At 60.7% G+C, this 56,850-nt stretch carries 50 protein-coding genes and 5 tRNA genes (2 of these 55 running past the window's edge); 30 read left to right on the top strand and 25 right to left on the bottom strand.

What is annotated here, in order from left to right; translation table 11 throughout:
- Positions 1-7,827, bottom strand: the 5' portion of a protein-coding gene (locus tag HBH25_RS23495) for an RHS repeat-associated core domain-containing protein (protein WP_168081898.1). The gene continues 633 nt to the left of window position 1, outside the view; only the first 7,827 of its 8,460 coding nucleotides appear in the window; the start codon lies at positions 7,825-7,827; the stop codon falls past the left edge of the window.
- A gap of 134 nt (positions 7,828-7,961) precedes the next feature.
- On the opposite strand from HBH25_RS23495, the gene HBH25_RS04315 reads away from it, so the two are divergent.
- The gene (locus tag HBH25_RS04315) at positions 7,962-8,294 is read left to right on the top strand and encodes a DUF3487 family protein (protein ID WP_168081900.1); all 333 of its coding nucleotides are present in this window, start codon (positions 7,962-7,964) and stop codon (positions 8,292-8,294) included.
- A 143-nt stretch (positions 8,295-8,437) separates the two neighbouring features.
- Here the strand turns inward: HBH25_RS04315 and HBH25_RS04320 are convergent.
- The 4 genes from HBH25_RS04320 to HBH25_RS04335 form a co-directional block, all read right to left on the bottom strand.
- Positions 8,438-8,513, bottom strand: a tRNA-Gly gene (locus tag HBH25_RS04320).
- Positions 8,514-8,515: 2 nt separating this feature from the next.
- Positions 8,516-8,591: transfer RNA gene (locus HBH25_RS04325), tRNA-Glu, on the bottom strand.
- 92 nt (positions 8,592-8,683) lie between these two features.
- Positions 8,684-8,759: transfer RNA gene (locus HBH25_RS04330), tRNA-Gly, on the bottom strand.
- A gap of 2 nt (positions 8,760-8,761) precedes the next feature.
- A tRNA-Glu gene (locus HBH25_RS04335) sits at positions 8,762-8,837 on the bottom strand.
- 296 nt (positions 8,838-9,133) lie between these two features.
- Here HBH25_RS04335 and HBH25_RS04340 point away from each other — a divergent pair.
- Positions 9,134-9,901, top strand: coding sequence for a hypothetical protein (locus HBH25_RS04340; RefSeq protein WP_168081902.1), 768 nt, complete (start codon positions 9,134-9,136; stop codon positions 9,899-9,901).
- 62 nt (positions 9,902-9,963) lie between these two features.
- Here HBH25_RS04340 and HBH25_RS04345 read toward each other — a convergent pair whose 3' ends face one another.
- Positions 9,964-10,449, bottom strand: a complete 486-nt coding sequence (locus tag HBH25_RS04345) for a GAF domain-containing protein (RefSeq protein ID WP_168081904.1) — start codon at positions 10,447-10,449, stop codon at positions 9,964-9,966.
- A complete protein-coding gene (locus tag HBH25_RS04350) occupies positions 10,442-11,335 on the bottom strand; it encodes an ATP-binding protein (RefSeq protein ID WP_168081906.1) in 894 nt (297 codons plus the stop codon). The genes HBH25_RS04345 and HBH25_RS04350 overlap by 8 nt, the downstream gene beginning before the upstream one ends.
- Positions 11,336-11,456: 121 nt before the next feature.
- Here HBH25_RS04350 and HBH25_RS04355 point away from each other — a divergent pair, with 121 nt between their 5' ends.
- Complete coding sequence (locus tag HBH25_RS04355) at positions 11,457-13,781, top strand: response regulator (protein WP_168082660.1); 2,325 nt, start codon at positions 11,457-11,459, stop codon at positions 13,779-13,781.
- Between the two features lie 19 nt (positions 13,782-13,800).
- On the opposite strand, the gene HBH25_RS04360 is transcribed toward HBH25_RS04355, so the two are convergent.
- Positions 13,801-14,292: a glutathione peroxidase gene (locus tag HBH25_RS04360; RefSeq protein ID WP_168081908.1), complete on the bottom strand. Its 492-nt coding sequence runs from the start codon at positions 14,290-14,292 to the stop codon at positions 13,801-13,803.
- Positions 14,292-14,699 carry a peptide-methionine (R)-S-oxide reductase MsrB gene (gene msrB, locus HBH25_RS04365; RefSeq protein ID WP_168081910.1) on the bottom strand — a complete coding sequence of 136 codons (408 nt, stop codon included), beginning with the start codon at positions 14,697-14,699 and terminating at the stop codon, positions 14,292-14,294. Before msrB ends, HBH25_RS04360 begins: the two co-directional genes overlap by 1 nt.
- Positions 14,700-14,854: 155 nt before the next feature.
- Here msrB and HBH25_RS04370 point away from each other — a divergent pair, with 155 nt between their 5' ends.
- The 3 genes from HBH25_RS04370 (at position 14,855) to HBH25_RS04380 (ending at position 18,102) form a co-directional block, all read left to right on the top strand.
- On the top strand, positions 14,855-16,066 hold the full coding sequence (locus HBH25_RS04370) for a pyridoxal phosphate-dependent aminotransferase (RefSeq protein WP_168081912.1): 1,212 nt from the start codon (positions 14,855-14,857) through the stop codon (positions 16,064-16,066).
- A 210-nt stretch (positions 16,067-16,276) separates the two neighbouring features.
- Complete coding sequence (gene htpX / locus HBH25_RS04375) at positions 16,277-17,164, top strand: protease HtpX (protein WP_168081914.1); 888 nt, start codon at positions 16,277-16,279, stop codon at positions 17,162-17,164.
- Between the two features lie 170 nt (positions 17,165-17,334).
- Positions 17,335-18,102 (top strand): DODA-type extradiol aromatic ring-opening family dioxygenase, encoded by a 768-nt coding sequence (locus tag HBH25_RS04380; RefSeq protein ID WP_168081916.1) that lies wholly within the window; start codon positions 17,335-17,337, stop codon positions 18,100-18,102.
- Between the two features lie 72 nt (positions 18,103-18,174).
- On the opposite strand, the gene HBH25_RS04385 is transcribed toward HBH25_RS04380, so the two are convergent.
- Both HBH25_RS04385 and HBH25_RS04390 read right to left on the bottom strand, forming a co-directional pair.
- On the bottom strand, positions 18,175-19,824 hold the full coding sequence (locus HBH25_RS04385) for a DEAD/DEAH box helicase (protein ID WP_168081918.1): 1,650 nt from the start codon (positions 19,822-19,824) through the stop codon (positions 18,175-18,177).
- A gap of 289 nt (positions 19,825-20,113) precedes the next feature.
- The gene (locus tag HBH25_RS04390) at positions 20,114-20,869 is read right to left on the bottom strand and encodes a spermidine synthase (protein WP_420708436.1); all 756 of its coding nucleotides are present in this window, start codon (positions 20,867-20,869) and stop codon (positions 20,114-20,116) included.
- Positions 20,870-21,011: 142 nt separating this feature from the next.
- Here HBH25_RS04390 and HBH25_RS04395 point away from each other — a divergent pair, with 142 nt between their 5' ends.
- Entirely contained in the window at positions 21,012-22,361 is a 1,350-nt protein-coding gene (locus HBH25_RS04395) for a class II 3-deoxy-7-phosphoheptulonate synthase (protein ID WP_168081922.1), read from the top strand.
- 44 nt (positions 22,362-22,405) lie between these two features.
- On the opposite strand, the gene HBH25_RS04400 is transcribed toward HBH25_RS04395, so the two are convergent.
- A complete protein-coding gene (locus HBH25_RS04400; protein WP_420708437.1) occupies positions 22,406-22,591 on the bottom strand; it encodes a DUF1127 domain-containing protein in 186 nt (61 codons plus the stop codon).
- On the opposite strand from HBH25_RS04400, the gene HBH25_RS23680 reads away from it, so the two are divergent.
- Together HBH25_RS23680 and HBH25_RS23685 are read left to right on the top strand one after the other, a co-directional pair.
- Positions 22,526-22,696, top strand: coding sequence for a helix-turn-helix domain-containing protein (locus tag HBH25_RS23680; RefSeq protein ID WP_229631815.1), 171 nt, complete (start codon positions 22,526-22,528; stop codon positions 22,694-22,696). The two genes, HBH25_RS04400 and HBH25_RS23680, sit on opposite strands and share 66 nt — an antisense overlap.
- The gene (locus HBH25_RS23685) at positions 22,651-22,881 is read left to right on the top strand and encodes a type 2 periplasmic-binding domain-containing protein (RefSeq protein WP_229631816.1); all 231 of its coding nucleotides are present in this window, start codon (positions 22,651-22,653) and stop codon (positions 22,879-22,881) included. Before HBH25_RS23680 ends, HBH25_RS23685 begins: the two co-directional genes overlap by 46 nt.
- On the opposite strand, the gene HBH25_RS04410 is transcribed toward HBH25_RS23685, so the two are convergent.
- Positions 22,882-23,631, bottom strand: a complete 750-nt coding sequence (locus tag HBH25_RS04410; protein ID WP_168081926.1) for a sulfite exporter TauE/SafE family protein — start codon at positions 23,629-23,631, stop codon at positions 22,882-22,884.
- Between the two features lie 176 nt (positions 23,632-23,807).
- On the opposite strand from HBH25_RS04410, the gene HBH25_RS04415 reads away from it, so the two are divergent.
- Positions 23,808-24,278 (top strand): MarR family winged helix-turn-helix transcriptional regulator, encoded by a 471-nt coding sequence (locus HBH25_RS04415; RefSeq protein WP_168081928.1) that lies wholly within the window; start codon positions 23,808-23,810, stop codon positions 24,276-24,278.
- Between the two features lie 54 nt (positions 24,279-24,332).
- Here HBH25_RS04415 and HBH25_RS04420 read toward each other — a convergent pair whose 3' ends face one another.
- Complete coding sequence (locus HBH25_RS04420) at positions 24,333-24,902, bottom strand: elongation factor P (protein WP_168081930.1); 570 nt, start codon at positions 24,900-24,902, stop codon at positions 24,333-24,335.
- A gap of 42 nt (positions 24,903-24,944) precedes the next feature.
- Positions 24,945-26,075: an elongation factor P maturation arginine rhamnosyltransferase EarP gene (gene earP, locus HBH25_RS04425; protein ID WP_168081932.1), complete on the bottom strand. Its 1,131-nt coding sequence runs from the start codon at positions 26,073-26,075 to the stop codon at positions 24,945-24,947.
- A 125-nt stretch (positions 26,076-26,200) separates the two neighbouring features.
- Between earP and HBH25_RS04430 the strand changes: the two genes are divergently transcribed.
- Both HBH25_RS04430 and HBH25_RS04435 read left to right on the top strand, forming a co-directional pair.
- On the top strand, positions 26,201-26,677 hold the full coding sequence (locus HBH25_RS04430; protein ID WP_168081934.1) for a hypothetical protein: 477 nt from the start codon (positions 26,201-26,203) through the stop codon (positions 26,675-26,677).
- Positions 26,677-27,159: a GreA/GreB family elongation factor gene (locus tag HBH25_RS04435; protein WP_168081936.1), complete on the top strand. Its 483-nt coding sequence runs from the start codon at positions 26,677-26,679 to the stop codon at positions 27,157-27,159. The genes HBH25_RS04430 and HBH25_RS04435 overlap by 1 nt, the downstream gene beginning before the upstream one ends.
- A 10-nt stretch (positions 27,160-27,169) precedes the next feature.
- Here the strand turns inward: HBH25_RS04435 and HBH25_RS04440 are convergent, their stop codons facing one another.
- Both HBH25_RS04440 and HBH25_RS04445 read right to left on the bottom strand, forming a co-directional pair.
- A complete protein-coding gene (locus tag HBH25_RS04440; protein WP_168081938.1) occupies positions 27,170-29,131 on the bottom strand; it encodes a hypothetical protein in 1,962 nt (653 codons plus the stop codon).
- Positions 29,132-29,314: 183 nt separating this feature from the next.
- A tRNA-Ser gene (locus HBH25_RS04445) sits at positions 29,315-29,404 on the bottom strand.
- A 254-nt stretch (positions 29,405-29,658) separates the two neighbouring features.
- Between HBH25_RS04445 and HBH25_RS04450 the strand changes: the two genes are divergently transcribed.
- The 3 genes from HBH25_RS04450 to HBH25_RS04460 all read left to right on the top strand — a co-directional run bounded on the left by HBH25_RS04450 (position 29,659) and on the right by HBH25_RS04460 (position 32,176).
- Positions 29,659-30,354: a crotonase/enoyl-CoA hydratase family protein gene (locus HBH25_RS04450; RefSeq protein WP_168081940.1), complete on the top strand. Its 696-nt coding sequence runs from the start codon at positions 29,659-29,661 to the stop codon at positions 30,352-30,354.
- An 82-nt stretch (positions 30,355-30,436) separates the two neighbouring features.
- Positions 30,437-31,174: a lysophospholipid acyltransferase family protein gene (locus HBH25_RS04455; RefSeq protein ID WP_168081942.1), complete on the top strand. Its 738-nt coding sequence runs from the start codon at positions 30,437-30,439 to the stop codon at positions 31,172-31,174.
- Between the two features lie 30 nt (positions 31,175-31,204).
- Positions 31,205-32,176 (top strand): magnesium and cobalt transport protein CorA, encoded by a 972-nt coding sequence (locus HBH25_RS04460; protein ID WP_168081944.1) that lies wholly within the window; start codon positions 31,205-31,207, stop codon positions 32,174-32,176.
- 41 nt (positions 32,177-32,217) lie between these two features.
- On the opposite strand, the gene HBH25_RS04465 is transcribed toward HBH25_RS04460, so the two are convergent.
- The 3 genes from HBH25_RS04465 to HBH25_RS04475 all read right to left on the bottom strand — a co-directional run bounded on the left by HBH25_RS04465 (position 32,218) and on the right by HBH25_RS04475 (position 34,170).
- Positions 32,218-32,928: an amidotransferase gene (locus tag HBH25_RS04465; RefSeq protein WP_168081946.1), complete on the bottom strand. Its 711-nt coding sequence runs from the start codon at positions 32,926-32,928 to the stop codon at positions 32,218-32,220.
- Positions 32,929-33,459: 531 nt separating this feature from the next.
- Complete coding sequence (locus HBH25_RS04470) at positions 33,460-33,801, bottom strand: ribonuclease E inhibitor RraB (protein ID WP_168081948.1); 342 nt, start codon at positions 33,799-33,801, stop codon at positions 33,460-33,462.
- A gap of 132 nt (positions 33,802-33,933) precedes the next feature.
- Positions 33,934-34,170 (bottom strand): hypothetical protein, encoded by a 237-nt coding sequence (locus tag HBH25_RS04475; protein ID WP_168081950.1) that lies wholly within the window; start codon positions 34,168-34,170, stop codon positions 33,934-33,936.
- Positions 34,171-34,409: 239 nt separating this feature from the next.
- Here HBH25_RS04475 and HBH25_RS04480 point away from each other — a divergent pair, with 239 nt between their 5' ends.
- The 4 genes from HBH25_RS04480 (at position 34,410) to HBH25_RS04495 (ending at position 41,082) form a co-directional block, all read left to right on the top strand.
- Positions 34,410-36,941 carry a penicillin acylase family protein gene (locus HBH25_RS04480; RefSeq protein WP_168081952.1) on the top strand — a complete coding sequence of 844 codons (2,532 nt, stop codon included), beginning with the start codon at positions 34,410-34,412 and terminating at the stop codon, positions 36,939-36,941.
- Between the two features lie 291 nt (positions 36,942-37,232).
- On the top strand, positions 37,233-37,979 hold the full coding sequence (locus HBH25_RS04485; RefSeq protein ID WP_168081954.1) for a gluconate 2-dehydrogenase subunit 3 family protein: 747 nt from the start codon (positions 37,233-37,235) through the stop codon (positions 37,977-37,979).
- Positions 37,980-37,981: 2 nt separating this feature from the next.
- Positions 37,982-39,769, top strand: coding sequence for a GMC family oxidoreductase (locus HBH25_RS04490; RefSeq protein ID WP_168081956.1), 1,788 nt, complete (start codon positions 37,982-37,984; stop codon positions 39,767-39,769).
- A gap of 5 nt (positions 39,770-39,774) precedes the next feature.
- The gene (locus tag HBH25_RS04495) at positions 39,775-41,082 is read left to right on the top strand and encodes a cytochrome c (RefSeq protein ID WP_178088837.1); all 1,308 of its coding nucleotides are present in this window, start codon (positions 39,775-39,777) and stop codon (positions 41,080-41,082) included.
- A 118-nt stretch (positions 41,083-41,200) separates the two neighbouring features.
- Here the strand turns inward: HBH25_RS04495 and HBH25_RS04500 are convergent, their stop codons facing one another.
- On the bottom strand, positions 41,201-42,310 hold the full coding sequence (locus HBH25_RS04500; RefSeq protein ID WP_168081958.1) for a M10 family metallopeptidase C-terminal domain-containing protein: 1,110 nt from the start codon (positions 42,308-42,310) through the stop codon (positions 41,201-41,203).
- Positions 42,311-42,475: 165 nt separating this feature from the next.
- On the opposite strand from HBH25_RS04500, the gene HBH25_RS04505 reads away from it, so the two are divergent.
- The 9 genes from HBH25_RS04505 (at position 42,476) to pdeM (ending at position 52,920) form a co-directional block, all read left to right on the top strand.
- Complete coding sequence (locus HBH25_RS04505) at positions 42,476-43,492, top strand: ligase-associated DNA damage response exonuclease (protein WP_168081960.1); 1,017 nt, start codon at positions 42,476-42,478, stop codon at positions 43,490-43,492.
- Entirely contained in the window at positions 43,489-45,147 is a 1,659-nt protein-coding gene (locus HBH25_RS04510) for an ATP-dependent DNA ligase (RefSeq protein ID WP_168081962.1), read from the top strand. The genes HBH25_RS04505 and HBH25_RS04510 overlap by 4 nt, the downstream gene beginning before the upstream one ends.
- A gap of 246 nt (positions 45,148-45,393) precedes the next feature.
- Positions 45,394-46,173 (top strand): transporter substrate-binding domain-containing protein, encoded by a 780-nt coding sequence (locus HBH25_RS04515; protein ID WP_168081964.1) that lies wholly within the window; start codon positions 45,394-45,396, stop codon positions 46,171-46,173.
- 98 nt (positions 46,174-46,271) lie between these two features.
- On the top strand, positions 46,272-47,000 hold the full coding sequence (locus HBH25_RS04520; RefSeq protein WP_168081966.1) for an ABC transporter permease: 729 nt from the start codon (positions 46,272-46,274) through the stop codon (positions 46,998-47,000).
- Positions 46,997-47,773, top strand: coding sequence for an ABC transporter permease (locus HBH25_RS04525; protein WP_168081968.1), 777 nt, complete (start codon positions 46,997-46,999; stop codon positions 47,771-47,773). Before HBH25_RS04520 ends, HBH25_RS04525 begins: the two co-directional genes overlap by 4 nt.
- A 9-nt stretch (positions 47,774-47,782) precedes the next feature.
- The gene (locus HBH25_RS04530; protein WP_168081970.1) at positions 47,783-48,904 is read left to right on the top strand and encodes a succinylglutamate desuccinylase/aspartoacylase family protein; all 1,122 of its coding nucleotides are present in this window, start codon (positions 47,783-47,785) and stop codon (positions 48,902-48,904) included.
- A gap of 13 nt (positions 48,905-48,917) precedes the next feature.
- Positions 48,918-49,682 (top strand): ABC transporter ATP-binding protein, encoded by a 765-nt coding sequence (locus HBH25_RS04535; RefSeq protein ID WP_168081972.1) that lies wholly within the window; start codon positions 48,918-48,920, stop codon positions 49,680-49,682.
- Positions 49,683-49,768: 86 nt separating this feature from the next.
- Positions 49,769-52,249: a ligase-associated DNA damage response DEXH box helicase gene (locus HBH25_RS04540; protein WP_168081974.1), complete on the top strand. Its 2,481-nt coding sequence runs from the start codon at positions 49,769-49,771 to the stop codon at positions 52,247-52,249.
- Between the two features lie 11 nt (positions 52,250-52,260).
- The gene (pdeM, locus tag HBH25_RS04545; protein WP_168082664.1) at positions 52,261-52,920 is read left to right on the top strand and encodes a ligase-associated DNA damage response endonuclease PdeM; all 660 of its coding nucleotides are present in this window, start codon (positions 52,261-52,263) and stop codon (positions 52,918-52,920) included.
- Here the strand turns inward: pdeM and HBH25_RS04550 are convergent.
- From HBH25_RS04550 to dcd, 3 genes are all read right to left on the bottom strand, one after another.
- Positions 52,917-53,732 carry a transporter substrate-binding domain-containing protein gene (locus tag HBH25_RS04550; protein WP_168081976.1) on the bottom strand — a complete coding sequence of 272 codons (816 nt, stop codon included), beginning with the start codon at positions 53,730-53,732 and terminating at the stop codon, positions 52,917-52,919. The genes pdeM and HBH25_RS04550 overlap by 4 nt on opposite strands.
- 77 nt (positions 53,733-53,809) lie before the next feature.
- On the bottom strand, positions 53,810-54,031 hold the full coding sequence (locus HBH25_RS04555; RefSeq protein ID WP_168081978.1) for a hypothetical protein: 222 nt from the start codon (positions 54,029-54,031) through the stop codon (positions 53,810-53,812).
- A 109-nt stretch (positions 54,032-54,140) separates the two neighbouring features.
- Positions 54,141-54,707, bottom strand: coding sequence for a dCTP deaminase (dcd, locus tag HBH25_RS04560; protein WP_168081980.1), 567 nt, complete (start codon positions 54,705-54,707; stop codon positions 54,141-54,143).
- Between the two features lie 303 nt (positions 54,708-55,010).
- Between dcd and HBH25_RS04565 the strand changes: the two genes are divergently transcribed.
- Positions 55,011-55,220, top strand: coding sequence for a cold-shock protein (locus HBH25_RS04565; protein WP_079202733.1), 210 nt, complete (start codon positions 55,011-55,013; stop codon positions 55,218-55,220).
- A gap of 77 nt (positions 55,221-55,297) precedes the next feature.
- On the opposite strand, the gene apbC is transcribed toward HBH25_RS04565, so the two are convergent.
- Positions 55,298-56,392 carry an iron-sulfur cluster carrier protein ApbC gene (apbC, locus tag HBH25_RS04570; RefSeq protein WP_168081982.1) on the bottom strand — a complete coding sequence of 365 codons (1,095 nt, stop codon included), beginning with the start codon at positions 56,390-56,392 and terminating at the stop codon, positions 55,298-55,300.
- A 123-nt stretch (positions 56,393-56,515) separates the two neighbouring features.
- Between apbC and metG the strand changes: the two genes are divergently transcribed.
- A protein-coding gene (gene metG / locus HBH25_RS04575) for a methionine--tRNA ligase (RefSeq protein ID WP_168081985.1) crosses the window boundary here: on the top strand, positions 56,516-56,850 show its start. 1,705 nt of this gene lie beyond the right edge of the window; 335 of the gene's 2,040 nt are visible here — the first part of the coding sequence; the start codon lies at positions 56,516-56,518; the stop codon falls past the right edge of the window.

Consider the following 56,850-nt stretch of genomic DNA (forward strand, 5'->3'; position numbering starts at 1 on the left):
CACGACTTTACCGACCGCTTTGACCACCTTGCTCAGGGACAGCAGCGCTTTGAGGCCAGCCTTGAACACCCCGACAAAGCCGACACAGCTCAATACGCCCGTGACGACCGACGCTACACTTAGCCACCTGGCCACTTCGGGATGGGATTCACTCGTTATAAATGCCGCCACCTCGAAAGCGAACGACGCCACGCTCATCGCAACGATGAACGCTGCCAACATCAGCGATTGACCCGCAGTCATGACGGTCATGAAAATGCCTATCACGGCTACCGTCAGTGAGAATACCAAGCTCCGAAAACGGTTACCGACCGGCATCTTCTGGGTGTCCTGCAGCGCCTTATCGTAAGACTCCAGTTGGTTTTTTTGACCCCAGCGGCTGAGCATGATCGCCCCACTAGGGTCGTGCAGGTTGACCGGATCCGGGCAGTGCTGGTAGTCATTCAACCCGCCGGCATCGAACGGGCTGAGCCAGTCCGGTTGAGCATAACGGCGCAGCGCCGGGTCGTAACTACGGTAGCCATTACCGGCGTGGTAGTGCCCGGTCAAAGGGTCCCTGCGCATACCGTTATAGCCACTGACCAGCCCCTCCAGCGCCGTGCCTTCGCCAAACGGTAGCAGTGGCGCCAGTTCCAGCGTGCCGCCCTTGACTTGCCCGGCGATACCCACCTGTGGATCGTCGATCAGCCAGCGCACCTCGTTTCCATCGTACTGGGCCAGCCCACTGGACAGGCTGATGGCCCTGTTGACCTCGTCGTCTTTGTCATAGTGGATCTCGCCGATCAGTTCATCGCCGTCGTAACGCAGTTCACGGGTGCTTTCGTCGCCCTTGAGGTACTGCGCCGCCAGGCGCCGACGGCCGTCGTACTCATAGCGGGCCAGTACATTGCCGGCGCTGTCGCGGACCTTGTCGACCTGGCCGCTAGCGTTGTAGCTGAAGCGGTGCTGCCCGGCAGCGTCAGTCAGATAGCCGTTGGTGTTCCAGGTCAAAGCGCGTGAGTTATTGCCGTTGGTGATACTTGTCAGCCGAGTCGGATCGCTGGTAGAGCCATAGGCCAGCTCCTCGGTCTGCGCGTTGCCATCGAAGCCGGTGGTGACGCAGCGGGTCAGGTTGCTCAGGGCATCCCAAGTAAATTCCTGTGCCTTGATCGCGTTGCCCTGGGCGTCCTGAGGGCAATGCCTGGCCGCGTTTGCCTCGCAGTCATAACGCTTCAGGCGGTCGAGCGCATCGTAGGTAAAGCGCTCGATGCGTACCTGCTGACCGTTCTCGTAGCTCGTCTTGCTGGCCAAACGACCGTCGCCCCGCCAGGTCAGGCACTGCTTGAAGCACTCGTCGCCGTTGTACAGGAAACGCCGGGTGACTTCCTGGCCAAAGCCATCATGCTCACTAAGCACCCACCATTGCCCACCGGCCTTGAGTGCTTGGGCTTGTCGTGACTGAAGGCGGCCCAGTGCGTCGTAACGATACACGACCTCCTCGTGGTCCTGGCACGTGCGCAACACGCGGCCCTGCTGGTCGGTGAACGCCCGCTGCCAGTGGCCGTCAGCGCGCAGCGAGGCCAGCGGCCGGCCACGCAAGCTCAGCCAGCGATAGCCATGGCGCATGGCGCGTGGCGAGGTTTGCTCGACCCAATGCCTGCCGGGCAGGCTGCCGCTACCCTGGACCTGCTCCCAGCCACACTGCATCGTGGCATCGCTCGCGGGGGAAGCCTGGGTCTGCGTGCCATTGGTCTCGGTGAGGCTGGAGAGGGTCTGTTCGTTTGCTTTGAAGCGCTGCCCCTCAGCCGTTCGAAGGACGGTGAGTTTGCTCTTATCGGGCAGGGTCACGGTATCGTCCGTGAAACTATACTCACGGCTACCGACCGTGCGCGAACTCAAGGTGCTGTCGTGCGTCACCGCCTGCTTCGCTATGACCTTGCCGCCCACCTTGAGTTGAGTAGCATGGGTGCTCAGCCCGTGGTAGCTGTACTCGACGACAGAGGCGTCGGGGCGGGTAATCCGGGTTACCCGGCCCACACCATCGCGCTCCAGACCATACGAACGGGTTTGCGCGCCAAGGGTACGTTCATAACCGATGATGTCGCCTGAGTTGTCGAAGCGTTTGCACAGTTGCAACTGGATTTGGCCGTCACCGTCGACCAGACGCTCTTCCTGCTCGAAGGTGCCGTCCTTGCGGTAGCGGTAATCGATCTTGCGTTGGTAAAGGCACTGTTCGTCAAGGCCTTCTTCAATGCTGTATTGGCTCGTAATGTCTTGCGTCGCATATGGCGCAAATGCTGCGGCATCGCTCGCCGCGCCTGCAGCGTTACCTTGCTCTCCTGTGTGCAGGGCTTGCAGCATGCTGCGCATAGCTGGCCTATCCAGGCCCCCTTGCTCAATGACCCACGCTTGCGGCCCCACGGTCGACGGCGCCGGTGTCATGTCTACCACAGCTTGCCCACCCGGCAAGTAGTCCCATTCGCAACTGGCCAGCAGCTGCGATGCATCCAGCCCTTGCAGGCTGTATTGAGCCAGTGGCACAAACTGCTGGGTGTCGTTTTTGCGCCACTCACACCGCCAGGCCCGTTGCACGCCGTCCAGGTAGGTGCGGCTGATATCCTTGTTCGCATGGGTATGGGTGGCCAACGTGCCGTCGTCCGAATACCCAGTGGTGGTCTGCTCGTCAGGCTTCTGGTCCTTGCCCTTGTTCAGGTACAGGCCCTTGCTGTCCTTCTTAAGTGCGTAGCACGTCTCCTGGGTTACCCGCCCTAGCGCATCGTACGCCCAGTGTACCTCCTTCCCTTGTTTAACCTGCTCCAGAAGGCGCCGCCCATGCCGCGAGCGCAGCTCCTTGCAGAGTTCCTGGGTACCGGCCTGAGTGGTGGTTTTGATTCGTACCAGGATGCCGCCATTTATAGGGTTGTCAACGAACTCCTGGCGGTTGCTCAGTGTGAACACGCCTTCGCCCGCGTCGCTGATTTCGTGGGTGACTTGGCTGTCCTTGACCGACCATGTCCTCACCTTACTGTCCTCGCTGCCCTCACGGGTGGGCGGCGTGGCCGTAGTGCTGCGTTGACGCCACAGCAGCCTGGCAGAGTCGTCGGCCAGGGCCCAGCCAGCGCTGGCGTCGAACAGGCTACCATTGACGTCACCCTTGACCCCTTCGATCGTGAGCACTTCGGCCAGCTCCAACAGCTTCCGGCTGCCTCGCGTCACCTCGCGATAACCGAACAGGCGCAGGCCCTGGGGGTTACCGAAGGGGTCACACTGGTATTCCGCCATGACCGGCGCCGAGGCATGCTGGGGAATGTCCGGGCAGCTCAGGGCTGGCAACGCTTCGAGCCTTTTGATGCCCTTCAGTTGAGCAGCCTGGTCGGGCTTGTTAACCGTGAACGGGTTGTCCCCCGCTTCCTTGTAGTAACACCGATACAGCGTGTGCTCACCGTCAACGTGCCGGTACAGCTCGTTGCCTGCTATGTCCTCGACATGCGTCGCCAGCTCCACCGCGCGCCCCAGCGCATCACGCTCGGCAGGCGTGTAACTGGCCAACAGACGAGTGATGCACGCGGCCAGTTTCGGGCGGTCAGCCTTGTTGGTTTTATCGATGAGCCACTCCAGCAGCGCTTCCTGATGCGGCACCAGCGCCGCCCCTTCCTTCACATTGACCTCACCGCCTTTGGCGCCCGTTTCGAGGGCGTACAGCAGTTCAGCGAACTCATCGCCTGCCCCGGTGTAGCGATAGCCCTTGGTCTCCCTGCGCCGGTCCTTTTTTTTCTGATTCTTTCGTGTGCAGAAGTTGAGCCAATGGCCTTGCGCCGATGCCGACCCACTCAACACTTCGAAACGGTTGATGCTGCCGTTGTGCGTGACGTTGCCGTGAACCAGCACGTGTTGCTGCCGGGACCTATGCGCGCCGCTTTCGTACTCGACGCTGACCACGCGCTGCGCGGTATTCAGGAAGTCCCCCTCGTAGCGATAAGTCGTCACCTGATTTTCTTGACCAGCGCCTGGTACCAGAGCATGCAGTGCTACCCGTGGCAACGTCGGCTTCTCCGAGGGTTGCGTTTCCTCCGCCACGTATTTGACGCGCTCCACCGACCCGTCAAGTTCGCGCAAACCGCACAACACCCGATCCAGGGCCAGGTCGTCGTCGTAGTCGCAATCGATCTGCTGCAATACACGGCCGTTACCATCAGAACCATCATCCGCTCGCCACTCAATGCGCGTGATGCTTCGCAGCAGGTAATCTTTTAGCTTCAGCTCAACCTTGTAACGCTCGGCCTTGCTTTGTGGCCAAATCTGCATTTTCACCTGCGCAGCCGTCTCCTGCGGTGTGCTGTATTCAGCCGTGAACAGCGACTCATCGCCACTCTTGACCGCCAACAGCATGATCTGGCCTTTCTGACGCTTCCATTCAAATGTCAACGTTTCGCCATAGGGCGACTCGATAGTCGACGGCACCAGCACTACGAAGGGCCGCTGATAATCGGCAATGAGTGCTTTGAGCTTGATAATGTTCTGGTCGGTGTGCCACGTACTGATCGCCTCGGCATAATCCGTTTGCGCTGCCGTATAGTAGGGGGCGGTACCGAATATCACAGCGACCCATTGTTGCCAGTGCTCAGGGTTGGCAGGAAAATCCGGCTTGGATTTGTCCCGGATCGCGATCAAGGTTTTCAGTACCTGGTCGTGAAACGACTTATTCGGCTCTTCTTCGTCACCGCCAGGGGCCGCAGGCTTTTTCAGGGTCTCTTGACGGCCGCTTGGCAGGTCGAGGGTGAACTCGCTGTATGCCGGGTTGCTGCGCACCACGCATGAGGCCAGCTTGATTGCCTCGCCCTTGCCCAGTTTGGCCCATTGCTCGTCAGTGAACGTGAACTGAGCACCGTCGGCCAGCGTCAGTACCCGGCTGCGCAATTCCACATTGGAAAAGCGCCAGGCCCAGCCGTCACCCAACCCTGCTTCGTTGGCACGCAGCGCTGAGTAGTGCAAGGTCAGGTCCACCGCCGGCCCCTGGCCTAGCAAGCCCTGCAGGCTAGCCACCGGGTAATGGGCGTGGAACAAGCCGGTGCGCGGGTCCACCCCGGCTTCGCCGTGGCCTGTGGTGTCGAACAACTCGGAGCGGTACGTATAGCCGTAGTCCTCGCAGAGGAAGCTGATTTCATTGTTCTGCTTGAGCGCTTTAGGCGGGGTGAAGCTGACCGGTTTAGGGTCGTTCCAAAACTGACTGGTTTGCAGCGTGCCGATATGACCTACGGTCAGGGCTTCTTTGCCACGTTCAGATTCGGGGCAGTCCAAGTAGAGGTCATACATCTGATCAGTCAGCGGGCCTTGCCAAGTGATGGTGTCGTCGGTGACCGACACCGGCCATACAGCAGTGGCCTCCTTGTGGGATGCTTCAATCGCCCGTATGAGCTCGATAGCGGCGGTGACAGCGGCGGCGTCGGCGGCAGCATCTTCGACAGCGGCATTAAAGGCAGAGTTGGCGGCGGCGGCAGCGGTAGCGGCTTTGGCGACGTACTGTCCGCCGTAGGTCTCGGCGTATTGGGCGGCTCCGACGGCGGCTTTGACGGCGGCTTCGGCATCGGCTTTGGCAGCGGCTTTGGCGGTGGTGACAGCGTGGACGTAATTGTGGGCATCGATGACGGCGTCGAAGAGGGCATCGAAAATAGGGTTGCGGGCCTCGGAGAGGGCCTGGATGATGGGGTCACCGAAGCTGGAGAGGTCGACGGCGTCAGGGGTGTAGACGTAGCGGGCGGCGGCTTGGGCGGCGGCTTCGGCGGCGTAGCGGGCGACGGCTTCGGCTTCGGCTTCGGCTTCGGCGGCGTAGGAGTGGTTGTCGGTGTCGGCGTCGACGTCGGCATAGACCATGACTGCGGCGGCTTTAACGGCGTAGGCGTAGGCAGCGTCGGCGTTGGCGGCGGCGTCGTAGGCGTGCATGTAGTCGTGGGCGTAGGCGTCGGGGTCGCGGTTGTCGAACCACTTGAGAGCAGCAATGGCCTTAGCCGCAACCTTAGCGGCAGGGTCGTGTATGGCATGGTAGACGGCAGCGTAGACCGCAGCCTTGGCGTCGGAGTAGCCTTTAGAGGCAGCGATAGAGCAGAAAAAGTCGATGAACTCAGTGGATCCCAGAACAGCTACGATGCCTTTGACCACCCAATTCCTTGGCGTGGCCTTATTAGCGGCATTAGCAGCATCATCGGGGATGGCATTGACGACAGCAGTAGCAGCGGCAACAGTGGTTAGCGTACTGGCTTCGGCGAACGAGAGAGCGACAGGGAAACCTGCCTTGACCGTAGCCTCCACATAGCTGATGTAGGCCTCCCTGAGTTGTTTGGCCGCTGACTGCCTCGGCACACACGCCATCACGCGGTAGCCCTTATCGCGTGCCGTCGTGTTCAGGCGAAACGCCAGCTCTGAGTCGAGCGAACTGATGGTTACCCCCGGCAGGCCCTCGGTGGGCTCGACGGTGAATGCCACCGGATCAATGGTCTTGTCATGTGGCCATTCGTCAGCACTCAGCAGTTCCAGCCGATAGTCTTCAGTGTCCCACTGCTGGCCATCACCGACGTTTTCCAGCGCCACCTGCAGTTCGGCGTCCCGCAACAGCCATAGCTGCCGGCCGTCCTTGATATACAGCTCTGGCCACTGCTGCGCTTCGATGAAGCTGGCTAGTGCCGGTAACCAGCTTTGTTCGTCGCTGGGCAGTGGTGCAGCGCTGGCCTGGGGCCTGAACAGCGCGTGATGCAGCAAAGACTGGTTACCGGGATGACGCACGGTCACCAGCACGGCATCCTCCGGCGCCTCGAACGCGGACGCCAGCAGCGGGCCTTCGACGTCGTAGTCATCGCCCGGCAACCGGGCAACAATGCGCAAGCCGTCGCCGCGCTGTTCGAGCATCGCCGTGGTCGTGTCGACGCGCAGGTAATCCGCCACCGCCGACTTGGCCAGCGCCGTGGCCCAGGCCTTCAGCCATTTTCCACCTGCACGCTCAGTGCTGGTCGGGGCCCATGGGTGATGGCCGAGCAGGCGCTGGGAGAACGTATCGTAAACCCAGGCATATAGCACGCCACCGTCTGGCACTGCCTGCGTGCCATCGAGCGCACGACAGGCCCACCAGTTCACTTCGGTCAAGGTCACGCATAGCTCAGCACATTGCGGCCCCCAGAACGCGTTTTTCGCCTCGCCCGGCGTCACCGCGCAGCCTGCGCCTTTGACCCCGGCACGCAGCAGGCGGCTGTCACGATTGATCTGCTCGCACAAGGCCTTGCTCCAGCCGCTGTCGGCCTTGGCGGTAAACAGGTGCTGCTCATGCAGCGCCTGGGTTTTAAGGTCGCGTACCTGCAGGCTCAAGGTGTTGCCGCGGCCCAGCGAGAAGCCATCGTCACAAGCCAGTACCTGAACCAGATTGCTGTCGAACGGCGCAGTGCTAAACGCCCGATAGTCAGCCTGACACCACAGGCGCGGATGCTCGTGGCTGCTGGAAAAAGCATCCCTATCGCTCCAGGCGCCGGCCGTGATGGGCAGGCCTGCGGCAGCCACGTCCTTGCTGAAGTCTGTGAGCCACTCTTTTTGGCCAAGCTTACCGGCCTTGGCGGTGTAGTCGAAACGGGTCAGGTTGCCGCTGCGACGGTGCACCAGGCAGGCGCTAACGGTTTCGCCTGCGGCCAAGGCGCGGTCAGCCTTGATCGGGCACAGGCTGTACCAACCACCTTCGACACTGCCCGCCCGCTCCAGGCCGAAGCCCTGCATGTCGGGCAGGGTGCCATCGGGTTGGTCGCTGATCAGGTAGGGCACCTGAAAAGTCAGGTTGCCGTCGATTCCAGTGTCGCGATTGTCGTTAGGCATACTTAGCGCTCCATCCCGATCAGGGCCTCATGGAGCCATTCTTGATTTACCCCTTGAACAATATCTACTGGCAAAAATGCTAGGTATCTTCCCGTAGATCTACGTTAATGCGGAACCCTGCGTTGCCGGATTGAATGCACCGTGCCTACCACGCCTATACCCCCTATTCCGAGATCCACCCCGGGTGTGCCACCTGGGGCCAGTTCGGCCTGACCATCGTCGTCGGCGCCATGCTGCTGGGGTCGGGGCTGGCCTGGGTGGCGCACAGCATCGCCCTGCTGCCTACCTGCATTGTTGCAGCCATTACAGTGGGGGTGTTCGCAGGTGGGGGGGTGTTGCAGGGGTTGAAGCGAGGCCGCACGGACACTTGGCTGCATCGCCGGCTGCACAGCTGGGGCAGCCTCCGCTATCCGGGGCTGACGCAGCGTCTGGGCTTTCTAGCTTTGGGTGCAACGCTCAGGGTTTAGGAACACCCGTCGGGTGTGTGATGAGCTGTTTCAAGAATGAGGTATTGGTGGATTCAGGCATACTGCGCTGGAACGAAAAAAGACGCCGAAGCGTCTATTTTCAAGGACCTACAGACTTCTATGGAACTCTGTAGATCGATATTTGGAGCGGGAAACGAGACTCGAACTCGCGACCCCGACCTTGGCAAGGTCGTGCTCTACCAACTGAGCTATTCCCGCAATGGCGTCCCCTAGGGGACTCGAACCCCTGTTACCGCCGTGAAAGGGCGGTGTCCTAGGCCACTAGACGAAGGGGACAACTGCCCGAAGCACTAACTGCTTGCTTCGTGCCCAACACCTCAACGGTATCGGGTTTTACCCACACCGCCATAAGCAGTGCGCATGTAAACTGGAGCGGGAAACGAGACTCGAACTCGCGACCCCGACCTTGGCAAGGTCGTGCTCTACCAACTGAGCTATTCCCGCAATGGCGTCCCCTAGGGGACTCGAACCCCTGTTACCGCCGTGAAAGGGCGGTGTCCTAGGCCACTAGACGAAGGGGACACGCTACAACATTCACTGCCTGCAACGCCGAGCAAAGTGCTTTACGCTGCAAGTGGCGCGCATTCTAGGGATGGTTTCCACACCCGTCAAGCCCTCGTGAAAAAATTATTCAAATCAAAGGCTTCAGCCCGAGCAAGCCTGTGCAAGGGCCTCAAAATGCCACCGTGGGGCTATGCCCCGCTTTATGCCACGCGCATAATTCAGGCGCCCTGCCCGCCCTGGCGCAATGGGCTGCGCTGTGCACCTGTTTCTGCAGCCACTACACTCAAGCCATTGGTACAAAAGAGGTCAGCCCCGTGACACATATGATGATCGCCATAATCGTGATAGCGGGTATCGCGCTGCTCGTTGCCATCGGCTTTCTCAACAACATGGTGGAAGCCAACAAGGCAGAGAAGGTACGGCTGGGCCATGAGTTCAAGGACCGCCTGCGCCGTTGTGCCGAACTCAATGAACGCTTCCCCGGCCAGCTCACCACGCCGGAACTGAAAATGCTGATGCACCGGCTGGAACACAATGTGGTCAAGCGTGCACTTGCGCTGAATAAAGCCAACCTGGCCCTCAAGGAGCGGCTTGCCGAGCTGGAGCTGGACATGGGCAAGGAAGAGGTGGAGATCAAGAACCCTTCCGTGCCGATTGTGACAGAACCCCAGGCCAAGGACGTGAGCTTCATGATCGAGGGCCTGCACCACCAGATACTGCGGGCTGCCCAGGAAGGCATCTTCAAGCCAGGCGAATCCCGCCACTGGGCTAACGTGATCCGTGGCCTGCTGGTTAAGCTGCACCTGGAGTTTTTCGATAACCTGGGGCAGCAGGCCTTGACTGACGGAGAGCTTGGCCAGGCGCGCCTGGCGTATGAGCGGGCCGTGCAATACCTGAAGAAACAACCCGACCCTTCGCTCTACAGCGAAGAATTGTCCTACGCACAGAAGATGGTCGCCCGGGCCGATGCCCTGCTACAGAACAAGAACCTGCCCCAGGATGGCGACCACAATGCGCTGACCGCCGGGTTGAAGGACACCGAAGAAGAAACCGAGTGGAAAAAGAAGGCGCTCTACGACTAGCTCTCGTCGGTTCCGGCCCCTTGCGCGCTCAGCCAGGCGAGCGCTCAGTGCACGGATAGCGCTCAGGCAACGTCCGTGGCATTCAGGAAAATACTCACCAAGGCCTCTACACCTGCCGCGTCCTGCGCCGTAAATCGGCCTGTGCTGGGGCTATCCAGGTCCAGCACGCCAATAAGCCTGTCGGCCTTTACCAGGGGCACCACCAATTCGCTGTTCGAGGCGCTGTCGCACGCGATATGCCCTGGGAATGCGTGCACATCCTCCACGCGCTGAGTGGTTCGAGTACGGGCAGCCGCGCCACAGACGCCCCTGTCGAAGGGAATACGCACGCACGCCACCTTGCCCTGGAAAGGGCCTAATACCAACTGCTCGTTACGGTTGAGGTAAAAGCCCGCCCAGTTCAGGCCTGGCAGCTCGCTGAACAGGAATGCCGAGAACTGGGCAGCGTTGGCGACGAAGTCCCGCTCTCCTGCCAGTAGCGCTTCAAGCTGAGCGCCCAGTAATGCATAACCTTCCAGGCCAGCGCCCGTAGCTTGCAGATCAATCATGATTCGACTCCAACATGTGCAGGCCCACCCAATGGCGGGCAAATTGATAGGCACAGCGACCGTTGCGGTTGCCGCGCGAGGTCGCAAAACGAATGGCCTGAATGTCAAAGGCCGGGTCCCGCTGCCAGGCCAGGCCGGCCTTGGTCGCCAGCGTCCCCACCCAATGCTCGACCACATTCAGGTAGTGTTCCTGGGTAAAGGGATAGAACGACAGCCACAGGCCGAACCGATCCGACAGGGCAATCTTGTCTTCTACCGCCTCGCTGGGGTGCAACTCACCTTCCACACGTGTCCAATTGTCGTTATCGCTCTGCTTTTCGGGCACCAGGTGGCGGCGGTTGGACGTGGCATACAACAATACGTTCTCCGGGGCCTGTTCCAAGGACCCGTCCAACACACTTTTCAGCACACGGTAGTCCCCTTCTCCGGCTTCGAATGAGAGGTCGTCGCAGAACAGCACAAAACGCTGGGGCAGCCCTTGCAGTTGCTCGACCACCCGCGGAAGGTCCGCCAGGTGATCCCGCTCGATTTCAACCAGGCGTAGCCCGGCGCTAGCGTATTCGGCTAACAAGGCCCGAACCAGCGAGGACTTGCCGGTACCCCGAGCGCCCCACAGCAAGGCGTGGTTGGCCGGCAGGCCGTCGAGCAACTGTCGGGTATTGCGCGCTAGCTGCTCCCGCTGCCTGTCGACGCCGCGCAGGTCGTCCAGGCGAATGTCCAGCCGCACATCCAGCGGCAGCAGGTAGCCGCCACGGCTGTCCTGCTGCCAGCGGGCCGCCAGGGCGACTGTCCAGTCCACAACCGGACGAGCCACTGGGAGCAATGGCTCCAACCGTGCCAATACCGCTTCGGCGCGGTCAAGAAAGCGATACAAACGGTCATCCACAACTTCACCTCGGCGCCAACAAGCGCTATACAGGAGACAGGATACGCCCTTGGCCACTGCCAGGCCGTACCTCCTTGACTATGCTGGGGGGTACATCAATAAGGAAATCAGCGCTGTGCCAATGAGTATCAAGTTCAACCAGCGGTTGTCCTATAAACAAGCACGGCTAACCGTGGTGGTTGGCCTGCTACTGGGCACGCTGCTGAGCGTGGTGCAGATTTCGCTCGATTATGCCAGCAGCCGCGACCTGCTCAAACGCCAGATTGCCTCCCTGCTGGAAATCAGCCAGAACCCGGCCTCCCGGATTGCCTATAACATTGACCGGGAACTGGCCCTTGAGCTGACCCGTGGCCTGCTTCGCTCCGAATCGATCGTAAGTGCGCGGCTCACAGATAACGAGAACACGTTGTTGGCGGCAGTTCAACGCTCCAAGGCCGATGCCTCGTACCGCATGATCACCGATGCCCTCTTCGGCCGCAGCCTTGAAATCTCGGTGCCATTGTTTCTTGAACACCTACCGGACGAGAAACTGGGAACGCTCAGTGTAGTGATCGATACCGCGCCCTTGGGCGGGCGGTTCATCGAACGCGCCGAGGTGACCCTGGTCAGTGGCTTTCTTCGCACCACGTTGTTCACTGCCATTCTACTGGTGATGTTCTATTTCATGCTGACCAAGCCGCTGGTTCATGTGATTGAACACTTGAGCCGGTCAAGCCCCGGCGCGGCCACCCCGGAACACCTGCCTTGGCCTTCCGGGCATCAGCACGACGAAATAGGCGTGCTGATCAAGGTGGCTAACCAGCAGCTTGACCGCACCGCTGTGGAAATACGCCAGCGCCGCGCCGCCGAGGATCGGCTTACGGCGTACCTCGATGAACTGGAATCTATTGTTTCGGCACGCACCACTGAGCTTGAAGCCAGCAACCAGCGATTGAGCCAGACCAACCGCGAGCTGGAAGTTGCCAAGCGTACCGCACTGGAAATGGCGCAGGCCCGCTCCACCTTCCTTGCCAACATGAGCCATGAGATTCGCACGCCACTGAACGGCTTGCTCGGCATGATCGCCCTTACACTCGACAGCCCGCTCTCCAGCGAACAGCGGCAACAACTGGCCATTGCCCATGACTCGGGCAAGGTGCTGGTGGAACTGTTGAACGATATCCTTGACCTGTCCAAGTTCGACGCCGGCCAGCTGGAACTTGAACAGCTTCCCTTCGACCTTGCGGCACTGGCCGAAGACACGGCCAACCTGTTCTCTCAGAATGCGGCGCCAGACGTAGAACTGACATGCCTGGTAGAGCCCGGCTTCCCCGCCATGGTAGTGGGCGACCCGATGCGCATTCGGCAGGTCATCAGCAACCTGCTGTCCAATGCGTTGAAGTTCACGCGCCAGGGGCGTGTAGACGTCAGGTTGCAGTACTTGGAAGACAAGGTTCGAATCGAGATTACAGACACCGGCATTGGCATACCACCAGAAGCCCAGATCAAGATTTTCGAGCCTTTTACCCAGGCCGGTGCAGGTATCAGCCGCCAGTTTGGTGGTACAGGCCTAGGACTAGCCCTTACCAGCAACCTGTGTACGGCCATGCATGGCCGGTTAGGCATCAGCTCGCGTGTAGGCATGGGCAGCCGTTTCCATGCCGACCTGCCACTGCCCGTGCATACGCCTGCCCACCCGGCCCCCAGGCTGCGCGGCACAGTGGTACTGGTCAGCGAGGCTGAAAGCGGGCTGGCTGAAATGCTGGGTGAGTACCTGCCGCGTTGGGGGCTTGAGTACCAGTGTCATGACAGCCAGGCTTCGCTGGATGGCCTATCCCCTGACCTGGTCATTACCGATTGCCTTAATTGCCTGCCCAAGTTGCGCCCCAGTGTCGCTGCGCCGTTGTTGCTGGTCACGGCTTATGGGAATTTCCTGCCTGCGGACCAGGCAGCAGAACTGGCTCCCATGCATCAACTACCGCGCCCGCTGTCACGCCAGGCGCTGCTCGATTTCCTGCGCAGCCACCTGGAAGAGCCCTCCCCTGCACTGCCAATGCCCTTGCCAGGCGAACGTAGCACAGTGCGGCATGCCCGCATCCTGCTGATCGAAGACAACGCTGTTAACCAGCTTGTGGCCAAAGGCATGCTCAGCAAGCTGGGCTGCCGGGTAGAAGTGGCCATGAACGGTGCCGAAGGCATAAAGGCGCTGGAACAGCAGCCATTCGACCTGATATTGATGGATTGCAATATGCCAGTGATGGATGGCTACGAGGCTACACGGCGCATTCGTAACAGCGGCCGCTGGCCCGACTTGCCCATTGTTGCCTTGACCGCTAATGCCATGCCTGAGGAGCGGGAGCGGTGCAAGGCAGCGGGGATGTCCGATTATCTTGCCAAGCCTTTCCGACGCGAGGAGTTGGTTGCCATGATCGATCAATGGATAGCACCCCAAGAGGGCGCGCCTTGATACCAGCGCAAGTGCCCGCTTAAGGCGGGCCTAGCAATGCCTCTATTTCAGCCTCCAGCTGCTGGGGTTTGGTAAGAGGCGCAAAGCGCTTCACCCGCTGCCCCGAGGCATCCACCAGAAACTTGGTGAAATTCCACTTGATCCCCTGGCTCCCAAATAACCCTGGCGCGCGCTGCTTGAGCGCTACGAACAGGGGGTGAGCCTGGGAACCGTTGACCTCTACTTTGCGGAACAAAGGAAAAGTAACCCCAAAGTTGAGCTCGCAGAACTGTGCGATGTCGGCCTCACTGCCTGGTTCCTGCCCGCCGAACTGGTTGCAGGGAAAGCCCAGCACCATCAGCCCGCGCGCTTGGTAACGCTGCCACAGTTGCTCCAGGGCTTGGTACTGGGGCGTAAAGCCGCACTTGCTGGCGGTGTTGACCACCAGCCATGCCCGTGCAGGCATCTGGGCCAAAGTGCGTGGTCCAGATGCCATGGTGGCGCAGGGTATGTCTAGCAGCGAGGCTGCCATTACACCCGCTCCCCGTCAGCCGTCACCAGTTGCAGGCATACCGAGTTGATGCAGTAGCGCAGGCCGGTGGGCGGCGGGCCGTCGGGAAAGACATGCCCCAGGTGGGCATCACACGTTGAACAGCGCACTTCGGTACGAATCATGCCATGGGTGGTGTCGCGAATCTCCACCATCGCCTGCTCGCCGATAGGCTCGTAGAAGCTGGGCCAGCCGCAACCAGAGTCGAACTTGCTGCTAGCATCGAACAAGGGTGCTTCACAGCAGATGCAATGGTACACACCTGGCGTCTTGGTCATGTTGTATTTGCCGGTACCGGGCCGTTCGGTCCCGGCCAGCCTGCACACGCGGTATTGCTCTGGGTCGAGCATGTCGCGCCATTCTTCCAGGGTTTTTTCAACTTTGTTCATGGGTTTGCCTCGGCTGCGGAAAATCCGCCAGGTGGCTTTTCCGTGATGGGAGCGGCACGTATGATTGCGCCTTTGTGCCTTGCCAGTCTGTCACCCGCGCACTGCGCGTTCAAATCCAATTTCGGCGCCGCCCGGCCACTCCTCGGGATCTCATCATGCAGTTCAGCAAATCCAACAAGCTCGCCAATGTCTGCTATGACATCCGCGGGCCGGTCCTCAAGCATGCCAAACGCCTTGAAGAAGAAGGCCACCGCATCCTCAAGCTGAATATCGGCAACCCTGCCCCATTCGGTTTCGAGGCCCCGGAAGAAATCCTTCAGGATGTGATTCGCAACCTGCCCACTGCCCAAGGCTACAGCGACTCCAAGGGGCTGTTCAGCGCCCGCAAGGCGGTGATGCAGTACTACCAGCAAAAGCAGGTAGACGGCGTTGGCATTGAAGACATCTACCTGGGCAACGGCGTGTCCGAGCTTATCGTGATGTCCATGCAGGCGCTGCTCAACAATGGCGACGAAGTACTGATACCTGCGCCGGACTACCCCCTCTGGACAGCGGCCGTCAGCCTGGCAGGCGGGCATGCCGTGCATTACCTGTGCGACGAACAGGCCAACTGGTGGCCCGACCTGGCCGACATCAAGGCCAAGATCACGCCTAACACCAAGGCCATGGTGATCATCAACCCCAACAACCCCACAGGTGCGGTGTACTCCAAGGACGTGCTGCTGGGCATGCTTGAGCTGGCCCGCCAGCATAACCTGGTGGTGTTTTCCGACGAGATCTACGACAAGATTCTCTACGATGAAGCCCTGCATATCAGCACAGCCTCTCTGGCACCAGACCTGCTATGCCTGACCTTCAACGGCTTGTCCAAGTCCTACCGTGTGGCCGGTTTCCGCTCCGGCTGGCTGGCCATTTCCGGGCCCAAGCACAATGCACAGAGCTATATCGAAGGCTTGGATATCCTGGCCAACATGCGTTTGTGCGCCAACGTGCCCAGCCAGCATGCCATCCAGACCGCCTTGGGTGGTTACCAGAGCATCAATGACCTGGTGCTGCCCCCTGGGCGCCTGCTGGAGCAGCGCAACCGCACCTGGGAACTGCTCAATGACATTCCCGGCGTAAGCTGCGTCAAGCCTATGGGCGCGCTCTATGCCTTCCCGCGTATTGATCCGAAGGTTTGCCCCATTCTCAACGACGAGAAATTCGTGCTGGACCTGCTGCTGTCGGAAAAACTGCTGGTGGTCCAGGGCACGGCTTTCAACTGGCCGTGGCCTGACCATTTCCGTGTGGTAACGCTACCCAGGGTCGATGACCTTGAGCAGGCGATCGGCCGTATCGGAAATTTCCTGCGTACCTATCGCCAGTAACGCCTGGCCATGGCTTCGGGTGCTGTCACAGGCCCGAGGCCGTGCAGGCCAAGGTTTCGCACGGGCTGCAAGAGATGGCATTTTTCGACACATCGCGTAGGAAACTTCTGACGACACAGTTTGAAATAGTCGCTCGGTTGAATCGGCCAGCAAGGCGCCTTATATACCCGACTACGTTCTACCTCTATTTGTCAGGAGTACCTCAACACCATGATGCGCATTCTGCTGTTCGTGGCCACCAACCTGGCGGTGGTGCTGATTGCCAGCATCACCCTGAGCCTGTTCGGCTTCAACGGTTTCATGGCGGCAAACGGCGTAGACCTTGACCTGAGCCAACTGCTGGTCTTCTGTGCAGTGTTCGGCTTTGCCGGCTCGCTGATCTCGCTGTTCATCTCCAAATGGATGGCCCGAATGAGCACCGGCACCCAGGTCATTACCCAACCCCGCACACGCCATGAGCAATGGCTGATGCAGACCGTGGCAGAGCTGTCCCGCGAGGCCGGTATCAAAATGCCTGAAGTCGGCATTTTCCCCGCTTATGAAGCCAACGCCTTCGCTACCGGCTGGAACCGAAATGACGCGCTGGTCGCTGTAAGCCAAGGCCTGCTGGAACGTTTTTCGCCCGATGAAGTGCGTGCGGTACTGGCGCACGAGATCGGCCACGTGGCCAACGGAGACATGGTGACCCTGGCCCTGGTACAGGGCGTGGTAAACACCTTCGTGATGTTCTTCGCCCGGATCATCGGTAATTTCGTCGACAAGGTGATCTTCAAGAACGAAGAAGGGCAAGGTATCGCCTACTTCATCGCGACCATTTTCGCCGAAATCGTATTGGGCATTCTGGCCAGCATCATCGTGATGTGGTTCTCGCGCCGTCGCGAATTCAGGGCCGACGACGCCGGTGCCCGCCTGGCCGGTACGGGCGCGATGATCAATGCGCTACAGCGGTTGCACGCCGAACAGGGCGTGCCGGTCACTATGCCAAGCACCTTGACCGCGTTCGGCATCAACGGCGGCTTGAAACAGGGCCTGGCAGGGCTGCTGATGAGCCACCCGCCTTTGGAAGCGCGTATCGAAGCGTTGCGTCAGCGGGGCTGAGCCAGCGTTAAGCTTCAAGCTTCAAGCTTCAAGAAGGACGGCGAAAGCCGTCCTTTTGCGTTTTCTGGGATCAGGGCTGGGTTTATTCGATAGGTTTGTGCAGGAAAATGGGCTGGATCTAAAAGAGAAGCTGATTGAAGATCAGGCATTCTCTTCTTTATGAGGCCACTATGCTGCCTAGCCTGTTCGTCTCTCACGGCTCGCCCATGCTAGCGCTGGAGCCGGGTGCCAGTGGCCCGGCGCTGCAACGGCTGGCTACGGAATTCACGCGGCCCAGCGCGATTGTGGTGGTGTCTGCTCACTGGGAAAGCCAGACCTTGCAGGTGGGTAGCCACCCGGCCCCCCGCACTTGGCATGACTTCGGTGGTTTTCCTGCACCGCTGTATGCCGTGAATTACCCCGCGCCAGGGCACCCTGCCCTTGCTGAACGCATTGTTGACCAGCTGGCGCTGCATGGGTTGCCCGCCACACTCGATCCACAGCGCCCCTTCGATCACGGTGTGTGGGTGCCATTGAGCTTGATGTACCCGCACGCTGACATTCCTGTGGTGCAGGTGTCACTGCCTAGCCAGCACGGGCCTGCCCTGCAAGTGGCCGTTGGCGAGGCGCTGGCAGGGTTACGCAGTGAAGGCGTTCTGCTGGTTGGCTCCGGTAGCATCACGCACAACCTGCGGGAGCTGGACCGTTATGCAGACGACGAACAGTCAGCGCCCTGGGCATTGGCCTTCAGGGACTGGATGGTGGAAAAGTTGGAACGCGCAGACCTTGATGCCTTGTTGGACTACCGCCAACAAGCGCCTTACGCCCTGCGCAACCACCCGAGCGATGAGCACTTGCTGCCGCTGTACTTCGCCTTGGGTGCTGGTGGCGCGTTCAGCGCTGCGCACCAAGGGTTCACGTTGGGCTCCTTGGGCATGGATGTGTATCGGTTTGGTTGATAACCAAAACGCCTGCCCGGAAAACAAAAACCCCCGCATTCAGGCGGGGGCTTCTGTTGTGGCCGCTACGGCTCAGTCTTCACGATAACGGCGCAGTTTCAACTGCTTGCCCGCTACGCGAGTGTCCTTGAGCTTGGCCAGCAGACGGTCCAGGCCGTCTTCCGGCAGCTCGACCAGGCTGAAGCTGTCACGCACTTGAATGCGACCAATAGCTTCACGCACCAGGCCACCCTCATTGAGGATTGCACCCAGCAGGTTTTTCGCGGCGATACCGTCGCGAGCACCCAGGGCGGTACGGCAGCGTACGCGGCCTTCGCCCAGCGGCATGGGGGCGCGGCGCTCGTGACGCTCGCCACTGCGCTCGCGTTGAGCACCAGCGGTTGGCACCAGAGGCTGATCCCGCTCAACGGTGGCCAGGTCCAGCGCTTGACCGTTGGTGGCCTTGCTGAGCAGGGCGGCGGCCAACGCGCGTGGGCTGCAACCAATGTCTGCGGTCAGGCGGTCGAGCAGCTCGCCATGGCTGGCTTCTGCGTCGGCTACCAGTGGCGACAGGCTGTTGGTCAGCTTCTTGATGCGTGCATCCAGTACGGCCTGGGCATTGGGCAGGCGAACTTCGGCTACCTTCTGGCCCGTGACGCGCTCGATCACTTGCAGCATGCGGCGCTCACGTGGAGTCACCAGCAGCAGTGCACGGCCTTCGCGACCGGCACGGCCAGTACGGCCGATACGGTGCACGTAGGATTCCGGGTCGTACGGCATGTCCACGTTGAACACGTGGGTGATGCGCGGTACATCCAGGCCACGTGCCGCTACGTCGGTAGCCACAACGATGTCCAGACGGCCATCCTTGAGGGACTCGATCACGCGCTCACGCTGGTTCTGGGCAATATCGCCGTTCAGCGCCGCGGCCTTGTAGCCTTTGGCTTCGAGGGCACTGGCCAGGTCCAGGGTGGCTTGCTTGGTGCGCACGAAAGCGATCAGGGCGTCGAACTCTTCCACTTCCAGCAAGCGCAGCACGGCTGGCACTTTCTGGTCGGCGTGAACCAGCAGGAAAGCCTGCTCGATCGCTGACACGGTTTGCGTCTTGGTCTGGATCTTGACGTGCTTGGGGTCACGCAGGTGACGCTCGGCGATCGCGCGGATGGACTGCGGCAGGGTAGCCGAGAACAGCACGGTCTGACGGGTTTCAGGCATGGCTTCGAAGATCACTTCGAGGTCATCCATGAAGCCCAGCTTGAGCATTTCGTCGGCTTCGTCGAGCACCAGGTGGTTGACGGTCGACAGCACCTTTTCGTCGCGGCGCAGGTGGTCGCACAAGCGGCCGGGGGTTGCCACGACGATTTGCGCGCCATTGCGAATGGCTTTGAGCTGCGGGCCCATCGGGGCTCCGCCATATACAGCTACAACGTTCACGCCAGGCATTTGCTTGGCGTAGGTTTCGAACGCGGTAGCCACTTGCAGCGCCAACTCACGGGTTGGCGCAAGGATCAGGGCTTGCGGCTCGCGCTTGCTCGGGTCAATACGGTGCAGGATCGGCAGAGCGAACGCGGCAGTTTTGCCGGTACCGGTCTGCGCCTGGCCGATCATGTCGTGACCGGCCAGGATGATCGGAATCGATTGCTGCTGGATTGCCGAGGGTTCTTCGTACCCTGTGGCAATGACTGCTGCAACGATGCTTGGATGAAGTTCGAGCGCGGCGAAGCCGCCGGATTCCTGGGTCATGGGTCTGCCTCTAAGTGCATCCGCAAAGACCCATTCCAAAGCTGCGCATGCCGAAAGACTTCGAGAGTCACCCTGGCAACTTTGGCGGCGGGGATTTGCGAAAACGATTGATGAATGAATCGTCAGGAGAGCCCGCTAGTGCGGACGTCAGCCGAAGCTGTCTTCGGAGAGTGCTACCTAAACGTGGCCCGTTAAAAGGCCGGCGCGCATCATACCTGAAAAGGCAGGGTGCGGGGGAGTTTTTTCACTGCCAAGACAGCGCTGCCCCGCCCGCCCCCGTTGGGCCGCCTCAGGAGGCAGGCCGTAGTGCGTTAAGCAGGTAGTCCAGCGAATAGCCCAGTTTCGGCGCCAGCTGAGCACAGCGCTGGCGCATGGCATCGATGTCCAGGGCCTGGTTGAGGTCCGCAGGCACCAGCAGGATGACATTGCCCTCTTTGACGGGAAGCTCCCAGTAATGACGGTGATACAGCCCTCGCAGCAGGGCCGCCCCCAGGGGCTTGCCATCGTCGCTGGCCCACTGGTTGATAATCAGCCAGCCCTCAGGGTTGAGGCGCTGCTGGCACTGCTCCAAAAATCGCCAGGCCAAGTGGGCCACACCAGGCCCCTGGTCGGTGTAAAGGTCCACGAATACCAGGTCAGCCGACTCCGCCGTGGGCAGCAAGGCCAGCGCATCGCCTATGCGGATGTACAACCGCGGGTCGTCCTTGAGCCCCATGTATTCCATGGCCAGGCGGGGTACGTCAGGGCGCAGTTCGATGCATTCAACGTCTTCGAGCGGCAGGTGCGCCAGGCAGGCCTGAGTCAGGTTCCCCGCGCCCAGCCCCAGGAACAGAGCCGTCTCCGGTTGTTCGTGGCATAGCGCGCCAATGAGCATGGCGCGGGTGTAGTCGTATTCCAGCCAGGCAGGGTCTGGCATGAACACGCAACTCTGCTCGATGGCCTGGCCGAATTCCAGAAAGCGGTACTCACCCACTGCCCACACGCGAATAATGCCAAAGGCATCTTCGACCTCGGCCAGCAGGCGCTCGTCCGAAGCGGGCGACAGGGGTTGGTTGGGTTCGTCCATGAGAGGGCCGTTGCTAAGCGTAAACCGTGCATTCTCCCCTACCGCCCGGTAATGCGCCAGCGAAGCGAAACCCCGGCGGGTACGCTACCATGCGTGCCCCTGCCCTTATTGCGAGGCCCTCATGTTCGCCCCCTGGACCCCTGACAGCTGGCGCCAGCTGCCGATCAAGCAACAGCCCGCCTATCCTGATGCCGCTCACTTGGCCCGCGTAGAGCATACCCTTGCCGGTTTCCCGCCCTTGGTGTTTGCCGGCGAAGCCCGCGAGCTGCGCCGCCAGTTTGCCGAGGTGACCCACGGCCGCGCATTCCTGCTGCAAGGGGGCGATTGCGCCGAAAGCTTTGCCGAGTTCTCTGCCGCCAAGATTCGCGACACCTTCAAGGTATTGCTGCAGATGGCGGTGGTGATGACTTTCGCGGCCGGTTGCCCGGTTGTGAAGGTGGGGCGCATGGCCGGGCAGTTCGCCAAGCCGCGCTCGGGCAATGATGAAACCCAAGGGGCAGTGACGCTGCCGGCCTACCGGGGCGATATTGTCAACGGTATCGGCTTTGACGAGAAAAGCCGTGTGCCGGACCCAGAACGGCTGATGCAGGCTTATCACCAGTCCACTGCCAGCCTTAACTTGCTGCGCGCCTTTGCCCAGGGCGGGTTCGCTGACCTGCACCAGGTGCACAAGTGGAACCTGGACTTCATTGCAGGCTCGGCCCTTGCCGATAAATACCACCGCCTGGCCGATCGCATCGATGAAAGCCTGGGCTTTATGCGCGCCTGTGGGCTTCATGACCTCCCGCAGTTGCGCGAAACCAGCTTTTTCACCGCCCACGAAGCGCTACTGCTCAACTACGAACAGGCTTTCGTACGCCGGGATAGCCTGACCAACGACTGGTACGACTGCTCGGCGCACATGCTATGGATCGGCGACCGCACACGCCAGTTAGACGGCGCGCATGTGGAGTTCTTGCGTGGGGTCGGCAACCCCATCGGGGTTAAAGTGGGGCCAAGCATGGACAGCGACGAGCTGATCCGCCTGATCGACGTGCTCAACCCTGACAACGACCCGGGCCGCCTGAACCTTATCGTGCGCATGGGCGCAGGCAAGGTGGCCGAGCACCTCCCCCGGCTGCTACAGGCTGTGCAACGCGAAGGCAAGCAGGTGCTGTGGAGCTGCGACCCTATGCATGGCAATACCATCAAGGCCAGCTCCGGCTACAAGACCCGGGACTTTGCCCAGGTGCTGGGTGAAGTGAAGGACTTCTTCCAGGCACACCAGGCCGAGGGTACCTATGCCGGCGGTATTCACATTGAAATGACTGGGCAGAACGTGACCGAATGCATCGGGGGCTCACGCCCTGTGACCGAAGACGCACTGTCAGACCGTTACCACACCCATTGCGACCCTCGGCTCAATGCCGATCAATCCCTTGAGCTGGCGTTCATGATCGCCGAAACCCTCAAGGGGGTACGTCGTTCCTGACAAACGCCTGGGCTGGGCGCCTGCACGGCCCCCGGCCAGCAGCTTCAACGTCGCATGGGGTCATCCCAGAAAGGCCGCTCGGCTTCCATGGCGATGTCTGCGCGGCTCAAGCCCAGGTCCTTCAACGCTTCATCGTCCAGGGCGGTTTCACGCGTGCTGGCGAATTGGTCAGTCGAACCCGGTCCGCCGTCAGCATGCAAATGAAGCAGCTGGAGAAAGAGGCGTTGCAGCGCCAACTGTTCGAGCGTGGGACTGCAATGCGCTGGACACCCGAGGCAAGGGTTATCGCGTGGCCTACACCAGCCCAAGCCTGGCTGCCATCATGGCGGTGGTGACCGCCGGGCTGGCCGTGACGGCCCAATTGCAAAGCCTGATACCTGCTGACATGCGCATTCTGGGTGCGGCGCAGGGCCTGCCAGAACTGCCTCTGGCCAACGTGATGCTCCTGCGCAACACCGCCACCCAGTCACCTGTGACCGAATCCCTTGCAGAGGTGATCGCGGAAGGTTTGCGCTTGTAATCACACTTTGAGGGCAAGCATCAGGGCGCAGACCAGCAAGAAGCCACAAAATGCCATGCGCAGCACCCGTTCTGGCAGGGCGTAAGCGATACGTACCCCCCAACTGATGCTAAGCAAACCGCCTGCAGCCATGGCCAGGCCCATGGGCCAGTTCACGTGGCTGTGCATCGCATAGGTGACCAGCGTGATCCCTGTGCTGGGCGCAGCCAGCGCCAGCGAAAGCCCTTGGGCCACCACCTGTGACGCACCAAAAGCCGCTGTCAGCACCGGCGTAGCCACCACGGCGCCGCCTACCCCGAACAACCCGCCCATCAAGCCCGCAAGGCCGCCCAATGCGCCCAGCCAAGGCCAACCATGCTTGAGTTGAGCAGCAGGTGCCTGCTTATGACTAAACATTCGCCACAGGTTCATCGCCACTAGAAACAGCAGAAAACCAATGAACCCCTTGCGCATGAGCGCAGGGTCCAGCCCTATGGCCCATAAAGACCCCAGCCAGGCACACAGCAGCCCGGCTACGCCCAGTGCGGCCGCCTGGCGAGGGTCGATGCGATTGCGCTGATGGTAGCGCCACAAGGCCAGCAGCACATTGGGGACTACCATCACCAAGGCGGTGCCTTGCGCCAATTGCTGGTCCAGGCCAAACAGCAAACCCAGCGCAGGAATCGCGATCAGGCCGCCCCCAATACCGAATATTCCACCCAAGGTGCCCAGCGCAGAGCCAAACACCACGTACCCTGCCCACTCTAGCATCAACCCCCCTTACCAGCCCCGTTCTGTACGGGCCGTGAACATTTAACGAACTTCTGAAGACCTTCACGGTTCGAAATTTCAGGTTGCTCGCTGTCGTAGCGAAAGAACCGACATGGATTGAATGGCCACGAACTACCCTCGCGCTAACTTATAGTCATTCGACATCAAGGATCAGCATGAAAGCCGAACACTTAACCAAGCAGGCGGCCGACCCCGGCGATCACTTGCTGCTGGATAACCAGCTTTGCTTTGCCCTTTATTCCACTTCACTGCTCATGACCAAAGTGTACAAGCCACTATTAGGCAAGCTGGGCCTTACCTACCCTCAATACCTGGCGATGCTTGTGCTGTGGGAACGCAACGGCATGACCGTTGGGGAAATCAGCACTCGATTGCTTACAGACCCAGGCTCGCTGACGCCTCTGTTGAAGCGCCTGGAAAGCCTAGGGTTCCTGACCCGCACCCGCAGCAAAGAGGATGAACGCGTGGTGATCGTTAACCTGACTGACGCTGGCCGTGAACTCAAGGCTGCCGCATTGGAGATCCCTGCCTGCATTTTCGGGGCTATTGCGATGGACCCACCCGACCTGAGCAAACTCCAGAGCCGCCTGCTGGAGGTCCGCGCCCGGCTTCAGGAGAACATTTAACCCCTTGAAAAACAAAAAACCCGGCACCAGGCCGGGTTTTCACGCGCGCAAAACTTACTTGGCGCGACCCTTGTAGGAACCACCTTCGCGGGTGTCGATCTCGATCATGTCACCGATTTCGATGAAGTCGGCCACCGTCAGCTCAGTACCGTTCTTCAGTTTGGCAGGCTTCATGACCTTGCCAGAGGTGTCCCCACGGGCCGAACCTTCGGTGTAGTCCACTTGGCGCACGATGGTGGTTGGCAATTCAACCGATACCAGGCGGCCTTCGAAGAAGACGGCTTCGCAAATGTCGGTCATGCCTTCTTCCACGAACGGCAGAACGGCTTCGATGTCATCGGCGTTCAGCTCGTACATGGTGTAGTCGGTGGTGTCCATGAACGTATAAGTGTCACCGCTGATGAACGACAAGGTGGCTTCCTTGCGGTCCAGGATCACGTCGTCCAGCTTGTCATCAGCCGAATACACGGTTTCGGTCTTGTAGCCGGTCAGCAGGTTCTTCAGCTTGGTCTTCATGATCGCGCTGTTACGGCCGGACTTGGTGAATTCGGCCTTCTGCACCAGCCATGGATCGTTGTCGATCTTGATGACGGTACCGGGTTTGAGCTCTTTACCAGTTTTCATTACGCAATTCCGAATGGGGTGGTGACGTGTCGTAGCCGCGTATCATAGCGAATTTCGGCGAAACTGCACCAGCGCCGTGGCAAGGTCCGGGCGGGCAGCCAGTTCTGTGCACCAGTTGCGGGCATGGGCAGCCAGCACCTGCCAGTGGGGCATCAGCCCTGCCCAGGCCGCGCTCATGTCGCCGTCCATGTTCCAGGCCCGCCACACTGCGCACAGGGCCTCGGCGGCTGCAACTGGCAGTGCCTGGGTATAAAGGGCCAGGAAGGCTTCGAGCTTTTCCCAGTGCGCGTACTCATCTTGCTGGTAGATGTGCCACAGCAGGGGACGGGCCGCCCACTGGGCGCGCACGAAGGAATCCTCGCCACGCACCGCATTGAAGTCGCAGGCCCATAGCAATTGGTCATACGCTGGCTGGGACAGGAAAGGCAGTACCTGCACCTGTAACGCCCCTCGGGTGAACGGCTGGCCCTGAGTGAGCGTTTGCCCTGCCCAGGCCTGGACACTGGCTAGCACACGCCCCTCCGGCACAAGCACGTGAACCGATGAGGGCCCTGCCGCCATCTGATCGAACCACCCGCCTAAGCCGCCATTCTCGTAGGCGAACAGCGACACCAGGCAGGCCGTGCCTGCGGGGTACACCCCTACGCTGTTGAGGAAGGCGGTACGGGCCTTGACGCTACCTTGCAGTGCATCACGCGCTTCCAATAGGCCCTGCTCCCGAAGCAAGCCGCCTGTATCGGGCCGGAAGCCGGGGAAAAAGAAGAACTTTCGCACGCCGCCTGATTTCATGGAGGGCAGCCCGTGACAGCCGCCTACCCAGGGTTCAGCGCTGAGGTACTCCAGGTTGATCCAGCAGGCCGGCTGTAGCCTGTTGGCCAATGCAGCCTCGTACTGGGCAGGGAGTGTGCAGCCAAACGCCTCTATAACCACGCTGGCAACCGGTGTGTCTACCCAGTGTTCCGGCCAGCGGCACACGAGAACGCCTTCCAGGGTTTGCTGGGCGCGGTGGAGGTCAGCCTCAGGGCACAGCCGCGTGAAAGCGCCCAGGTTGTCGATCCACAACCGCACCTGTAGGCCGTGCTCATGAGCCAACTGGCGGGCCAGGCGCCAGGTCACTCCAGCATCGCCGAAGTTATCCACCACCTTGCAGAAAATATCCCAACCGTTGTCCATGGCACTTACCGCGCTGGCAAAGCTGCAAATTGTGGGGGCGGTGGGGAGGCTCGTAAAGCTCGAACTTAGCGCCTGTGCCACACTACTACCCCTGACGTTCGTTCCCAACTTTCTGGAGCCATGCCATGCCAGTACGCCCAGCCCGCTCGACCCTCAGGGTTCGCTCATCCAGCCTGCAACTGGTGCTGTCCATCGCGCTGGGCTTGTGGCTTGGGTTTGTGCTCATGCTGTTGACTGGCTGGGTCGCCTGGCGCCTTGGGGCCAATGTGCTGTTTCAACCCGTGGCCGTGATGCCTGCCCCAGCACACGTTGCACCGGCACCGGCACCGGCACCGGCACCGGCACCGGCACCGGCGGCAGCCAGGCCTGCACCTTCCCCTGCTGCTGTGGTGCCTGCAGCCCCTGTCGCTGCACCCGATGCCGATGAAATGTTCGAACGCTACCAGCAGGAACTGCACAAACAGTTGCTGCGCCAAGCCGAGGAAGCCGCACGGGCGAACCCGGCCAACCAGAACAACCCTAGCTGCCAGTTCTGGCTGGAACAGGCGCAAGCCGCACCGAGCGATGAAAGCCGCGAGCACGTGGCGAGGCTGTGTCATTGATGGATAAGCAGGCTTTACAAAGGCTTATCGTAGAGGCCTTGGAACGGGACCTTGATGTGGCACGCCGTGCTGCACAAACCGCTTATGAAACCGCCACTCACGAAGAGAACATTGCTGAGAACAAGTACGACACCCTTGGCTTGGAGGCGTCCTACCTGGCCACGGGGCAGGCCCGGCGAATGAGTGAAATCGCGCAGGCCCTGACGGCCTTGCGCGCTTTGCCGGCCACCCGGCACTGCCCGGATCGAGGCCTGCAGCTGGGCGATTATGTGGTGCTGGAAAACCCTGACGGCCACGTGCGCGCCCTGTTCATAGGGCCGGACGCTGCGGGCTTGGTGGTCCACACCGATAACAGCCCGGTCACCGTGATTACGCCCCGTGCGCCCCTTGGCCAAGCACTGCTTGGCCGCCAGGAGGGTGATGAGGTTCAGGTGCAGGTGGCTGGCAAGCTCCAAACCTATGTGGTTGTCGAGGCCAGCTGACCCCGCGCGCTCAATACCCCGTAACGCCCTCGCGGAATGCTTGCTGGTGGTGATACTCGATCCATTCCACCACGTCATAGGGCAGGAAGAGCCGAAACCTTGCCCGGGAGATGGCGATATAAACCGCACATATCCGCTCGTCGAACTCGGTAGGGTCCTTGAAACGCTCGGTGGTCAGCAGCTCAGGTGTTAGCAGCACCTGGTCGAACTCCATGCCGCCCGCAGCCTCGGCCAGCATGAGCGTACAACCCTCTCCGGCGTGCCCCAGCCGCGAGCTTAGGCGGGTCACGTCAGCGGCCCTCAGGCCCTTTTCAAGCTGGCCCTCGACCCACAGGAACGAGTGATCGAAACGGTGTGCATCGTGCACCAGGGCCCAGGTAGGCGTTTCACTGAAGGCTGGGTGCGGGCCCTCGGCGCTTTGTTCGGCGCTGTAATAGGTAGGGTTGAACAGGGCAATGGCTGTGGCCATGAACCTCATTACATCTTGATGCGCTGCCCTGCCTGGCACACTGAACACCCCACCGGTACGGTCAAGCTCAAGTACCCATTTCAACGTGTCCCACGGGGACGCCGTCAGCACCCTGCACCCAACGGGAGGCACGAACCCCTGAGGGTAGTGCTCGACGCTGACGTCCGAGTGAAGTGTGCCCTCGAACGCGGCCTTGCCTTTGTTGGAATGCCTGGAAATCAAAGGGTTGACCAGCCGCTCTATGGTACGGCCCGAGCGCACCGACTGGATGATCTCTGCCCTGCGCACTTCGCGGCCCCGGTTCGGAATATCGCCCTTGGCGTGCTGGTACTCGTCACCCAGCGTAACCAGCGCCAGGCGGCTTCGCCCGATGATTTGCAACAACGGCGCAGGCACCTCCTGGCTTTCATCGATCAGCACATGGGTGTAACGCCCAGGCACTGTGCTGCCTGCCAGGCTCGCCTGCTTGATCAGCATCAGCCCTACCGGGTCCAGCTGCCGGTACCAGCCCGGGTTTGCCCCCAGGTAGGCCCATAGCCGGCTGGCATACTCCAGCAACACCTGCTGCTCTACCTTGTTCAGTGGCTGCTTGAAATGCGGAAGGTGGCTGGCAGACAAGGTGTAGTCCCTGGAGCGGCAGTACAGCTCCAGCACTTTCAGGCACACGTTAAGCGTACCTTGGGCGTCAAACTGCCCTCTGCCCACGATGCCCAAGGCCTGGGCAAGCGACGACAGGCCGAGGGTGCGCTGCGGGTTTTCAGACACTGCTGCCTTGGGTGGGCTTGTCAGCCTGTGGGCAAAGCTTTGAAAGGTAAACCCGATGCCACGCTTGCCCGTGTAGCCCATTCGCTGTTTCAGGGTTTCGAGCTTTTCGGCTGTCAGGGCCAGCACCAGGGTATTCTCTGGTTTCAAATGCTCGGCCAGCGCCGCAAGCAGGTAGCTTTTACCGATGCCCGCGTAACCCTGAACATGAAGGTCTTCGTCCAGGTTGGCCCGAAACGTTCGCACCAGCTTGTCCTGAGCTGCCGTCAGCCAGCGCTCGCGCCGCCGAGGGCTGACCATCTGCTCGCTGAACGGCCTGTTCCGCCTGTGCTGGTGCACCCTGAACGCCCTGTCCCACTCGCCGCTGGGCAACAGGTAATGCTGCGCCGCCACGTCCTCGGCGGACAGAAAACGCAGCTTCAGGTGCCTGGCCACTTCCAGCCCGTGGGCAAACGCGGGCTGGTCGAAAAGACGCAAGGCTTCGGACAGCAGCGTTGCATTTGCATGCCGCGGGTCGCGGCTCCAGGCGATGAGTTTTTCGAGCACACGCTCAACGGCATCGCCGGTCCGCTCCGGCTCTGTAGCCTTGGGTAAGTGATTGAGGGCGAGTACGGCAGCCAGCTCCGGCGTGGACAGCCCAGCCAGCACAGCCTGAGCCGCATCGCTTAGCAGGCTTGCACAGGTGTCATCCGTGACTGGTAAAAACAACGGGCTGGACAGGTCAAAGTGTTCCGGGTGCATAACGCCTCAAAGCCGGTAAAGGACGTGTCAGGAAAATACTGTCCCTTATTCAGGGTATAGCCGCCACACCTAGGCGAGATGATTATGTATCACCCCGTAAAACCTGGCCGTGCAACTTGACGCCTGTGGAGCAGCCAAAACGAAAAAAGCCCCGCAAGCGTTAGCCTGCGGGGCTTTCCAATGTGGCGGTGAGGAAGGGATTCGAACCCTTGATACAGTTTCCTGTATACACACTTTCCAGGCGTGCTCCTTCAACCACTCGGACACCTCACCGTAGCTCTTCACACCGTCAGTGTGTCGAGGCGCGCTAATGTAGTCGAAACCGATTCAGATGGCAAAGCTTTTTTTGATGCTTTTCATGCGCTTAAGCCAAACGGCTTTGATACCCAATGCGCGTGCAACGCACCAGGGCGTGACTGCCTGGTCAGCCATCGTGCTTTACCGGAACAGAGGCCCTAGGTAACGTTCGCGTTTTCTGCATAACATTTTTTGAATAACATTCTCTGAATAACCAAGGAACGTTGCCCATGTCTGACCTGATCGAGTACCGCCTGGCCGAGGGCGTGGCAACGCTGACGCTGAACAATGGCAAGGTCAATGCCCTCTCCCCTGCCCTGATCGAGGCGTTCAATGCCGCCCTGGACCAGGCGGAGGCAGACCGCGCCGTGGTGGTGATCACTGGCCAGCCTGGCATTCTTTCAGGGGGCTATGACCTCAAAGTGATGACCGCTGACCCACAGCAGGCCGTGGACCTGGTCACCGCAGGCTCAACGCTAACCCGCCGCTTGCTGTCGCACCCTTACCCCGTGGTCGTGGTGTGCACCGGGCATGCCATTGCCAAAGGCGCCTTCCTGCTGCTGGCGGCCGATTACCGCATTGGCGTGGAGGGCACCTTCCACATTGGCCTCAATGAAGTGATGATCGGCATGACCATGCACCACGCCGGCATCGAACTGGCCCGTGATCGCCTGCGTCGCTCGGCATTCCACCGGGCCGTGATCTGCGCCGAGATGTTTGACCCTCAGGGCGCACTCAGCGCAGGTTTCCTGGACGAAGTCGTGCCCCCCGAGGCCCTGCCCGATGCTGTGATCAAGGCTGCACAACGGCTCAAAAGCCTTAACCCCCTGGCCCATCGCGCCACCAAGCTCAAGGTTCGCCAGGCACTGCTGGAGACCCTTGACCAGGCCATCGCCAAGGACCGCGACAGCTTCAAGGTCGGTTGAAGCCAACCTGCTGGCGATGTCATTTGCCGCCTGCAAAGCGCAACCGTACACTGCGACCAACTGTGTACCGTGAGTCGTTGGCATGCTCTACATCGTTCGCATGGCCTTGCTAGGCCTCCACTTTCTGCTAGTAGGGGTACTGGGGTTGGTAATAGGCCTGGCCCGCCCCTTCAACCCGGACAACAACCGCCTGTATGCTCGCCTCTACAGCCGCCCTGCCCTGCCCTTGCTGGGGCTTGAGCTGGAGGCCGACGTTGATTCGCTCCACGCCCAGCCGCCAGGCTGCGTGATCATTGCCAACCACCAGTCCAATTTCGATGTGTTCTTCCTGGGCGCCATCGTTCCTCGGCGCATGGCCTGCATCGGCAAGAAAAGCCTCGGCTGGGTCCCCTTGTTCGGCCAACTGTTCTGGCTCGGTGGCAACGTACTGCTCAACCGCGACAACGCCTACCAGGCACGGCGCGCGCTACACACCACCAGCCGCGTACTGCGTGACCAGGCCACGTCCATCTGGATATTCCCGGAAGGTACCCGCAACCCCAGTGACCGTTTGCTGCCATTCAAGAAAGGGGCTTTCGTGATGGCCATTGACGCAGGCGTGCCCATTGTCCCTGTGTGCGCCAGCCGGTATGTGGGCACGTTGAATCTTAACCAGCGGCACAGTGGAACCCTGCGCGTACGCGCCCTGGCGCCGATCCCGACCATCGGCATGACCGCAAAGGATGCCCCGGCGCTCATGGAACGTTGCCATGCGGCCATGCAGGCCTGCATCGACGAACTGTCCGAAGTCACTGAACTGCACGCTCACACGCCACTCTGATCTGGCGCGCTTTGGGGAGAATCATCGTTCATGGGCCGAGTCGTTGCTGCAGCGGCATACAGTGCCGGTAAGAAAGTCACGGACATTGCCTTGGAAGACGGCCGCCACTGGGCTTGTCAGCCGAACCATTTCGTGTGGATCGGCCTCCAGGAGCCGGATGAAGCCGCGCTGGCCACCCTGCAACAGCAATTTGACCTTCACGAACTGGCGATCGAAGACGCTCTGGAGCGCCACAGCCGACCTAAGCTGGAGACCTTCGGCGATGCCTTGTTCATGGTCACGTATTCGCCGGTACGCCACGAAGGCAGGCTGGAATTCATCGAAACGCACATTTTCGCGGGCAAAGGGTATGTAATCACCTGCAGGAACGGGCATTCAGCGTCCTACGCCCTGGTTCGCCAACGGTGCGAAGCAAGGCCTCTGCTGCTGGAGCATGGCGAAGATTTCGTACTGTATGCGCTGCTGGATTTCGTCTCGGAAAGTTACCAGCCCGTGACCGAGAGCATCCACTCGGAAATCGAGGCGCTGGAGCATAACGTACTTAGCCAGGCCCTCAACGAGCGCGACATCCAGCGCCTGCATGGCTTGCGCAGGGACCTGCTCCGAATGCGGCGCTACCTGGCCCCGATGGTGGAGATCAGCGAAGAGCTCCAGCGCCTGGCCTTTCCGTTCATCGACAAGAACATGCGCCCGTATTTTCGCGATGTGCAGATTCACGTGAACCGGCATATGGAAGACCTCACAGGCATTCGCGACATGGCTAGCCAGACCATCGAGATCGGGATGCTCATGGAGTCAGCCCGGCAGAGCATCACCCAGCGCAAATTCGGTGCCTGGGCGGCCATTCTGGCCTTCCCTACTGCCATTGCAGGCATCTACGGCATGAACTTTCAATTCATGCCGGAGCTGAGTTGGCACTACGGTTATTACATTGTGCTAGGGGTGATCGCCACCGGCTGTACGGGGCTCTTTGCCAGCTTCAAACGGTCAGGCTGGCTGTAAGGGCCGCCTGGCTATGCCTCCCGCTGGGCAGCACTTCAGCGTTACTTCTGCGCCACGAACCGCAGCATCCACTCCCCCACCGTGGCACCATCATGGCTGTGGTTCAGGCTGTCCACTGCCGCTTGGTAGACGTCGTCTGCCATGTTCTGCTGGCGCAGCTCCAGCAAGGCCCGCGAATAGTCGTGCACGAATTCAGGGTGGCCCTGAAAGCACAGTACCTGGTCGTTGAGCTGGTAGGCCGCAAAAGGGCAGAACTCGCTGGAGGCTACTACCGTGGCCCCCTCTGGCAAGGCAGTGACCTGGTCCTGGTGGCTGATGAGCAGCGTGAGGTCGCCGTCATGGGGCGTCATCCAAGGTGCCTGGGCATGTACGCGATACTGGTGAGTGCCCACGCCCCACCCCTGCGTGGCACGTTGAGCATGGCCCCCAAGCACCAAGGCCAGCAACTGGTGGCCAAAGCAAATGCCCAGCAGCTTGTCGCCGCGCTGGTAACGGTTCAGCAGGAACACCTTGAGTGTTTCGATCCAGGGGTCTGTGCCGAACGAATCTGCTTTGCTACCCGTTACCAGGTAGGCATCGTAATGGGTATCTTCTGGAGGGTAATAGCCTTCCACCACATTGAACACGTCGAAATCCGCTGCGACAGGCTGGCCTGCAAACAGCGTTTTGAACATGGCGCCATAGCCTGTGTACTGCTCAACGAATTCGTCGCGAATATGGTCGGTTTCCAGGATGCAGATGCGCAGCGACATGAGGGCGGGGTCTCTTATCGGAACAAGCAGGATTGCTTGTTCCAAGCCTGCATGGGAAGGAGGGGCAAATGCAAGGCCGTGCTCAGACGAACGGTCAGTATTTCGTTGGATCGGCAGGGGCCTGTCTAGGTCAACCTACTGAAACGATACGGCAAAGCGTTTCACGCCGTTTCCCTATAAAACCCAGGTAGTTCCCAGCAGAGTTGTGCTGGACAGGCTGGCTGTCGCTTCTACAGTAAACATGTTCCGGTTGCGCGGCGCCTTTTGCCTGCGCACTGCGGCCAGCCAATACGCAGTGAAGCCACCCCAGGCCACGGAGTGGCGCTGGTCAACAAGAATAAAGGCTAGATCAATGCTCAAGCATCCCAAGTTTCGTCAGGCAGGGCTTATCGTCTTTGCCACTACCCTGTTACTGATACTTCCCAATCTGGGCCGCCTGTTCGGTTAGGTGTGGCTTGCGCCCTACCTTAAGGCAGGTCAGTAAAAGGCCAGGCCCATTGGCGAGCCTGGCGACATCCGCTCACCTACGGTTCACGCATGGGGCCGCGTCAGCTTGTGTTTCACGCCCCACCCTTCTATTTCACCACCAAACGGCTCCACGGCCGTTTCAAAGTCATGCTCGAACTCGCCGATGCCAAACTGGGTGGCATACATCAGTTTGGACAGTTCCAGGTGCCACGCACCGTCTTCGCGCTCCATGACCTGAGCATTGAGCGATTCGCCCTGAAACTGCCCGGCCGCTGCCCTGGCACCGTCTTCATCCGGAAAGACGGCATAGAACTCGATCGGGTGGATGGCTGCGAAATCAAAGCCACCTTCTTTCATCTTCTGCAGCAGTGCGCTGCTGATGTCTTCCTGATAGGCATTGCTCATGTCTCGTCCTCCTACAGTGCTGGATAGACTTTCCGTGTTACCGGCTCGCCGGTCACTTGCATGAAGCGTTTGAAATGAAAGACCGCCCAAGGCGAGCGCAAGGCTGCCTGGGCATGGTGCTGCGGAGGGGAATCAGGCCACTTCGTCGATAGCCGATATTTTTACACCGTTCTGTTCTTCCAGCCATTTGACGGTAGGTTCAGCAACACGCCCTTCGAAATCATTGAGGTCCGCCTTGGTGGTGACCGGAAACAGGTGTGCACGCACCGCCTGCGCGGCCTCTTCAGGGCTAGGTTGCTGCTCAGCGTCGAGCGGCAGGCGGGTCAGAATGCCCTTTGGGTCAAGGAAGGTGATCTCCCACTTTTTCACTGGTATCTCCTTCAAGCCATGGATGTAGGAATGCAGGCGTCCTGCCTGCCCATAATGGACCGAGGCCCTGGCAGCGTTGTTCCCCCTGTTTTCATGAAGCTGCACGACCAGGCTACACGCTACCTGCCTGTACAGTGCCCGCCGATCGGGAATGAAATAAAGCCGGTTACCTGGCTTGCGCACCACGGGAAGCCTTACTACCTTAAGCGCCTTCCCGATGCTTGCCCAGGAGCCTTCCAATGGCGTTGTCTGCATTCCGCCACCTCTTTCCACGTGTGGGCCTTGCTGCCGCCATTTCCGGAGCGCTGGGGCTTGCCGGCTGCCAGACCTGGGTAGACGATCACAACAGCGAAAGCCTGCCCCCAACCCTAGGCGTGCAGCCCCTCAAAGGCTTGGGCCAGAATGTGTCCATACGCCGCAACGCGGTAGGCATGCCGCTGATCGAAAGCAACAACTTTCACGACGCGCTGTTCGCCCTGGGCTACGTACATGCCGGAGACCGCATCAGCCAGATGGTGAGCATGCGCCTGCTTGCACAGGGCCGGCTGGCCGAGATGGCAGGGCCAAGCGTGCTGGAAGCAGACCGTTTCATGCGCACGGTGGACCTCAAGCGCCAGGCCGCGCAGCTTTATGCCGCCGCTTCACCCCGCCTGCGCAACTTCTTTGAAATCTATGCCCGCGGTGTGAATGCCTGGCTGTTCCGTTATCGCGACAAGCTGCCCATGGACCTGGCACGCTCCGGGTACACCCCGGAATACTGGAAGGGTGAGGACTCGGCGCTGGTGTTCTGCCTCATGAACTTCAGCCTGCAAATGAACCTGCAGGAAGAAATCAACAGCCTGGTGCTGGCTCAGAAAGTAGGCGCAGACACCCTCGCCTGGCTGATGCCTACCTACCCGGACGAGCCCCTGCCCTTCAGTGAAGCCGGCAAGCTCAAAGGGCTTGCCTTGAACGGCCAGTTCGCCGGGCTGCAGGCGGTAAGCGAACAACTGGCAGGCCTGGGCCAACTGGGCGTGGCAGCCTCCAACAACTGGGCACTGGCGCCGTCGCGCAGCCGCAGTGGCAAGAGCCTGTTCGCCAACGACACCCACTTGCCTATCAGCCTGCCGAGCGCCTGGAACTTTGTGCAGGTGCGTGCGCCGAAATTCCAGGCTGCGGGTGTGTCCCTGGCCGGTGTCCCTGCCATCGTGGCCGGCTTCAACGGCAAGCTGGCGTGGGGCATGACAATGGTGATGGGGGACAACCAGGACGTCTTTCTGGAGCGCGTGAAACGCGAGAATGGCGTGCTGATGTACCAGGCCGACGGCAAATGGCTGCGCGCCACGGCCCGCAACGAAACCTTCTTCATCAAGGGCCAGAAGCCCGTGCGTGATGTGGTGTACGAAACCCGCCACGGCCCGTTGCTGAACACTGCGCTGGGTGAGCGCAAGCTGGGTATGCAGCCTGCAGCTTTTGCCAGTGGCTATGGCTTGGCGTTACAGATGCCAGACCTCAAAGACGACCAGTCGCTGGATGCGTTCTTCAACCTGTCGCGAGCACAGTCCGTCGACAAAGCCTTCGACAGTGCCCGCGCTATCCGCGCCGTTGCGCTGAACATGGTGTTTGCCGACGCCAACGATATTGGCTGGCAGGTGACGGGCCGCTATCCCAACCGCAAGGACGGCAAGGGCCAGATACCTTCGCCAGGTTGGGACAGCCGTTATGACTGGGACGGGTATGCCGACCCTATGCTGCACCCCTACGACCAGACGCCGGCCAGCGGCTGGCTGGGTACCGCGAACCAGCGCACGGCGCAGCCCGGTTACGGCATGCAGCTGTCCAGTTCCTGGTACTACCCAGAGCGCAGCGAACGCCTGGCGCAGCTGGCGGCCAATGGCAAGCAGGACGCGCGCAGCATGACGGCCTGGCAATACGACCAGACCACCACCTTCGCTGCCAAACTCAAGGCCATGTTCGAAGCACCTGGCATGGCGCAGCCTTTGAAAAAGGCCATCGATGCGCTGCCTGAGGCCGACCGCAGCAAAGCCCGTGAAGCGTTCACCCGGCTGATGGCCTTCAACGGCCAACTGGCCGCCGGCTCTGCCGACGCAGCCCTGTACGAACTGTTCCTGCAGGAAAGTGCCAAGCAGACCTTCCTTGACGAACTGGGCCCCGAAGACAGCCCGGCCTGGAAAGCCTTTGTAGCCAACGCGGACCAGTCCTATTCGGCCCAGGAAGATCACCTGCTGGGCCGTGACGACAGCCCGTTCTGGGATGATGTTCGCACCCCACAGAAGGAGGACAAGCCGGCCATTCTGGCGCGCAGCCTGGCCGCGGCCATTACCCAGGGCGATGCCTTGCTGGGCGCCGACCACAAGGCCTGGCAGTGGGGCACACTGCACCAATACCGCTGGACCACCGAAGGCACCAAACTGGCGCCGTGGTTGAGTGCAACTGAGCGCGCTGGCCTAGCCAGCCTGGATGGCTACCTCAACCGCGGCCCTGTGCCTGCCAGCGGCGACCATACCACCCTCAACGCAGCGGCCTACCATTGGGGTAGCAATTTCGATGCCTGGCTGATCCCCGCCATGCGCATTGTGGTGGACTTCGGCCAGGCCGAACCCATGATGGGGCTCAACAGCACCGGGCAGTCCGGCAACCCTGCCAGCCCTCACTACGCCGACGGCATTCAGAACTGGCTCAAGGGCCAGTACCTGACATTCCCAATGCAGCCGCAGAACCTGGACAAAGCCTACGGTACCCAGCGGCTGACACTGGTGCCTGAGAAGTAGCCCACAAAGCTTTGGGTAGCCTGAACCCCTGCGTGAAGCCGTTCCCTGGCTTCGCCAGGTCCCACAGCGCATCACCCATAGAACTCGAGAATCATCAAACGCCTATGTGTTGCAAGATGTAACATTGCCGCACACATCTGCTACCATCTCTCAACAGCGTAGCTCCCTATCGTTTTTGACGATGCAGCCCGTACCGGGCGCCTTTACATAAAACCAAAAACAATTCCCTCGCTGAACCTGAACCGGCTCCACCGCCACCTACCGTGATTCACGCTTGAGGGAGATGCCTTTATGGCAACCGATAATAAACCTGGCCACTCAGACGCCAGGCGCGACTTTTTGCGCAAGTCGCTAACCCTGATACCCGTCGCCACCCTTGCAAGCGCGGGCATGGGTAGCACAGTGCTCGCCGCAACGCCTGCACCGGCACCAGCGCCCCACACCCCCTCCAGCAACGTGGATGACTACCACCCAACCTTCTTCACCCAAGAAGAATGGGCGTTCCTACAGGCCGCGGTGGCGCACCTGATCCCTAACGACGACCGCGGCCCTGGCGCCGTAGAGGCGGGTGTCCCAGAGTTCATCGACCGCCAGATGAATACCCCTTACGGTGCCGGCAACCTCTGGTTCATGCAGGGCCCTTTCCATACCGATGCACCGCCAGAGCTGGGCTACCAGCTCAAGCTGTCGCCGCAGCAGCTTTACCGCCTAGGCATCAGCGAGACCGACGGCTATTGCCGCAAGACCTTCGGCAAGGCGTTCGTGGACCTGCCCCATGACCAGCAGGAACAGGTGCTCAAAGCCCTGGATGAAAACAAGGCCACCTTCGAGGCGCTACCGGCCGGGACCTTCTTCAGCCTGCTGTGGAGCAACACCAAGGAAGGCTTTTTCTGTGACCCGATCCATGGTGGCAACAAGCACCTGGTGGGCTGGAAACTGATCAATTTCCCCGGCGCCCGCGCCGATTTCATGGACTGGGTAGAACGTGATGAACGCTATGCCTACCCGCCGGTTTCCATCAATGGCGCGCGGAGCTAAGCATGGCCAAGGTACTGGACAAAAAGGACGTCGTGATCGTTGGTTTCGGCTGGACAGGCGCGATCATGGCCAAGGAGCTGACCGAGGCAGGGTTGGATGTGGTGGCCCTGGAACGCGGCCCCATGCGCGATACCTACCCGGACGGCGTGTATCCGCAAACCATGGACGAACTGACCTTTAACTCGCGCAAAAAGCTGTTCATGGACATTTCCAAGGAAACTGTCACGTTGCGCCACAGCGTAAATGATGTGGCGGTGCCCTACCGGCAGTTTGGCGCCTTCCTGCCCGGCACTGGTGTAGGCGGCGCGGGCCTGCACTGGTCGGGTGTGCATTTCCGGGTAGACCCAATGGAGCTGCGCATGCGCAGCCACTACGAGGAGCGCTACGGCAAGGCCTTCATACCCGAAGGCATGACCATTCAGGACTTCGGCGTAAGCTACGAAGAGCTGGAGCCCTTCTTCGATTTCGCCGAAAAAGTGTTCGGCACCTCAGGCACTGCCTGGTCAGTGAAGGGTGAAAAGGTCGGCGAAGGCAAGGGCGGCAATTACTTCGCCCCCGACCGCTCCAATCCCTTCCCCCTGCCCGCTCAAAAAAACACGGTGTCGGCGCAGGTCTTCGGCAAGGCAGCCGCCTCCCTTGGCTACCATCCTTACAACCTGCCGTCTGCCAATACCTCGGGCCCCTATACCAACCCCTACGGCGCGCAGATGGGCCCGTGCAACTTCTGTGGCTACTGCAGCGGCTATGCCTGCTACATGTACTCCAAGGCCTCGCCCAACGTGAACGTGCTGCCAGCCCTGCGCCAGGAACCGAAGTTCGAGCTGCGGACCGACGCCCATGTGCTGCGGGTGAACCTGACTGCGGACAAGACACTGGCCACCGGCGTGACCTATGTGGACGCTCAAGGCCGAGAATTCGAGCAGCCAGCGGATATCGTGATCATTGGTGCCTTCCAGTTCAACAATGTGCGCCTGATGCTGCTGTCCGGGATTGGCAAACCCTACGACCCGAAAACTGGCGAAGGTGTGGTGGGTCGCAACTTCGCCTACCAGAACGAAGCGGGGGTGAAAGCCTTCTTCGACAAGGAGCAGCACCACACCAACCCCTTTATCGGGGCAGGTGGTAACGGCATGGCTATCGACGATTTCAACGCCGACAACTTTGACCACGGGCCACACGGGTTCGTAGGTGGCTCGCCGTTCTGGTGCAACCAGGCCGGCACCAAGCCCATTGCAGGCGTGACCACGCCGCCCGGCACACCCAAGTGGGGCAGCCAATGGAAAGCGGCCACGGCAGATTATTACACCCATCACCTGTCCATGAACGCCCACGGCGCTCACCAGTCCTACCGCGACAACTACCTGGACCTGGACCCGGTTTACACCGACGCCTATGGCCAGCCCCTGCTGCGGATGACATTCGACTGGAAAGAGAATGACATCAAGATGATCCGCTTCATGGTGGACAAGCTGGAAGGAATCGCCAAGGCCATGGGCCCCAAGGCGATCTTCGCCCACAAGCGCGAATTCAATAGCCATTTCGACGCCACCACCTACCAGACGACCCACCTCAACGGTGGCGCGATCATGGGCACGGACCCCAACACCAGTGCCCTGAACCGCTACTTGCAAAGCTGGGATGTGCATAACGTGTTCGTGCCCGGTGCTTCGGCGTTTCCACAAGGGCTGGGCTACAACCCCACCGGCCTGGTGGCGGCCCTGACCTACTGGTCGGCCAGGGCCATTCGCGAGCAGTACCTTAAAAACCCTGGCCCGCTGGTGCAGGCATGAGAACGATGACCCTGAAAAAACTGCTCGTCGCCTCCGTGGCCCTGGCCAGCCTTCCCCTATGGGCAGTGGAAAGCCCGCCGGACCCGGCCTTGGTGAAGAGAGGAGAATACCTGGCCCGGGCCGGAGATTGTGTCGCCTGCCATACGGCCAAAGGCGGAGCGCCCTTTGCCGGTGGCCTGGCCATGGAAACGCCCATCGGCGTGATCTACTCCAGTAACATCACCCCGGACAGCACCGGTATCGGCGGGTATTCCTTCGACGATTTCGACCAAGCGATTCGCCATGGTGTACGCAAGGATGGCAGCACCCTCTACCCCGCCATGCCTTACCCGTCCTATGCCCGGGTAAGCGATGAGGACATGCAGGCGCTGTATGCCTATTTCATGCACGGCGTGCAGCCGGTAGCCCAAGCCAACAAGGAAACGGACATTCCGTGGCCGTTGAGCATGCGCTGGCCACTGTCGGTATGGCGGGCCATGTTTGCGCCCAAAGTGGAGCCTTTCAAAGCAGCCGGCACGGATGAGGTGGTTGACCGTGGCGCTTACCTGGTCGAAGGCCTGGGCCACTGCGGCGCGTGCCATACACCGCGGGCAATCACGATGCAGGAAAAAGCCCTCACCGCGTCGGAGGGCAATGACTTCCTCTCCGGTTCTGCACCGTTGGAAGGGTGGATCGCCAAGAACCTGCGTGGCGATCATCGGGACGGGCTGGGCAGTTGGAGCGAAGCCGAGCTGGTGGCGTTTCTCAAGACCGGTCGCAGTGATCGCACAGCGGTGTTCGGCGGCATGAGCGACGTGGTCGAGCACAGCATGCAGTACATGAGTGACGCCGACCTGACGGCCATTGCCCGCTACCTGAAAACCTTGCCGCCGGTAAACCCTGACGACGCCCCCCAGGTGTATGACCGGGCCGTGGGCGATGCCTTGTGGAAGGGCAATGACAGCACACCGGGCGCGTCGGTGTACGTGGACAACTGCGCGGCCTGTCACCGCACGGATGGCAAAGGCTACACCCGCGTGTTCCCGGCCCTGGCCGGCAACCCGGTAGTGCAAACGGCCGACGCTACATCGCTGATCAACCTCGTGTTGCGCGGCGGTACCCTGGTGGCCACTCACACAGCGCCCTCAACCTTCACTATGCCGGGCTACGCCTGGCGCCTGTCCGACCAGCAAGTGGCCGATGTGGTGAACTTCATCCGCAACAGCTGGGGCAACCAAGGCACGCCCGTGGCGGCAAAGGAAGTAAAGAACCTGCGCGACAGTGACCTCAAGGGCACGTCCGGGGACGACCTGGGGCAGGTGTCGTCCAAGTGAGGTGAGCCAGCCTGGTTATGGGCTGGCGCCGAAACATTGGCCTGTTCGCCCGCTTCGCAGGCTCCTGCAAATTGCTGTGGGAGCCTGCAAAGCGGGCGAATGGGCGCCTGGAGCGTGTCTACGCCAGTGCGTTTGCAAGGTGATCCTCAGGCACTCCCAGCAATTCAAGGCTTACAGAGGTGGCTGGCAGCACAGGCCCACTCCCCTGTTGGGCCGCCGTGCCTTGAGCCGTGCTGGCAAAGATCATGTGGCCTTCGGTCAGGTACTGGCTTACGTCTCCCTCGAATGCCAGCTCAAAACGATCACCCCCTTCGTCGTAGGCGTAGGACTTGAGGTAGGTACGAGTGCCGGCCTCGTTTACCACCACGTCCAGGGTATGCGCATGGCCATTTCCGAACCCTGTGAACCCCATGGCAGACACGTCGATGCGGTTGTCACTTGAGGCCGCAAAGTCTTGGATACGGTCGGTATGGGCGGTGTCGTCTCCTGCGTGGTAGCTCTGGGTCAGGTGCGTATAGACGAACGTGTTAGCACCTGAACCGCCATACAGCACATCCCGGCCCAGCCCTCCGATAACCACGTCATCTCCGTCACCCCCATAAAGGTAATCATCGCCGCCACCGCCAGAGAGGTAATCGTCGCCTGCGTTACCGCGGATGAGTTCGCTGTCGTTTTGCCCCAGTAGCACATCGGCCTCTGAGGTGCCGGTGATCGTTGGAAGCGGGCTGGGAGCGGCGAAGATAAACCGGTCTTCAGTGAGGTAACCGCTTAGATCCCCTTCAAACGCGATTTCAAAACGGTGCCCGTCGGCGTCCGCGACGTAGGATTTAACGTAGGTGCGCGTGCCCGCGTCGTTCACCGACACGGCTAGGGTATGGTTTTCGCCGTTACCCAAGCCTGTAAAGCTGAACCCCAGCGCCGACAGGTCAATGCGGTTGTCACCGGTATCCGCGAAATGGCGGATCAGGTCTGCATGGTTTTCGCCACTGCCGCGATAACTGTCCAACAGGTTGCCATAGACGAACGTATTTGTTCCGGTACCACCGTCCAGCACATCCCGGCCCAGGCCACCGGTGAGGCTGTCATCGCCGCCCCCGCCGAACAGGTAGTCGTCCCCGCCCTCACCACGGAGGGCTTCGCCAACGTCCGTCCCGCGAAGCACATCCGCCGCGCCTGTGCCTGCAAGAACGGGTTGGGCGCGCAGCGGACCTGAAGGTAATGTGCTCATGTCGATGTCCAAAGGGAGGGCCAAGGGGTATAGGCATCAGACGCCCTGCCAATGCTCGAATTCCACAGCCGCGTACGTGGGCCTCAAGCCGGGAGCGCGGCCCAGTGCAACTTCCACCGAGCCCAACGGCTCTGAACAAACAAGCCCCTGCCCGCGAAGCCGCCCATGGACCTTGTCATTGCCCGCCCCGAAGGCCTGTATTGCACCGCCGGTGACTTCTACATTGACCCTTGGAAGCCTGTGCCGCGCGCTGTGATCACACACGGCCATGGCGACCACGCCCGTGTAGGCAATGGCCATTATCTGGCAACCGACATCGGCGCTGGCATCCTGCGAACACGCCTGGGAATGGACATTAATTTACAGACCCTGCCCTACGGCGAGCCATTGGTACACAACGGCGTCACCATCAGCCTGCACCCGGCAGGTCACGTGCTGGGCTCAGCCCAAGTGCGCCTTGAATACCAAGGCGAGGTATGGGTCGCCTCAGGCGATTATAAAGTCGAGCCCGACGGCACATGTGCCCCCTTTGAGCCCGTGCGTTGCCATACGTTTATTACTGAATCCACCTTTGGCCTGCCCATCTATCGCTGGCAGCCGCAAGCCGAGATATTCGGTGAAGTGAACGCTTGGTGGCGTGAAAATGCCGCCGCCGGGAAAGCCAGCGTGCTGTTCTGCTATGCCTTCGGAAAAGCCCAGCGCCTGCTGCACGGTATTGATGACAGCATCGGCCCCATCCTGAGCCACGGCTCTGTGGAACCGCTGAACCGGGTGTACCGGGACGCGGGTGTACGCATCCCGGAAACCCACTACGCAGGCGACTTCAAGAAAACCGACCCCGCCTTGCGCAACTGCCTGATCATTGCACCGCCCTCTGCTGGGGGCAGCACCTGGATGCGCCGCTTCGGTGAATACAGCGATGCCTTCGCCAGTGGCTGGATGCGGTTGCGCGGCACACGCCGGCGCCGTGGCGTAGACCGAGGCTTCGTGCTGTCCGACCATGCCGACTGGCCCGGCCTGCTGTGGGCCATTGAGCAGACCGGCGCGCAGCGGGTCATGGTCACCCATGGCTCGGTCGGCGTTCTGGTGCGCTACCTGTGTGACCAGGGCCTGGATGCTCAGGGCTTTACCACCGAGTACGGTGACGAAGACGAAGCGGCCACGGAGGCGCAACCGGAATGAAAGCCTTTGCCGCCTTGTACGCCGAACTGGACGCCACCACCTCCAGCAATGCCAAGCTGGCGGCGCTTCAGGCCTACTTTGCCGAAGCGGCACCTGAGGACGCTGCGTGGGCCGTGTACTTCCTGTCAGGCGGGCGCCCACGGCAACTGGTGCCGACGCGGCTGCTGAGGGAAATCACCATTGCATTGTCTGGCCTGCCCGAGTGGCTGTTCGAAGAAAGCTACCAGGCGGTAGGTGACCTGGCAGAAACGGTCTCCCTGGTGCTGCCTGAATCCACCCACAGTAGCGACGAGGGCCTGGCGTGGTGGCTGGAACACGAGCTGCTGCCCTTGCGTGGCATGCCCACTGAGGAACTGTCCCAACGCCTGCCGCCCTTGTGGCTGCAACTGGACCGGCAAAGCTTGATGGTCTGCCTGAAACTGATAACGGGCAGCTTCCGGGTGGGCGTGTCCAAACTGCTGGTCACGCGCGCCCTGGCGCAACTCGCCACCCTGGACAGCAAACGGGTGGCACAACGTTTAGTGGGTTACACGGACCTGTCCCATCGCCCCACCGCCCAGAGCTACCTCAAGCTGGTTGCACCGGAAAGCGATGACGAACACGCCCAGCGTGGCGGCCAGCCTTACCCGTTCTTCCTGGCCCATGCCCTGCAGCAACCCGTGGAGCAGTTCGACGCTTTACTGGGCCCTTGCCAAGACTGGCAGGTGGAGTGGAAATGGGACGGTATCCGCGCCCAGGTGGTCAAGCGCGACGGCCGCCTATGGGTATGGTCCCGTGGCGAAGAGCTGGTCACGGACCGCTTCCCCGAACTTCAGGCCCTGATGTGCCTGCCGGACGGCACTGTGATCGACGGGGAAATTGTGGTGTGGAAAGGCCCCGATGATGGCCAGGAAAACGCGCCCTCCGTGCAGCCCTTTGCGTTACTGCAACAGCGCCTGGGCCGCAAGACCTTGAGCAAGAAGCTGCTGGAGGATATTCCCGTTGTGCTGCTGGCCTACGACCTGCTTGAGCATGAGGGCGAGGACTGGCGCAACCACACGCAGGCCCAGCGCCGCTCACAGCTGGAAACCGTTGCCCAGCAAACCGCCAGCCCATTGCTGCAACTGTCCCCTCTTTTACTGGGCCCCACCTGGGCGGACCTGGCCCTGCAACGCGAAGCCTCGCGCAAGCTAGGCGTGGAGGGCATGATGCTCAAGGCCCGTAACGCGTTATACGGGGTGGGGCGCACCAAGGACATGGGGGTATGGTGGAAGTGGAAAGTGGACCCTTTCACCGTCGACGCCGTGCTGATCTATGCACAGGCGGGCCATGGCCGCAGGGCCAGCCTGTATACCGACTACACCTTTGCGGTGTGGGACGGGCCACCTGGCACAGCGCGCACCCTGGTGCCGTTCGCCAAGGCCTATTCAGGCCTTACCGATGCTGAAATGCGCCAGGTGGATGCGATTATTCGTCGCACCACCGTGGAGAAATTCGGGCCGGTGAGAAGTGTTACCCCCACACTGGTCTTCGAGCTGGGTTTTGAGGGCATTGCCCTGTCAAAACGCCACAAGAGCGGCATTGCAGTGCGGTTCCCACGCATGCTGCGGTGGCGTCATGACAAGCCTGTTGACGAGGCCGATAGTCTGTCAACGTTACAAGACCTGTTGAGTTGAATCCCGCCTCGCACCACAATAGCGCCGCTTGAACCTGCTGCTTCTTTATGGGGCAAGGCTGAAAACGCTGGCTGTACGCCGTTTCGGTCAGAAGTGCGACGCAAAGGGATCACCATGCGCCTCACCCTGGGTGAACCCTGCACTATGGTGCGAAGTTTGCTATCACTTTGATGTCTGGCACTGGGCGGTAACGCTGTACTGCCTGGCATGAATGCGAAAAACCTTTGTCTTTTTAAGGACTGCACAATGAAAAAAGCATGGCTGACCCTTTCCGCCCTGGCGCTCTGCCTGTCCGCTGGCGGCGCTATGGCCAAGGAATACAAAGAGCTGCGTTTCGGTGTAGATCCGTCCTACGCCCCGTTTGAATCCAAGGCCGCCGACGGCAGCCTGGTAGGCTTCGATATCGACTTGGGCAATGCGATCTGCAAAGAGCTGAAGGTGACGTGCAAGTGGGTTGAAAGCGATTTCGACGGCATGATCCCTGGCCTGAAAGCCAACAAGTTCGACGGCGTTATTTCGTCCATGACGGTGACTCCGGCCCGTGAGAAAGCCATCGACTTCTCCAACGAGCTGTTCTCCGGCCCTACGGCCTACGTCGGTAAGAAAGGCGGCGTTACCCTCACCCTGGAAGGGCTGAAGGGCAAAACCGTAGGCTACGAGCAGGGCACTATTCAGGAAGCCTATGCCAAGGCGGTACTGGACAAGGCTGGCGTGAAAACCCAGGCCTATCAGAACCAGGACCAGGTGTATGCCGACCTCACATCGGGCCGCCTCGATGCTTCCATCCAGGACATGCTGCAGGCTGAGCTGGGCTTCCTGAAGTCCCCTCAGGGTGCCGACTACACCGTTAGCGAGCCGCTGACCAGCGACTACCTGCCGGCCAAAACTGCTGTGGGCATCAACAAGGGCAACAAGGAACTGCAGGCCTTGCTCAACAAGGGCATCGAAGCCCTGCATAAAGACGGCACCTACAGCGAAATCCAGAAAAAGCACTTCGGTGACCTGAACCTGTACAGCGGCAAGTAACCGCCTCACACAGCGCCCGCCTGCGCCCCGTACCACTGGCCACAGCCAGCTTCGTGGGGTACAGGCGGGCGTCTTTATCGATTGCAAAGGCTTGATACATGCTTGATCACCTGTTGCAGAGCCTCGGGCTCTCGGCATTCAGCCTGAAAGGCTTTGGCCCTCTCTTGTTGGAGGGCACCTGGATGACAGTCAAACTGTCGTTGCTGTCGCTGCTGGTTGCCGTGGTCATCGGCCTGATCGGCGCGAGCGCGAAGCTTTCGAACATCAAGGTGTTGCGCGTGGTTGCCCAGGTCTACACGACCCTGATCCGCGGCATACCCGATCTGGTACTGATGCTTTTGATCTTCTACAGCCTGCAGATGTGGCTGACCCTGATCACCAATGCACTGGAATGGGACTACATCGAGATCAACCCCTTTGCCGCCGGCGTTGTGACCCTGGGGTTCATTTACGGCGCGTATTTCACCGAAACCTTCCGCGGCGCCATTCTGGCCGTACCCCGTGGCCAGCAGGAAGCTGCTACGGCCTATGGGCTGTCCAGGGGGCAACGTTTTCGCTATGTGGTGTTCCCGCAAATGATGCGCTACGCCCTGCCGGGCATTGGCAACAACTGGATGGTGATTCTCAAGGCCACGGCGCTGGTGTCCATCATCGGCTTGGCGGACGTGGTAAAAGCGGCGCAGGACGCCGGCAAAAGCACCTATCAGCTCTTTTATTTCCTTGTGCTGGCCGGGCTTATCTACTTGGTGATCACTAGCGTGTCGAACATCGCCCTGCGCTACCTTGAGCGGCGGTTCAATGTAGGGACCCGGGAGGCGCTCCGATGATCGACTCGTTTCTACAATGCCTAGCCTGGCTAGGCGAGCAACTGGTGGCGTTCGGCGCTTCCACAAAGGACCTGCTCGCCGACTACTGGCAGCCGTTCCTGTACACCGATGGGGTGAACGTCACAGGGCTGGCCATGACCCTCTGGCTGCTGTGCGCGTCCATTGCCATTGGCTTTGTGCTGTCGGTGCCACTCTCCATCGCACGGGTGTCTCCACGGTGCTGGGTTCGCTGGCCGGTGCAGTTCTATACCTACCTGTTCCGGGGTACACCGCTCTACATCCAGTTGCTGATCTGCTACACCGGCCTCTACAGCCTTGAAGGCGTACGCGAGCAACCGCTACTCAACGCCTTTTTCCGCGATGCCATGAACTGTACCCTGCTGGCATTTGCTCTTAATACCGGCGCCTACACCACTGAAATCTTCGCCGGTGCCATTCGCAGCATGGCCCATGGCGAGATCGAAGCGGCCAAGGCCTATGGTCTCAGTGGCTTCAAACTGTACGCACACGTGATCATGCCCTCGGTGCTGCGCCGTTCGTTGCCCTTCTATGCCAACGAAGTGATCCTGATGCTGCACGCCACCACGGTAGCGTTTACTGCCACCATCCCGGACATCTTGAAAGTGGCGCGGGATGCCAACTCCGCCACTTACCTGACGTTCCAGGCCTTTGGCATCGCCGCTGTGCTGTACCTGATCATTACCTTCACGCTGGTGGGCCTGTTCCGCCTGGCCGAACGCCGCTGGCTGGCCTTCCTCGGCCCGGCCCGATAAGGAGATTCGATGCAACAGCAACGCCACGCCTTACTGGCGCCCCTGCCGGGCACTGCCAGGGCTATCGAGAGCTTTCACTTCGGGCCCCAGGGTGCCGGCAAAATCTACATCCAGGCCTCGCTGCACGCGGACGAAATCCCCGGCATGCTGGTGGCCTGGCACCTCAAGCAACGCCTGAACGAGCTTGAGCAGGCCGGCCGTCTGCGCCGTGAGGTGGTGCTGGTGCCCGTCGCCAACCCCGTAGGGCTGGAGCAGGTGGTGATGGACACCCCGCTGGGGCGTTACGAGCTGGAAACGGGTGAAAACTTCAACCGGCGGTTCGTGGACCTCAGCGAGCAGGTAGGCGATGCCGTCGAGGCCGCCCTGGGTAGCGACATCGAACACAACACCCAACTGATCCGCGACGCCCTGCGCCAGGCATTGCAGGCCCAAACGCCTGCCAACCAACTGGAGTCCCAACGCCTTACCCTGCAAACCCTGGCCTGTGACGCTGAAATGGTACTAGACCTGCACTGCGACTTCGAAGCCGTAGAGCACCTGTACACCACCCCCGAGGCCTGGCCGCAGGTGGAACCCCTGGCCCGCTACATGGGGTCCCAGGCCAACCTGCTGGCGACTGATTCGGGTGGCCAGTCCTTCGATGAATGCTTCAGCCTGGTGTGGCACAAGCTGAGCCTGCGTTTCAACGACCGCTTCCCTATTGCACTGGGCAGCTTCTCGGTGACGCTCGAACTGCGGGGGCAAGGGGATGTGAACCATGCCCTGGCCAGCCGTGACGCGCAGGCGATCATCAGCTACTTGGAACAGTACGGGGCCATCGACAGCGATACGGCGTCCTCGGCACTGCCTGAACTGTTGTACCCCGCTACCCCCCTGGCCGGCGTTGAGCCTGTGAGCACCCCCGTGGGCGGCATTCTGGTGTTCTGCTGCATGCCAGGCGAATACCTGGAAGCTGGGCAATTGATTGCGGAAATCATTGACCCTCTCACCGACAGCGTGACCCAGGTGCACAACGAAAAACCGGGGCTGCTCTATGCCCGCTCACTGCGCCGCATGGCCACAGCCGGCATGGTTGTTGCCCGCATTGCCGGGCCTGAAGCCTACCGTAGCGGTTACCTACTTTCACCTTGAGGGCGCAACGCGCATGTACAAACTGACCATCGACGACCTGCACAAGCGCTACGGCGACAACGAAGTGCTTAAAGGTGTGTCGTTGAAAGCCCGCACGGGTGATGTGATCTGCCTGATCGGTGCCAGCGGTTCAGGCAAAAGCACGTTCCTGCGGTGCATCAACTTTCTCGAAACGCCCAATGCCGGTGCCATGAGCCTGGACGGCAAGGTCATTGCCATGAAGGAGACTGCACACGGCTTGCACGTGGCGGACCCCGATGAACTGCAACGCCTGCGTACCCGCTTGGCCATGGTGTTCCAGCATTTCAACCTGTGGAGCCACATGACGGTGTTGGAAAACATCACCCTGGCACCACGGCGGGTACTGGGCGTCAGCAAACTGGACGCTGAAACCCGGGCCCGTGCCTATCTGGACAAAGTCGGCCTGCCTGCACGCGTGGCAGACCAGTACCCGGCCTTTCTGTCCGGAGGGCAGCAGCAGCGCGTTGCCATTGCCCGGGCGTTGGCGATGGAGCCGGAGGTGATGCTGTTCGATGAACCGACCTCAGCACTGGACCCGGAGCTGGTGGGTGAAGTGCTTAAGGTGATTCAAGGCCTGGCCGAAGAAGGCCGCACCATGATCATGGTGACCCATGAAATGGCGTTCGCCCGCCAGGTCTCCAGCCAAGTGCTGTTCCTGCACCAGGGCCGTGTAGAGGAGCAAGGCGTACCCGCTGATGTGTTGGGCGCCCCTAAGAGCGAACGGCTGCAACAGTTTCTCAGTGGGAACCTGAAGTAGTTCACCTGTAAAACCTATACAAAACCTAAACAACCGACCGCTGGCGTGGTCACTGAAGAAAGCCTTTCGGAGCCACGCCCTCCCCCATGCCCCGCCCTCCCAATTACGCCAAGGCCTGGTTCGACGCCTGCGGCTGGAAACCCTTTCCCTTTCAGAAAGCCTTATGGGCCGCCAGCGCCAGGGGCGAATCCGGGCTGTTGCATGCCAACACTGGGGCGGGTAAGACCTATGCCGTATGGTTCGCCGCACTCAAGGCCTTTGCCATCGACGTACCGGCACCCACCCGTAAACGCAAGGTCGCAGCCCCATTACGCGTGCTATGGATAACCCCCATGCGCGCATTGGCCGCCGATACCCACCGCGCCCTTCTCGCCCCGGTAGAGGCCCTGGGCATCAACTGGACGGTTGGGCTGCGTACCGGTGACACCAGCAGTGCCGAACGCGCACGCCAAAGCCGGCGGATGCCTAGCGCCTTGGTGACTACACCTGAAAGCCTGACGTTGATGCTGGCCCGGGAGCAATCCCGAGAGGAGCTTTCCACGCTGGGCATGGTGGTGGTAGACGAATGGCATGAGCTGATGGGCAACAAGCGCGGTGTGCAGCTTCAACTGGCACTGGCCCGCTTGCGACAGTGGAACCCACACCTTCAGGTATGGGGTATCTCCGCGACCCTTGGCAACCTCGACCAAGCTCAGCAAGTGCTGCTGCCACAAGGCGGGGGTACCCGTATCGAAGGCGGCACGGCCAAGGTCATTACGGTGGACACCCTGTTGCCCCCGGCGATCGAGCGTTTTCCGTGGGCCGGTCATATCGGCCTGCGCATGCTGGACCAAGTGGTAGAGCAACTGGCGCAAAGCGAAAGCACCTTGGTGTTCACCAACACCCGCGGCCAGTCCGAACTATGGTACCTGGCCATTCTGGAGGCGCGCCCGGAATGGGCGGGCCTGATTGCACTGCACCACGGTTCGCTGGCCCGCGAAGTCCGCGAATGGGTAGAGATGGCGCTCAAGCAGGGGCATCTCAAGGCGGTGGTGTGCACGTCCAGCCTGGACCTAGGCGTGGACTTTCTACCCGTGGAGCGGGTGCTGCAGATCGGTTCGGCCAAAGGCGTGGCACGGCTCATACAGCGCGCCGGGCGGTCGGGCCATGCCCCTGGCCGCCCCTCACGCGTGACACTGGTGCCCACGCACAGCCTGGAGCTGGTGGAAGCAGCGGCCATCACGGACGCCCTGCAGGCGCGGCAGGTAGAGCCCCGCGAGTCGCCCGAGAAGCCGCTGGATGTATTGGTACAGCACCTGGTGACCATCGCCCTGGGGGGTGGTTTTCTGCCTGAGTTGCTGCTCGAAGAGGTCCGCAGCGCCTGGGCCTACCGCGATCTTACGGACGATGAGTGGGCGTGGGCCCTGGCGTTTGTGCGCCATGGTGGCGCGAGCCTGACGGCGTACCCCGATTACCGCCGCGTGGAACCGGATGAGGCGGGTATCTGGCGGGTACCGGATGCACGGGTGGGCCGGCGCCATCGCATGGGCATCGGTACCATTGTCAGCGACGCCACACTGCACTTGAAATACTGGAGCAAAGGCGGCGGCGGGCGATCGCTGGGCAGTGTAGAAGAAGGCTTTGTTGCACGGCTGCGCCCGGGCGAAGTCTTTCTGTTCGGGGGCAAAGTGCTGGAGTTGGTGCGGGTAGAAAACATGACGGCCTATGTAAAACGCAGCACTGGTAAAAAGCCTTCTGTCCCGCGCTGGAATGGCACCCGCTTGCCCCTATCCGGTGAACTGGCCGATGCGTTCGTGGGCAAGCTGGACGATGCCAGCCGGGGGATCTATACCAGCGCGCCCATGCGCGCAGTGCGCCCTCTGCTAGACGTTCAGCAAGCGTGGTCGGCCCTACCCACCCGCCATACGTTCCTGGCAGAAAGCCTGAAATCCCGCGAAGGCTGGCACCTGTTTCTGTACCCATTCGCTGGCCGCCTTGTTCACCTGGGGCTGGCCAGCCTGTTGGCTTGGCGCCTTACCCAGCAACGCCCGCTGAGCTTTTCCATTGCCGTAAATGACTATGGTGTGGAACTGCTCACCCCAAGTGAAGTGGACTGGAGACAGGCGCTGGCCAGTGGCGTGCTATCCCCAGACGGCCTACTGGAGGATGCCCTGGCCAGCCTGAATGCGGGGGAACTGGCCTTGCGCCGGTTTCGGGAAATTGCGCGCATTTCCGGCCTCGTGTTTGGCGGCTACCCCGGTGCACAGAAGAGTACTCGGCAGGTACAGGCCTCCAGCGGATTGTTCTATGAAGTGTTCAAGCAATACGACGCAGGCAACCTCTTGCTGACCCAAGCCCAGCAGGAAGTGTTGCGCCAGGAACTGGACGTGGTGCGGCTGGAGCTGACCCTGCGGCGTATCGGCGAACGCACCTTGGACTTCCATGTGATCAACCGGCCCACGCCGCTGGCGTTCCCGCTGATGGTCGAGCGCCTGCGTGAAAGCATGAGCTCGGAAAAACTGGCTGACCGGATTGGCCGAATGGTGAATGATCTGGAGAAAGCAGCAGGGCCTGAGGTGCCCCGATGAGTGACGCGGTGATGAGCGGCGATCAGGTCATAACACTGGCAGGCGAACAGTTGGTGCTAATGGGCGAAAAAGCCATCTGGTGGCCTGAACAGCGGGCGCTGCTGATCGCTGATGCGCACTTTGGCAAGGCTGCGGCCTACCGCAGCCTGGGCCAGCCTGTGCCCCACGGAACCACTGGCACAAACCTGCAGGTACTACAGCAGGCGTTGGACCGTTACCCGGTTGAGCACTTGATTTTCCTAGGGGATTTTCTGCATGGCCCTGGCTCCCACGCGCCCGGTACGCTGGACCAGTTACGGGCGTGGCGCCGGCTTAACCCGACACTGAGAATTGTGCTGATACGCGGCAACCACGACCACCGTGCCGGTGACCCACCTCCAGACCTGGCATTTGAAGTGGTGCCTGAGCCCTTGCTGCTGGGCAACCTGGCCCTGCAGCACGAACCCCACCCTCACCCGGAACGGCATGTGCTGGCCGGCCACGTGCACCCGGTATTCTTCTTGTCTGGCCGAGGTCGGCAGCGCATGCGCTTACCCTGCTTCCACAGCAGTGGGCAGGTAACGCTGCTACCGGCCTTCGGCGCATTTACCGGTGGGTTCGCCGTAGAGCGCAAGCCAGGCACCCAACTCTACGTGGTAGGTGATGGGCAAGTATGGCCCATCGCTCCCTAGTGACGTGCTGGCTGCCAAGGATAATCCAGCCACCGCTGCATGCGCTGATCGAAACGGCCACTGGCGATGTCCAGGTGCAGCCACTGGTCCACATAGGCTTTCAGTGCGGCATCCTGAGGCATCAAGGCGGCTTTTTCCGAGAAATCGAAAGGCGCATCCGGGTGCACTGAGCACAGTTCAGGGTGCAGCTTTTGCTGAAGGCGGGTTTCAACCGCATCCGTCATCATCAGGTCGGCCTTACCTTCCACAATCTGTTGGAAGATGGTGACGTTATCCGGGTGCACCAGAATCTGGGCCTGCTTAAGGTTGGCACGGGCGAATTTTTCGTTGGTGCCGCCGGGGTTGACGATGGCCCTGACCTGCGGCTGATCGATCTGGGCCAGCGTTTGAAAACGTGCCTGGTTTTGGCAGAGCGTGATGGGCGTTTTTCCATCGCGTTGATAAGGGATGGAGAAAAACGCTTTCTTCTGGCGTTCCAGGTTCACCGAAACCCCTGAAAGAGCCAGGTCATACTTATCGCCTGCCAGGTCGGCCATCAAGGTAGGCCAACTGGTAGGCACCACTTCGAGCTTCACGCCCAGCGACTCGGCAATGCCCTTGGCAATTTCCAGATCCAGGCCAACGAATTGGCCGCTGTCGGGCATCTTGTAACTGAATGGTTTGTAATCGCCTGTGGTGCCAACGCGCAAAATGCCTCGGTCTATGACCGTCTGCAAGCGGTTGGCTATGGGCTCGGCATAGGCCGAAGCGGCGAGGGCAAACAGGGCAACGCAGGCGACGAGGCACTGCTGGAGCAAACGGTGGGCGCGCATGGCAGGCCTTTATTGTCAAAATAGTCGAAGGGCTTCGGGGTGAAGCCCTCGCAGATTAACTGGCTGCCATGGATAAATCACGCCATCGGCGTGGGGGGTGGTACGTCTGGGATGGTGGGTTCCCCTGGCTCGCTGGGTTGTTCACCTTGGCCAGGCCCCGGAAAATCTGGGTCAGGCTGGCCAGGTACGCCGCCCGCTTGCCAGCCGGCAGGGTTTGCAAGCAGAGACCAGGCCAGCAGGCCGATGTTGTTCGGCTGCAGCGAAGCCAGTGTGGCACTGATGTTCGAATCGATCTTCATAGGCACTCCTGAGCATGGGCCCGTTTCGAAATACAAAATCGAAGAGTTCGTGCAGTAGAGTCATGGAACCGGGGCGAATTCAACTCGATTCGTTCGTGTAACGCAGTTTTCATGTACGCGGCAGGGTAACACCACGCTGGCCCTGGTATTTGCCGCCCCGGTCCCGGTACGACACTTCACAGGCTTCGTCGGACTCCAGGAACAGCATTTGCGCTACCCCCTCGTTAGCGTAGATTTTCGCTGGCAAGGTGGTGGTGTTGGAAAACTCCAGGGTCACATGGCCTTCCCACTCGGGCTCCAGCGGTGTGACGTTGACGATGATACCGCAACGGGCGTAAGTGCTTTTGCCCAGGCAAATGGTCAGCACATTGCGCGGAATGCGGAAATACTCAACCGTGCGTGCGAGCGCAAAGGAGTTGGGCGGAATGATGCAAACATCGCTCTTGACGTCGACAAAGCTTTTTTCGTCGAAATTCTTCGGGTCCACGGTCGCGGAGTTGATGTTGGTGAACACCTTGAATTCGTCCGCACACCGTACATCGTAGCCATAGCTGGAGACGCCAAAGGAGATCACCCGTTGCGCGCCCTCGCCACGCACCTGGCGCTCCACGAAGGGTTCGATCATGCCGTGGTCCTGCGCCATGCGGCGAATCCACTTGTCCGATTTGATGCTCATTGGAGGGCTGTCCTGAAGGGTTGATACACGATTGGCGCGCATCTTACCGGGCTGGAGCCGTGGGTTCAAAGCGAGGCGGGGTTACCGGCATGGAAGAGCCAGGCCAGCAGCGTGATGAGGCAAGAATGAAAAGTACGTTGGCAGGCTGCTGAAAAAGGTTTATGGTGGCGCCACTGTGCTGCTTTTGTCACCGAGAATTACTGCAGGATGTTCATCATCAACAAGAATTTTCATGCTCTTTGCACTCAGTTCCGGCTAGGGCTGTTCCAACGCCGCAGTTAACTTTGTCCAAGGAGACATACCATGTCCAATCGCCAAAACGGCACCGTCAAGTGGTTCAACGACGAGAAAGGCTACGGCTTCATCACCCCTCAGTCGGGCGATGACCTGTTCGTACACTTCAAAGCCATCCAGTCCGACGGCTTCAAGTCCCTGAAAGAAGGCCAAGCAGTGACTTTCGTCGCTACTCGCGGCCAGAAGGGCATGCAAGCTGAAGAAGTTCAAGTTGCCTAATCGCACTTGAATGCGCTTCTCTCCTCGGTGAGAAGCTGAAAAACCCCGCCTAGGCGGGGTTTTTTTATGCCTTCGATTCAGTCATCTGAAATGCTGATCGTAGGCAACGGAGCGGCCAGGCGCTCTTCCCGGGCGATACGTGCACCCACGCGGCGGGCCAGGTCCTGATACATGAGGGCAACCTGGCTGTCGGGCTCTGCAATCGCCGTTGGCTTGCCGCTGTCGGCGTGCTCGCGAATGCTCATCGCAAGCGGGAGCGATGCCAGCAGTTCCACGCTGTACTGGGCCGCGAGGCGCGCACCGCCGCCTTCGCCAAACAGGTGTTCGGCATGGCCGCAGTTGGAGCACAGGTGCACCGCCATGTTTTCCACTACACCCAGCACCGGAATATGCACCTTGCGGAACATTTCAACGCCCTTTCTGGCATCCAGCAACGCCAGGTCCTGTGGCGTGGTAACAATGACCGCACCGGCCACGGGTACTTTCTGCGCCAAGGTCAGCTGAATGTCACCGGTTCCCGGCGGCATGTCGATCACCAGGTAATCCAGATTATTCCAGGCCGTCTGCGTGATCAGTTGCATCAGCGCGCCGGACACCATAGGCCCTCGCCACACCACTGGCGTGTTGTCGTCCGTCAGGAATGCCATGGACATCACCTCCACACCATGGGCCTGAAGCGGCACGAACCACTTCTGCTCCCGCACCTGCGGGCGCGTACCCTCGGCAATACCGAACATTACGCCCTGGCTAGGCCCGTAGATATCGGCGTCCAGGATGCCCACGCGCGCGCCTTCTCTGGCCAATGCCAAGGCAAGGTTCGCCGCCGTGGTGGACTTCCCTACTCCGCCTTTTCCTGACGCGACGGCAATGACATTCTTAACGTTGGCCAGCGCCGGTACCTGCGCCTGGGCCTTGTGCGGCTGAACCGCAGAGCGCACACGCACCTGCGCCTGTTCTACGCCCTCCAGGCCTTCCAAAGCTATCTGCAGGGTTTGCGCCCACCCCGCATGGAATTGTGACGCCGCGTAACCGAGCAGCAGGTCCACCTGTACCTGCGCGCCCTGGATATGAACAGCTTCCACACACCCGGCGGTCACCGGGTCCTGTTCGAGGTATGGGTCCGTGTACTGGCGCAGCACGCTCTCTACTGCTGCGCGGGTAACAACGCTCATGGCAACTCCCTGGCAAGGCTGTGTGATAGCCGCCTATGCTACCTGTTCGGCCGCATTGATGAAAAAAAAAGCGCGCCGCTTTATAGTGGTCGGTCTTCGTTCCAGTTCAAGTAGCCGAGCCTTATGTCCGAGCCCCGCAAGATTCTCGTTACCAGCGCCCTGCCCTATGCCAACGGCTCCATTCACCTGGGCCACATGGTCGAGTACATCCAGACCGACGTGTGGGTGCGCTATCAGAAGCTGCGCGGCAACCAGTGCATCTATGTGTGCGCCGACGATGCGCACGGCTCGGCCATCATGCTGCGGGCAGAAAAGGAAGGGGTGACCAACGAACAGCTGATCGATGCGGTCAAGGCCGAGCACAGCACCGACTTCGCAGACTTTCTGGTTGAGTTCGACAATTTCTACTCCACCCACTCTGAAGAGAACCGCGCGCTCTCCAGCGAGATCTATCTGCG

It is taken from the genome of Pseudomonas quercus (assembly GCF_012033695.1).
Classification (GTDB): Bacteria; Pseudomonadota; Gammaproteobacteria; order Pseudomonadales; family Pseudomonadaceae; genus Aquipseudomonas; species Aquipseudomonas quercus.

Excerpts from the sequence above, each read along its gene's own strand:
- HBH25_RS04315 (WP_168081900.1), top strand. The coding sequence starts at position 7,962 with ATGCACCGTGCCTACCACGCCTATACCCCCTATTCCGAGATCCACCCC.
- HBH25_RS04345 (WP_168081904.1), bottom strand. The coding sequence starts at position 10,449 with ATGATTGATCTGCAAGCTACGGGCGCTGGCCTGGAAGGTTATGCATTA.
- HBH25_RS04355 (WP_168082660.1), top strand. The coding sequence starts at position 11,457 with ATGAGTATCAAGTTCAACCAGCGGTTGTCCTATAAACAAGCACGGCTA.
- HBH25_RS04360 (WP_168081908.1), bottom strand. The coding sequence starts at position 14,292 with ATGGCAGCCTCGCTGCTAGACATACCCTGCGCCACCATGGCATCTGGA.
- msrB (WP_168081910.1), bottom strand. The coding sequence starts at position 14,699 with ATGAACAAAGTTGAAAAAACCCTGGAAGAATGGCGCGACATGCTCGAC.
- HBH25_RS04370 (WP_168081912.1), top strand. The coding sequence starts at position 14,855 with ATGCAGTTCAGCAAATCCAACAAGCTCGCCAATGTCTGCTATGACATC.
- htpX (WP_168081914.1), top strand. The coding sequence starts at position 16,277 with ATGATGCGCATTCTGCTGTTCGTGGCCACCAACCTGGCGGTGGTGCTG.
- HBH25_RS04380 (WP_168081916.1), top strand. The coding sequence starts at position 17,335 with ATGCTGCCTAGCCTGTTCGTCTCTCACGGCTCGCCCATGCTAGCGCTG.
- HBH25_RS04385 (WP_168081918.1), bottom strand. The coding sequence starts at position 19,824 with ATGACCCAGGAATCCGGCGGCTTCGCCGCGCTCGAACTTCATCCAAGC.
- HBH25_RS04395 (WP_168081922.1), top strand. The coding sequence starts at position 21,012 with ATGTTCGCCCCCTGGACCCCTGACAGCTGGCGCCAGCTGCCGATCAAG.
- HBH25_RS04410 (WP_168081926.1), bottom strand. The coding sequence starts at position 23,631 with ATGCTAGAGTGGGCAGGGTACGTGGTGTTTGGCTCTGCGCTGGGCACC.
- HBH25_RS04415 (WP_168081928.1), top strand. The coding sequence starts at position 23,808 with ATGAAAGCCGAACACTTAACCAAGCAGGCGGCCGACCCCGGCGATCAC.
- HBH25_RS04420 (WP_168081930.1), bottom strand. The coding sequence starts at position 24,902 with ATGAAAACTGGTAAAGAGCTCAAACCCGGTACCGTCATCAAGATCGAC.
- earP (WP_168081932.1), bottom strand. The coding sequence starts at position 26,075 with ATGGACAACGGTTGGGATATTTTCTGCAAGGTGGTGGATAACTTCGGC.
- HBH25_RS04430 (WP_168081934.1), top strand. The coding sequence starts at position 26,201 with ATGCCAGTACGCCCAGCCCGCTCGACCCTCAGGGTTCGCTCATCCAGC.
- HBH25_RS04435 (WP_168081936.1), top strand. The coding sequence starts at position 26,677 with ATGGATAAGCAGGCTTTACAAAGGCTTATCGTAGAGGCCTTGGAACGG.
- HBH25_RS04440 (WP_168081938.1), bottom strand. The coding sequence starts at position 29,131 with ATGCACCCGGAACACTTTGACCTGTCCAGCCCGTTGTTTTTACCAGTC.
- HBH25_RS04450 (WP_168081940.1), top strand. The coding sequence starts at position 29,659 with ATGTCTGACCTGATCGAGTACCGCCTGGCCGAGGGCGTGGCAACGCTG.
- HBH25_RS04455 (WP_168081942.1), top strand. The coding sequence starts at position 30,437 with ATGCTCTACATCGTTCGCATGGCCTTGCTAGGCCTCCACTTTCTGCTA.
- HBH25_RS04460 (WP_168081944.1), top strand. The coding sequence starts at position 31,205 with ATGGGCCGAGTCGTTGCTGCAGCGGCATACAGTGCCGGTAAGAAAGTC.
- HBH25_RS04465 (WP_168081946.1), bottom strand. The coding sequence starts at position 32,928 with ATGTCGCTGCGCATCTGCATCCTGGAAACCGACCATATTCGCGACGAA.
- HBH25_RS04470 (WP_168081948.1), bottom strand. The coding sequence starts at position 33,801 with ATGAGCAATGCCTATCAGGAAGACATCAGCAGCGCACTGCTGCAGAAG.
- HBH25_RS04480 (WP_168081952.1), top strand. The coding sequence starts at position 34,410 with ATGGCGTTGTCTGCATTCCGCCACCTCTTTCCACGTGTGGGCCTTGCT.
- HBH25_RS04485 (WP_168081954.1), top strand. The coding sequence starts at position 37,233 with ATGGCAACCGATAATAAACCTGGCCACTCAGACGCCAGGCGCGACTTT.
- HBH25_RS04490 (WP_168081956.1), top strand. The coding sequence starts at position 37,982 with ATGGCCAAGGTACTGGACAAAAAGGACGTCGTGATCGTTGGTTTCGGC.
- HBH25_RS04495 (WP_178088837.1), top strand. The coding sequence starts at position 39,775 with ATGACCCTGAAAAAACTGCTCGTCGCCTCCGTGGCCCTGGCCAGCCTT.
- HBH25_RS04500 (WP_168081958.1), bottom strand. The coding sequence starts at position 42,310 with ATGAGCACATTACCTTCAGGTCCGCTGCGCGCCCAACCCGTTCTTGCA.
- HBH25_RS04505 (WP_168081960.1), top strand. The coding sequence starts at position 42,476 with ATGGACCTTGTCATTGCCCGCCCCGAAGGCCTGTATTGCACCGCCGGT.
- HBH25_RS04510 (WP_168081962.1), top strand. The coding sequence starts at position 43,489 with ATGAAAGCCTTTGCCGCCTTGTACGCCGAACTGGACGCCACCACCTCC.
- HBH25_RS04515 (WP_168081964.1), top strand. The coding sequence starts at position 45,394 with ATGAAAAAAGCATGGCTGACCCTTTCCGCCCTGGCGCTCTGCCTGTCC.
- HBH25_RS04520 (WP_168081966.1), top strand. The coding sequence starts at position 46,272 with ATGCTTGATCACCTGTTGCAGAGCCTCGGGCTCTCGGCATTCAGCCTG.
- HBH25_RS04525 (WP_168081968.1), top strand. The coding sequence starts at position 46,997 with ATGATCGACTCGTTTCTACAATGCCTAGCCTGGCTAGGCGAGCAACTG.
- HBH25_RS04530 (WP_168081970.1), top strand. The coding sequence starts at position 47,783 with ATGCAACAGCAACGCCACGCCTTACTGGCGCCCCTGCCGGGCACTGCC.
- HBH25_RS04535 (WP_168081972.1), top strand. The coding sequence starts at position 48,918 with ATGTACAAACTGACCATCGACGACCTGCACAAGCGCTACGGCGACAAC.
- HBH25_RS04540 (WP_168081974.1), top strand. The coding sequence starts at position 49,769 with ATGCCCCGCCCTCCCAATTACGCCAAGGCCTGGTTCGACGCCTGCGGC.
- pdeM (WP_168082664.1), top strand. The coding sequence starts at position 52,261 with ATGAGCGGCGATCAGGTCATAACACTGGCAGGCGAACAGTTGGTGCTA.
- HBH25_RS04550 (WP_168081976.1), bottom strand. The coding sequence starts at position 53,732 with ATGCGCGCCCACCGTTTGCTCCAGCAGTGCCTCGTCGCCTGCGTTGCC.
- HBH25_RS04555 (WP_168081978.1), bottom strand. The coding sequence starts at position 54,031 with ATGAAGATCGATTCGAACATCAGTGCCACACTGGCTTCGCTGCAGCCG.
- dcd (WP_168081980.1), bottom strand. The coding sequence starts at position 54,707 with ATGAGCATCAAATCGGACAAGTGGATTCGCCGCATGGCGCAGGACCAC.
- HBH25_RS04565 (WP_079202733.1), top strand. The coding sequence starts at position 55,011 with ATGTCCAATCGCCAAAACGGCACCGTCAAGTGGTTCAACGACGAGAAA.
- apbC (WP_168081982.1), bottom strand. The coding sequence starts at position 56,392 with ATGAGCGTTGTTACCCGCGCAGCAGTAGAGAGCGTGCTGCGCCAGTAC.